The following is a 57671-nucleotide window of genomic DNA, read 5'->3' on the forward strand; positions in this document are numbered from 1 at the left end:
AACCCCGGAGATCGCACTACAAATTACCGAAAATCGTATCTTATCTCCAGATAAAAACATTCTCGGGATACTGATCCCAACACGCGGCTTCATGGACATCGCCGCTCGTGTACAGCTTATCGAAACCGGCATAGGCATCCGCTTGCAGGATTCCCTTGAAGTTGGCGAGGTGGGTTTGCGGATGAACGCCCTTACGGTCCGACGAGTACGAGAACCAGACTGCCGCAGGATCGGTCGAGCCCGAGCGGCGATCGTCGCGCACATAGACCCAGAATCGACCGGTTGTCGTCTGCTTGTTGCCCGGCGTGAGGACGGGAACCGTCGTGTCGTCGCCATGGAGCTTGCCGGCAGCCAGCACGTAGCGCTGGATCGCCTCGACCAGCACCATGCAGAGTTCAACGATCTGGCCGACCCAGCGGCCCATGCTGGCGCGATCAAGTGGCACGCCGTCGCGGGCCGCGATCTCCGACTGGCGATACAGGGGTTGGTGATCCGCGAACTTCGATACCGCGATATCGGCCAGCAGGCTTGGATGCGCGATGCTGCGCTCGATCGGCAGGCCCGGCATCGGCAGTTGTACGATATGGCTACAGCCGGGGCAAAGCAATTTGCGCCGGATCGTGCGGATCACCTTGAATGCGGCGGCTACACGCGCGAGCTGTTCGGAGACGTCCTCGCCCAGCGGCTGCATGGTCGTCGCGCACTTGGGGCAGAGCGGATCAGGCTCGAGTACCATCTCCTCGCGCGGCAGGTGCGGCGGGAGCGGCTCTCGCGTGGCCGGCGCATTCGGTGTCCTGTCGCGCTGGTTACGCGCCTCGGCAGCACCCCGGCCGGCCGTCAGATCCTCCAGCTGCGCCTCGAGCTTGTCGATTTGCTTCGCGAGTTGTTCGGACTTGCGCCCGAAGTGCATCCGCCTGAGCTTGTCGATCTGCGCCTTCAGGCGCTCGATCTCGTCATCTCGCGCGGCGAGTTCCTCCACCATCTTCGCAATCGATGCCTGGTGCTCAAGCAGCGATGCCTGTTGCGCGAGCACCATGGCACGGAGCTCAGCGACAGTATCGGGAAGCGGCGCTTGATCGGACATGCGTCGCAGTTTACGAGCCTTCCTCGCGGTTTACAACATCGAGAGTGCGGCGGTGCGTCGTGGCTGTCGCCAGTCGATGCCCTCGAGCAACATCGACAACTGTGCGCTCGTCAGATGGATCTTGCCGCCATCGGCCTGTGGCCAGATGAAACGCCCTCGCTCCAACCGTTTCGCGAGAAGCCAGAGTCCGTCCTCAGTAGCCCAAAGCACCTTCACGAGATCGCCGCGGCGCCCGCGGAAGATGAAGACGTTACCGTCCAGTGGATTCTCATTGAGCGCTGTCTGCACCTTCGCCGATAGCCCTTGGAAGCCGCAGCGCATGTCGGTGATGCCGGCAACGAGCCAGACACGCGTGCCCGTGGGCAGGCCGATCATCGGGCAAGCTCCCGAATGAGCAGCCGCAGCAACGCAGGCGAGACCTCACCGGAGATTCGAACGCGTGCGCGATCAAATTCGATCTCGCAGACGTTATCGGGCGGCGAGTTGGTATCGTCGGTCATGGGCGTTGCCTCCGAAGGCTCCGCGACAACGCTCACTGGAAGAAGTACCGTCGAGCTGGCATCAGGTTTCGAGGCCGCCGCCGCATGCTCTGGACATGGCGCGCCGAACAAGCCTTGCAGATACTGACGCCGCCACCGGAACAGCAAATTGGTGTTGACGTCGTTACGGCGTGCAACCAGCGAAACCGAAGCTCCTGCTTCGAAGGTCTGCTCGACCAGGTGCCGCTTGGTCTCCACCCGAAAGTTTGGTCGCTTGCCCTTCGCGATCCGATTCAATGTCTCGTCCACTTTAGCTCCCACCAAATTATTTAGCGGGAACTAAACTACCAACCGGTTCGCTCAGCCGTCGAGAATGGCCGTCGCGAGACGTCGCGAGCCGCTTACCAAAAGTTGAGCCACTTGTCCGGATAAATTGGCAAGTCGCGTAGGTGGCATGTAGCGCTATTGCAAGCCTCGTTGAATTCCCTACAAGGGGTGCTTCAAGCCGGCCCGGGCAGACGACACGACATCGATAAAGCGTTGGAGCACGGAGGAGCATCGGTCGCTGCGCCACACCAGTTCCCAGTCTTGACGGATGGTCAGGTCCGACAGGGTCATGAAGGCAATCGTCGCGGGGGCACGGCTGCGTGCCCCTTCCGGCAGTATCGTGCAACCCATGCCTGCAGCTACCAGCGTTAGCATGGAGGCCGCATCCACACCATGCACGGCAGTGCGCGGAATAAATCCAGCATTGAAAAAGCAGTGAATCAACCTGTCGTGCCATGCAGGCGCGGCCGAGCGCGGCAACCAGACGAAATCGAGATCCTGAAGATCTCTGAGGACTTTCGGCTTTCGGCCTTTCGGCCAGGTCCATTCCGCCGGATACGCCAGTAGCATTCGCTCGGAAAAGACAGGGATTCCGTCGAACGATGCATCGTCGAGTGGCCGGAACAGCAAAAAACCGGCGTCTAACCGGCCATCCGCGATTTGCTCGAGCTGAGCCTCGGAAAGCAGGTGGTGCAGCGTGATCCCCACGCCTGGAACTTCACGCCGATACTTCTTTAAAACTTCCGCGATGGTCGGCGCGAGGTTCTGCATTACTGGCAGCGCGATAGACAGATGCCCAGACTCTCCGCGGCCAGCACGTTGCGCTCGCTCTTTCGCTGCAGCGGCATCGTCGAGCAATTTGCTTGCGTCTGCCAGCAACTGGCTACCGGCATCGGTCAATTTCACGCCGCGAGTCGTTCGCTCGAATAGGCGTGTGCCCATTTCATCTTCGAGCGCCTGGATTTGGCGCGTCAGGGCCGGCTGCGCGATGTGCACCGCCTGAGCCGCGATGCTAATGCTTCCATGCTTGGCCACAGCACAGAAGTAGCGCAGTTGGCGCAGATCCATGGCTATACCTTTCCGGCATCGATTGGATATCGAAACGCTATTTTACGGTATGGGAGACAGTTCCTACAATCCGTGTGAACTCGATACGCAAGGGCACAGGCGGGCTGCATCATCCGGCATCTACGCTTTGATCGAGTTGTCGACGCGCTAGGCGCTATCCCTTTTATTGAATCCTCGCGGATGTCCGTATGTTCCTCGACCAAGAAGCCACACTGAACGTCAATCGCCTGATCGCGTTTCGTCGCGATCTGCACATGCACCCTGAACTCAGGTATGAGGAAAACCGGACGTCCGAAAAGATCGTCGCCTACCTTGCCGCGCTGGATGTTCCAGTTGTTCGTGGCCTGGGCGTGACGGGTATGGTGGCCAGCATCCACGGTAAGGGACGCAGCGGTGCTAATCCGGGTCCCGCCGTGGGCATCCGCGCCGATATGGATGCGTTGCCGCTGCAGGAGCGCAATCGCTTCGAGCATGCAAGCAAACATGATGGTCGCATGCATGCATGCGGACATGACGGACATACCACCATGTTGCTCGGGGCGGCTGAGTTGCTGACAGCCAATCGCGACTTCGATGGGACTGTGCATTTGATTTTTCAGCCCGCCGAGGAGGGGGGCGCTGGCGCACGCGCCATGATGGACGACGGATTATTCGACCGGTTTCCGTGTCAGGCGGTCTTCGCGCTGCACAACTGGCCTGCACTCGCGCAGGGCCAAATGGGCGTGCGTGTCGGCCCGATCATGGCGGCCGCAAGAATGTTCGAGATCATCGTGCGGGGCAAGGGCGGACATGCAGCACTACCGCACACGACGATCGACCCGATCCCCGTGGCGTGCTTCATTGTTTCCCAGTTGCAAACGCTCGTGTCGCGCGGCACGGACCCGCTGGACTCTGTCGTACTGACCGTGGGCAAAATCGACGCCGGCACATCGCCCAACATCGTTCCGGACGAGGCACGCATTCTTGGCACATGCCGCACGCTGACAAACGAATCTCAGCAGTTCCTGATTGACGGACTGCATCGGATTTCGAGCCATGTTGCCGAAGCGCACTTCGCAACCGCCGAAGTCGTCATAAAGTCGGGCGGCTACCCCAGCACGGTGAATCAGCAGAAAGAAGCGGTGTTCATGGGGGACGTCATGCGCGAAATGGTCGGCGACGACAACGCACATACCGACGTCCTGCCTGCGCTGACGGCCGAAGATTTCGGCTTCATGTTGGAAGAGGTACCGGGTGCCTACGGCTGGATTGGCAATGGCGCCGACAACAAGCCCGGAGTGGGCTTACACAACCCCGGCTACGATTTCAACGACCACAATCTGGATTTGGGCGCGCGATTTTGGGATCGCTTGGCGCGCCACTGGTTTGAATCTCAAGCGCAGCGCTAATGCGCGTCTCTCGCTCAGCGGTACGGCTTTACAACCAGCTGCTGCGCGTACGGAGTAACCTTTTATTGGTTTTCCACACCCAATTTTCGTAACCTAAACTACTAAACCGCCTAGGCGATCGACACGTATCGCCGGGAATGGAGACAGCGATGAGTCAGAACCTACAGATTACCGGAGCAGAAGAGCGCGCTCTGGACCAGACAAAACCGTCGAGACAACGTGTTTTGCTCCTGTTCATTCTTTTTATCGGGATTTCGATTGCGTATCTGGATCGCGTGAATGTCGCGGTTATCGCCGCGAACGCGCAGTTCCTCGCTGATATGGGAATTGCGGGGCAGCCGGTGAAAATCGGACTGTTGATGAGTTCGTTTTTGATCGCTTACGGGACCGCTAATGTCGTGTTGAGTCCGCTCGGCGCTTTTCTTGGCCCTCGCAAGGCGATGATATTAGCGTATATCGTCATCTGCCTCGCACTTGTCATAGGTGGCATCGCAGGCAGCTTTGCCATTCTGATTGCGACGCGCGTCATGCTTGGAATTGGCGAGGGTCTTTATTACCCGATGCAAAACACGTTCGTCAAGAATTGGTTCCCGCCAAAGGAACGCGGCAGGGCCAACACTGCGTGGATTATCGGACAATCGCTGGCGCCAGCCGTCGCCATGCCGATCTTCACGTATCTGGTTGTCACGTATTCCTGGCGTGCAACGTTTCATTGGTCTTTTGCGCTGAGTCTCATTCCGCTGATGTTGCTTCTGTTTTTTACTGCGGACACACCTCGCGGACATAAGCGCGTTAATCAACGCGAACTACAGCATATCGAAGCTGATCTCAATTCAGAGTCAATCGAGAATTATCTCACTGGAAGCTCGTTCCGCAAGTTAGCGGGATCGTACGTACTGAACTACCGCTTCTGGCTGCTCATGCTGATTCTTGCGACGAACTCGATCTTGTCCTGGGGCCTGCTGAGTTGGCTGCCCACGTATCTGAACCATGAGCGTGGATTCTCCTGGGAAACGATGGGCTGGATGTCGTCGTTGCCGTTCATCATTGGACTATTCTTTAAAATCATTTCCGGCGTATTGATCGATCGGACGGGAAGAAATGCGCCCATCATCGTCGTGTCGGCTCTGCTGTGTGCCATAGGCGTGTATTCCGGGGTCGCCGTCGAAAATAATTACGTTGCCGCCATTACTATCGCTTTCGGTATAGGCGCTTCATCGATGCAAATTCCCGCTATCTTTACCTTGTTGCAGGGTTTGGTGCCGAAGCGGGCAATTTCTTCGGCAGCCGGCACGCTGAATGGTATTGCCGTGGGGTTCGGGGCGCTGTCGCCAGTCCTGATTGGATTTTCAATCAGCATGACAGGAAATTTCAGCGCGGCGCTCTACGTCATTATCAGCGTTATATTGACGGGCGGACTGCTGGCGGCAATTCTTGCGGCACAAAGGCTATAAGCCATTCGCTGGCTCGTCTGTTACGCCGGCTTGGTCAAAAGCCTGATGTAGCTTCACGAATGAGCCACTCGCGAAAAGCAACGTGCTTGGGTACCGAGGCCGACTCGCTCCGATAAACAATGAAGTAGGCGAGTTCGGCAGCATGTGTCATGTTCGGAAGAAGTTTGATCAAACGTCCCGCAGTGAGGTCGTCCCTGGCCATGACACTTCGGGCCAACGCAACGCCATGACCGTCGATGGCGGCTTGCAATACGGCGGCCGAATTGTTGATCTGCATCCCACGCGCTGCATCGACTTTCTTCGCTCCCGCTCGTTCGAGCCAGTCGGCCCACGACGTGAATCCAATATGCGCGTCAACAGACAGGTCATGAATGAGCGGCTTGCCGGCCAGGTCATCTGGCCGCTCAATCTTTCCATTCCTCTTGAGCCAGGCCGGCGAGCAGACGGGATAGATTTCCTCTTCCATCAGCTTCTCGGCGACGAGCCCTGGCCACGAGCCGCGACCGTATCGCACGCCGATGTCGATGCCCTGCGCGGTGAAGTCGACGAGCTTAAGATTGGTGTCCAGACGTACGTCCGTTTCGGGACAGATCTCGTGAAAGCGGTCGATTCGAGGAAGTAGCCACTTGGCGGCAAACGCGGGGCTTACCGCAACGGTAAGGACGCCGCCTCGTGACGCCTCCTGCAACCGGCTAAGCCCATTGGATAAGCGATCGAAACCGGCACGGATATCCGGAAGAGCGCGTTCGGCGCTTTCGGTGAGAACCAACCGGGAGCGACCACTCGTTCCGCGATGAAAACAACGGTGCGCCCAACCACTCTTCCAGCGAACGAACGAGTTGTCCAACTGCCGCGGGCGTTACGTTCAACTCGGACGCAGCCGAGGAGAAGCTCTGATGCCGGGCGCTTGCCTCGAAGGCCCGCAACGCGTTGAGGAAAATAGGTGCTTTCATGAAAGATTTTCTTTGTCGGCGTAAAAGAATATAGCAATTGTGCGACGCCGTTGCGAACTCAAGAATGGAGGCGATGACACGCGAGTCCCGTGTTCGAATTCCCTCCTCTCGAGAAAAATCTATGAGCAACACTGTGCGAGTAACCCCGTGGAAAGATGGCGATGCAGCGCCCGAAGAACTCCTCGCCGCAATGAAGGGCCGCCGACCGGGCGGCGAACTTATCGGCATCGACCGCGTGCTGCTCAAGAGCTTCCCTCTTGCGACCGGATGGAACGAGTTGCTGCGGCGAGTCCGCGCGGACTTTAGTCTCGAGCTCGAGTATCGCGAACTCATCATGCTTCGTGTTGCGGTGCTCAACGACGCAGAATTCGAATGGACCGTGCACTATCCGGCGTATCTGGCGGCGGGCGGCACGCAATCCAAAGCTGATGCCATCAAGACGCCGGAAGTCGACGGCGCCGCGTTCAGCGAAGCGGAGCGTGCCTTGCTGCGGCTAGCCGATCAATCGACTCGCTCCGTCAAGGTCGAGGCTGAAGTGCTCGAAGCGCTCAAGGGCTTCTTCGGCGAATCGCAGACGGTCGAAGCAGTCGCGACCGTCGCCGCGTACAACATGGTCTCGCGCTTTCTCGTCGCGTTGTCCGTCTGATTTTCGAGGAAACCCTTTGGGGCGGGGCTTCCACATCCATGAGCTACGCTCATTGCCCCGTGAGAAGATACCATTGTTGCTCTGAATTTCACGCTGCTACTCTAGCTGCAATTCGAGGTCACGCCGTTCGCGTGCCGTTCTATTGCAAATGGAAGCTAACGTGAAAGTTCACTGTGAAATGACGGGCAGCGGCGCCTCCGCTGGGAAGATCAAGTCAATATTCGATGATGCGCCCGACAGGAAGAAATCGAACTCGCTGAAATGGGCGTTCGGAGAACGACTGCTGAGCGCAGAGGAATGTGCGGCGGACCCGTTGCCAATGTGGGTTGCGGATATGGACTTCCGGACACCCCAACCCGTAGTCGACGCACTTCACGAAGCTGTCGAGTTCGGCGTTTTCGGATACTCGCGAGGCGCCACGGATAGCTATGTCGCAGCGGTGACCGGTTGGCAGGCAAAGCGATTCGGCTGGGACGTGTCCGCGGAATGGGTGGTCCAATCGAGCGGCATCATTACTGCGCTCAAGAACGCTATTCAGGCTTTCTCGTCGCCTGGCGACTCGGTCCTGATTCAACCTCCCGTCTACGCACACTTCCATGACGACGTGCTTCTGAATGGACGACAGCTGGCGCTGGCGCCTCTGGAGCGCGCGGGGATGTCCTATCGATTCAACGAGAAAACGTTTGAGGCGGCCATCAAGCCGAATACCAAGCTCTTCATTCTGAGCAATCCGCATAACCCGACTGGTAACGTGTGGACCGAGGACGAATTGCAGGCGATGGGTGACATCTGCTTGCGACATGGGGTGTTAGTAATTTCGGACGAGATTCACCAGGATCTCATCATCAATCCGTTTAAGAAGCACATACCATTTGCTTCGCTCAGCGACAAGTTCGCTGAGAACAGCATCACGTGCACCGCGCCGAGCAAGACCTTCAACTTGCCTGGATTGCAGAGTGCAAACCTGTTCGTTCCGAATCGCCGCCTGAGGGATGAACTGCGCCGGCAATTCGACAGGAACATGTACCAGTCTGTGAACACGCTCGGGATGGTGGCGGCGGAGGCAGCGTATGCACATGGCGAGCCGTGGCTGGAAGAACTTCTGCCTTACCTTCGCGACAATCATGCGCACTTCCGTAATGCAGTCCACAGCATGACCTCCAGGATTGAAGTCCTCCCGGCGGATTCTCTTTACTTGTCCTGGATGGACTGTCGCGGGCTTGGAATGGACCCGGATGCCCTGAACAGTTTCATGCTGACCAAGGCCCGACTGTGGCTGGACAAGGGGCAAAAGTTCGGGTTGGAAGGTCACGGATACATGCGGGCAAATCTCGGATGTCCACGTGCCACGATCGACGAGGCCATACGCCGTCTGACGAACGCCCTCGCCGAACTTTAAGCGGTACTCGGGCCGCTAATTGAAAAACCACGCAAACGCGACGGATATGCCGTCGCGTCAAGGGACGCTGTTTGTCTTTTCTATCGAGCGCAGCAAAGAGCCGAGAGAACAGACTCCCGTTTCCACAATAAGCGGAAGCGTCAGGGAGCCAAAGACATTTATGCACAGGAGGGGCAGAACGGTCTTAAGAGCGATGCGAGGTCACGCTGCGCGCTGTTGGCTACGCGCGTCGGAATTACCAATTTCTTAACTCAAGAAAAACAAAAACGAACTCATCAATGGAGGCGACATGAGCGGTGACATTCAGACGCAAACTTATGAGCAGGAGGACCTCAAAAGAGACCTCAAGAACCGGCACATCCAGATGATTGCTATTGGAGGCGCCATCGGGACAGGTCTTTTTTATGGTTCTTCATGGGCAATCCGCACAGCGGGGCCCGCCATTATTCTTGTTTTCCTGCTGGCGTCAATTGCCATCTACTTCATCATGCGTGCGCTTGGGGAGATGGCAGTCGAAGAGCCGGTATCGGGTTCATACATTTCGTATTCAAACCGGTATATTCATCGGTTCGTGGGTTTTCTGAACGGCTGGAACGCATTCATATTTTTGCTAGCAACAAGCGCGGCGGATTTGAATGCGTTAGGTAATTACGTGCATTTCTGGTTTCCACACATACCGATCTGGGTTACGGCGGGCGCTGCCGTGTCGCTGATGTTTTGCGTCAATATCATCGGCGTCAAGATATACGGCGAGGCAGAGTTCTGGTTCGCCCTCGTGAAGGTGGTTGCCATTGTAGCGATGATTGCGTTCGGCGCCGGGATGATCGTGTTCGGCATCGGTAACAACGGCGTGCCGATCGGTTATCACAACCTCGTAGACCACGGCGGCTTCTTTGCGAAGGGAGCAGGGGGAACGTTCCTGGCAATCGTCATGGTCGCTTTCTCCTTTGGTGGCGTGGAGAATCTCGGGTTGGCAGCAGGCGAGACCAAGGACGTCAAGACGGTAATGCCCAAGGCCATCAACGCGACGTTCTGGCGCTTGCTTATTTTCTACGTCGGCGCAATGGCAGTCCTTCTGATGGTGTTCCCGTGGACGTCGTTGACGACCAAGGGCAGCCCGTTCGTTCAGGTGTTCACGAAAATTGGCATCCCGGCAGCGGCGAGCATCATGAACCTGGTGGTGATCATGGCTGTGTTGTCCGCAGTCAATGCAAGCGTGTTCACCAACAGCCGCACGTTCTACAACCTCTCGCTCCAGAAGAACGCACCCGCATTCCTTGGTGTGACGAACTCACGCAAGGTGCCGCATCGGGCAATCTTGATGGTCTTCGGGACGATGTTTGCCGGCGTGCTGCTGAACTACTTCATGCCCGAGCAGGCGTTCGAACTCTTCTCGTCGGTGACGGTGTTCGCACTCGTCTGCGCATGGGGATCGATTGTGATCAGCCATCTGCGCTTCCGTAAGCTGAAGATTCGCAACGGAGAGGTGAGTCAGCTTTCGTACACGATGCCGTTTTATCCTTACAGCAACTACATCGCGCTGCTGTTCGTTGGGGCGGTCTTGGTGGGCATCGCGATCCTGCCGGATATGCGTATGTCGCTGGTTGTGTCCGCTGTCTGGGTTGCCGTGGTCTATGTCGCGTACCGGTTCTACGTTCGCAAGGGTGCATCTCAAACGAGTGAGAGCGGCGGACTTGGTGAGGCTAAGGACCAGTTAGTCTGAGGCGGCGCGACTCAATCGTCTCGTTGGATGGAAGGGCGGTTCACGAGGATCAGCATGGTGGATCGCCTTCCTCCTGTGCCGCTGCGATTGACACTTCGGGCTCTCTCGCGGGTCGGAGGGATCTGCGTGGTGCGCCTCGCAGAGCTTCGCGAGCGACTCGTCTTCCGGCCATGGAAGCGACGTCGGAAGCGGGTAGACCCGGCGAATCTCGCCGAGAATCAGATGAATCACGCGGCCGATGTACCCGTCCTCGTCGGGCTGGCCTCCAAGGCGCCGGACACGCAGTAAATTGATTTAATTATTATTTCTCTTACTGGGCTTTCACTGCTTCGGCTCCAACGCTGCCGGCATTGATCGCTCAGGAATTTTTGGAGTCTTCAGCGCCATGACCCGTTCCGACCGTTACGACCTTCCACTTTCGACAGACTCCGACCTCGCCGCCGAGCGCTATCGTGCGGGTGTCGACCTTCTTCTGTCGCTGTGGCCTGGCGCCGGCGAAGCGTTCGATGAAGCGGTTGCGGCCGACCCGAACTTCGCGCTCGCTCACGCCGCCCGGGCGCGGCTGCATGCTGTCAGCGCCCAGCTCACCGAAGCGCGCGCCAAGATTGCGAAGGCGGCGGAGTTGGTTGCGATCAATGGAACCGAGCGTGAGCGCAGCCACATCGAGACGCTTTCATACGCGATCCATGGTCAGGGTCAGAAGGCGCTCGCCAGCGCGCTCGCGCACGCCGACAATTGGCCGCGCGACATCGTCATTCTCTCGATGCCGCTCGGAGCCTTTGGCCTCCTGGCGTTTTCGGGAATGGCCGATCACGATCAGGCTCGCGTGGACCTGTGCGAGCGCCATGCTCACCATTTCGACGCGGACGATTGGTGGTTCCTCACGTACCGCGGATGGGCACACGGCGAGAACGGCGATGTGAAGCTCGGACGTGCGCTCACCGAGCGCTCGCTTGAATTACGCCGCCACAACGTGAATGCGGTGCATGCGGTCGCGCACGTCCTGCACGAGTCCGGCGCAAATGACGAGGCCCAGACGGTCATCGCCGGATGGCTGCCTGAATACCCGAAGAACGGCGTGCTGCATGGCCACATCGCATGGCATGGCGCGCTGATCGCGCTGGAGCGCGGCGATACTGAACGCGCGCTCGGCATCTATAACGAGCACGTCGCTCCGTCGTCGTCACTTGGTACGCCCGTCAACATCGTGAGCGACACGTCATCGTTCTTGTGGCGCATGCAGGCATATGGTCACGCGGTCCCTGCAGGCATGTGGGATGATGCGGCGCGTTACGCGTCCGGGTACTTCAAGGACGCGGGTTTCCCGTTCGCCGATTTTCACATGGCGCTTGTCGCTGCGGCGACTTCGGATAAGGACGCGGTAGAAAAGCGAGTTGACGCGCTGAACCAGCTCATTCAGGAAGGCAAGTTGCCTGCGGGGTCGGTCGTGCCGGAAATCTGCCGGGCCGCGCTCGCGTTTGCCGAAGAGCAATTCAGCCTCGCAGCGAACATTCTTCAACCGGTGGCGAACGATGTCGTGCGGATCGGCGGAAGCGGTGCGCAGCGCGAGATCGTCGAGGACACGCTTGTCGTTGCGCTGATGCGTAGCGGCGAGTCGAAGAAGGCTCACGACCTACTCAACAAGCGTTTGCATCGTCGTCCGTCTCCTCGGGATACGCGCTGGCTCAACGAGCTTTCGTTCGCTGACATTGCGTCACGGTAACAACCTCTTCTTAACCCTCGCTCGACACTCGCGCAATCTTGCGGATTGATTGCGCGATTTAGCGGCTTTTGAAAGTATCCGCGCACGTAAAAACGACATGAACTCCAGCGTAACAATCAAGACAACGGGATTCCGGCGACTGCTGGTTGATGGCATTGGACCCATTGCTGCGATCTCGATTGCACAGCTCTTCGGCACGGCGCTGTGGTTCAGCGCGAACAGCACCGCTGCGGATCTGATGCGAATCTGGCATGCGAGTGCGGCCGATATCGGCTGGCTGACGAATGCCGTCCAGCTTGGATTCATTCTGGGCACGCTCGTCATCTCATTGAGCGGTGCGGCTGACCGGTTCAACGCCAGCAAGATTTTCGTGTACAGCGCGCTTGCCGGCGCTGTTTTCAATCTTGGTTTTGCGTGGCTTTCGACGGGCCTTGTAAGTGGAGCAGCTTTTCGATTCGGCGTAGGGATTTGCCTCGCAGGCATCTATCCGATGGGAATGAAGCTGATCGTCAGTTGGGCGCCCAATCGGACGGGACCGGCGCTGGCGCAACTGGTCGCAATGCTTGTTCTGGGTACGGCTTTACCGCACGCGATGCGCGTGATGGGAGCGGCGTTTCCCTGGCAGTTGATCATCTCTGCATCCTCGGTCCTGGCGGTCGCCGGCGCGGTCGTGATCGGCTCGCTCGGAGACGGACCACATGCGTCGGTACGAGTTCGATCGAATAATACGAGCAACTTGAAGACCGAGTCACGCCCCACGGTTCTCGATGCCTTTCGCCTTCGGGAATTCCGGGCCGCGACTTTGGGGTATTTTGGTCACATGTGGGAGCTCTATACCTTCTGGACCATGGTTCCGCTTCTCATCTCGCACTCTTCACTCACGGCGCGTTTTCCCGGGCTCGGCGTTCCTGCCATGTCGTTTGCGGTAATCGGCACGGGGGCGATCGGATCGCTTATCGGCGGCGTTCTCTCGCGGCGCTTGGGTAGCGCTAAAGTTGCTACGGGCGCACTCGCCATATCGGGTCTTTGCTGTCTTATCTTCGCGATCGGCTGGCGTTATCTTTCACCCGAAGCGCTTGTCGTTCTTTTGGCCGTCTGGGGTGCATCGGTGGTCGCGGATTCGCCGCAATTCTCGGCGCTCGCGGCCCAGGCGTGTCCACCCGTTCTGGTAGGCAGTGCGCTTGCTATCCAGAATTCGATTGGCTTCGCCGTCACAGTGGTTTCGATCGCGGCGACAACCGCGCTGTTCGAGCGCATCGGTCTCGACGCATCGTGGCTCCTCGTGCCTGGACCGGCCCTTGGGTTACTCGCTTTTGCCTTGACGCGGAAGGTCGGCCGCTCGGCGCCGCGCACGGGAGGCGCTGACGCAGGCACGCTCCGATAGTAATGACCGGCCCTGACGGCCGAGGGGAACAGAGATGCTTGACCTTCAGTATCTTTCGATCGTGATGGAAGTCGATCGGCTAGGCAGTGTGACTGCGGCGGCTGAGCGATTGAACGTGACGCAGTCGGCGCTGTCGCACATGGTTCGCAAGTTCGAAGAGCGACACGGCGTCAAGCTCTGGACGAAGAACGGTCGTGGATTGCGATTCACGCATGCCGGAGAGTATCTGCTCAGCCTTGCGGAGCGTGTGATCCCGCAAATGGAACATGCGGAACGGACGCTCACCAATTTCGCGGAAGGCCGTCGCGGGGCGCTTCGCATCGGTATGGAATGTCATCCGTGCCAGAAATGGCTTACGCGCTTGACGCCGCACTACCTTGCCGCATGGCCCGATGTGGACTTCGATGTGCGTACGGCATTTCGCTTCGATGGCGTTGCAGCGCTCCTCGCGTTCGAGATCGACCTGCTCATCACGCCCGATCCCATCGATGTTCCGGACATCACGTTCGCTCCGGTCATCGACTACGAGCTCGTGCTGGTCGTGCCCGGCTCACACCCGATCGCCAGTCGCAACTGCGCGATGCCGCAGGATCTGATGAACGAGGAACTCATCACCGTTCCGGTCAGCAAGGAACGGCTGGACATCTTTACTCGCTTTCTCGTTCCCGCGCACTGCAAGCCGAAATACCATCGAACCGCCGAGCAGACGGAACTCATGCTCCAGCTTGTGGCGGCAGGCAGAGGTGTCGCCGTTCTTCCCGACTGGCTCGTCGCCGAGGAGGGCGAGGGATTGCCGATTCAAACTGTCAGGCTCGGCCAGGAAGGCATTCGAAAGTGCATTCACGTTGGCGTTCGGAAGGGTGAAGAAGACATCGCGTACATCGAAGGCTTTCTGAAACTGGCGCATGAGCTCGGTGTACCTACGGGTCGTAAGGTCGCGGACTAGGGCGGCTCTGGAGCGAACGGCGCTTTCTTAACGATCAGAAGAACAGGGACGAAGTGACAGAAATCATACCGCCTGCCCCGATCCGGGTACTGCCGCATCGAACATGGGTAGCGCCCGGCGCAACGTAACCCGGTTGACCATTGCGCAGGCGCTGGCAGGCGCGAATTCGACGGTCGTCTATGCGACCGGGGCGATTATCGGCAACATGCTCGCACCGAACCGCGAGCTCGCAACGCTTCCCATCACCATATTCGTGATCGGAATGGCGGCGCTGTCGCTTCCGGCGGGCGCGATTGCGCAGAAACATGGGCGGCGAACGGCGTTTCTGCTTGGGACAGCCTGTGGCGTGCTGGTCGGATTGATGGCCGCAGGTGCGGTTGCGATCAGCTCGTTTTGGCTCTTTTGTGCGGCGATGTTCTTCGGCGGCGCCTATGCGGCTGTCGTGCTTTCTTTCAGATTCGCCGCGGCGGATTGTGTTCCGGCCGAGAAGAAAGCGCGCGCGCTATCTTTTGTCATGGCGGGCGGCGTTTTTGCCGGTGTGATCGGACCACAACTGGTGACGTTCACGATGAACGTCTGGCCGCCTCACACGTTCGTTGCTACGTATCTGGCGCAGGCCGCGGTTGCCGCAATCGCTGGCGTGGTGCTGATGGGCGTCCACATCCCGATGCCCTCGGCGGTTGACGTCGCCAAAGGACGGCCGCTCAAAGATATCGCGCGTCAACGTTCGTTTCTGGTTGCCGTCATTTGCGCGGTCGTGTCCTACCTGCTCATGAACTTTCTCATGACGGCGGCGCCTCTCGCCATGCAGCTATGCGGATTGCCGCAGAGCGCGTCGAACCTCGGCATTCAATGGCACGTCATTGCGATGTACGCACCGGGCTTCGTTACTGGCCGACTCATCTCTCGATTTGGCGCACGTAACGTTGTCATGGCCGGACTCGCGCTGATCGCCGTGTCCGCCGGAGTGGGATTGCACGGAACCGATATACCTCACTTCTGGCTGACGCTCATTCTTCTCGGCGTGGGCTGGAATTTCGGTTTCATGGCGCATCTGCGCTCGTTCTCGAATCTCACCGCCCCGAAGAGAAGGCCAAGGTTCAGTCCTTCAACGACTTTCTCGTGTTCGGCACGATGGCGTTAGGCTCATTTCTGTCGGGCAGTCTTTTAACGGCATACGGGTGGGATTCGGTGCGGCGCATGACGTTTGTGCCGATGGCGCTGGCGTCGGTGTGCTGCTTGCCGCAACCAGGGCTCAACCTCAAAGCCGGCCGCAGTAGTGGGCGTCAGCTGCCCAAGCGCTGCATCGTCAGGACCATGCGAAACTTGACATCGCCCGAGCGCATGCGCTGATACGCGTCTGCTGCCTGCTCCAGCGGCATGACCTCGATCATCGGGCGAACGTCGGCGAGAACGCTAAAGTTCAAAGCACGCGCCGTGTCGAAAGGCGAACCGGTAATCGACCCGAGCAGGCTGCGCTCACCGCCAACGAAGTAGCCCGTTGGCACGGGGACGGACTCGGGTCCGGCGCCCAGCAAAACCAGACGCCCTTGAGTCGCCGGCATTTTCCGCAGTGTCATGTTGCCGTAACTTCTCAACCCGACGTCATCACTTGGCGCGCGCGCCGGAACGGTCGATGCCGATCTGATCAACGACCTGATGGAACTGCGCATGATTATCGAGTCGAACGCCGCAAAGCTCGCGGCGAAGCGCGCGACGCCCGACGATCGGGCCGCAGTGCGTCGCGCATTCGAGGCCATGGAGGACGCAGTCGCGGGCCAAGCCGAATACGTGCCTGCGGACCTGGCGTTTCACGGCGCGATTCTCGGCGCATGCTACAACCAGTTCGTGTTCTAACCCATCGGCGGGTGCTGTAAGGCCGGCGTAATGCAGTCTGGTGCGCTAAGTGCGGCGCCTTGGCTTCAGAAGCGATGTATGCGTTATGGACGGTGTAACCAGGCGAGCAGCCCCGCCAGTATCAACGTTGAACGTCGAAGGCGGTCCCACTTCCCAGTGCATGCTCTTTACTTCCTAGCAACTCAATGACTCTATGGTCGCGCCGAGGCTGAATATTATGGGCATCACTTAATGGGCTGCGCTGTTTCACAGTCTGCAGAAGAGAAGGGATGCGACCGGTCGCGGGCTCAAATCGATGCTTGCAACGCGCGTCGCAAGCGGTTTTTCGCTATCACGCGGTTATTGCTTGGCGTTGGCGACAGAAAAGCGTGCTTCGTCCGCATTCATGGACAGAGCTTTTTCTGTTGCCGCATGGCGGTGCGACGCATGCCACGGAATCATCGATGCTTCAGCAAGCTCGAGGGTCTTGAACAGCAGCACCCCCAGTACGCCGAGAAGCACGAGCGCCACGAACACGGTGGGCGTGTCGAAGCTGCCCTGAGCGACGAGGATCACATGGCCGAGGCCGGCTTCGCCCGCGACGAACTCGCCGACGATCGTGCCGACGAGCGCGAACGACACGCCTACTTTCATTCCGGCGAAGATGCTGGGCAACGCGTTAGGGAAACGGATCTTCCAGAGTACCTGACCACGCGGCGCCTGATTCGCCCGCGCCATGTTGAGCATTTCCGGGTCGATTGATTTGAGCCCGAGCACCGTGTCGATCAGAATTGGGAAGATTGCGATCAGCATCGCGATGGTGATCTTCGGGGCAGACCCGGTTCCCATCCAGATCACGAATAGAGGCGCCAGCGCGACTTTCGGCACGGCGTTCATCGCAACGATGAGCGCGTACAGCGTGCGTTCGAGAAGCTTCGACGAGACGATACCAATGGCTGCGGCCACGCCGAGAATGACTGCGGCCGCGAATCCGCCGAGTGTGGTCACGAGCGTATCGAGGCTTTCCCGAAGCAGATAGCCTGGCTGGCTAAGAAATGTTTCGACGATTCGGCTCGGCATCGGTAAAAGGAATTCGCGAATGCCGAGCGTCCGTACGGCGAGTTCCCACACCGCAATGATAAGAATGGCGGCGATCAAGGCATGCTTGCTATGTGCGACCTGTTTATAGACATGTTTCATTCCATCACCCCTTGTAGATGCCGAGATCGCGGAAGATCTGGTTGATTTGCGCAACATAACCGGCGAACGCTGCGGTTTCTCGGATTGCCAGACTGCGCGGCCGTTCCAGTTCGATGGGAATGACGGCAGCGATGCTGCCAGGATTGCGCGACATCACGACTACACGATCTCCGAGGTAGACGGCTTCCGAAATGGAATGCGTGATGAACAGCACGGTCTTACCCGTGTTGAGCCACGTGCGTTGCAATTCCACATTCAGCTCATCGCGAGTGAAAGGGTCGAGGGCGCCGAAGGGCTCGTCCATCAACAGTAGCTTCGGATCGACCAGCAAGGCACGGCAGATTGCGGCGCGCTGACGCATGCCACCGGACAACTCCCAAGGGAACCGGTTGGCGAACGAACTCAGCCCGAATAGATTCAGTACCGAGCGCGCCCGTTCCTCGAAAGCCTTTCGTTCGAGCCCGTGGAATTCTGCCGCGATCAGAACATTGTCGAGAATTGTGCGCCAGTCGAGCAACAGGTCGCGTTGGAAAACCATACCCATATTCTCGGGCGGTCCGTCGATCTGAGTGCCTTGTAAAGTCAGACGGCCGCTTGAGATCGACTCGAGGCCAGCCACGCATTTGAGCAGCGTGCTTTTGCCGCATCCGCTTGGACCCACGATGCTCACAAACTCGCCCTCTGGAATCTCCAGCGTCACGTCCTTCAAGGCATACACGGGATCGCGCTTCGAGCGATAGACCTTGTTGATGTCTCCGAGACTGAGAAAGTCTGACATGTCGCCTCCAGTTTCAGTTCGCGACGAGCGCGTTGGTGTAGTAGTCGGACGGCTTGTGGCCGGGCTTGAGCAAACCGATTTTCTCCATCGATCTGATGGCGACATTCCAGTCGCTATCGGCTTGCATTCCGATCGGCAGATTCGGCTGCGTCGGGCTGGCGAAGAACGGCTTGTAAGCGTTGATCTGATCCGTGAGAATCTTCGCGTCGAGCCGAGCATTCGGGCGCTGCGCCTGAATCGCCGCGACCGCCTCATTCTGATGGCCTTCGTAGATGTACTTCCACGCCCGCACTTCGATCTGAACCAGCTTTCTGATCGCGCCTTCCTTATCGGACAATCGTGAAGGCGTCGTCACCAGTCCGTAGCTAGGAAACTCGAAGCCGCTGTCCGACAACAAGAACGACTTCGCCGGTCGAACCTTCTGGACCATCGGTTCACCGAAGGGCGCCTGCGCCATGAAACCATCACTGTTGCCCGATGCGTAGGTTGAGAGCATCGCGGAAGGCGACACCATGACGACGTCCGCATTGCTTTTGGTGATGTTGTTGGCATTGAAGAACGGATCGATGAACGGCACCCACGGGCTCGTCGTAAAACAAGCCAGCTTCTTGCCGGCGAGATCGCGAGCCGACTTCAAAGGAAGCTTCTCGTCAACGAGTACCGCAAGGTCTCCTTTCCTTGCAAAGCCGGCAATCGAAATCAGATTCAGGCCGCGCTCCTTGGCAACCGCCATCGTGCCGAGCTGTACCTGTCCCACGTCGACTTGTCCCGCGGCCAGCAGTTGCAAGGTGTTGATCGTGCCGGTGCCGTCCTGGATCACGACGTCGAGTCCCTCTTGCGCGAACCAGCCTTTCTGCTTGGCAAGATGCATGGCCGCATGCATGCCCCATGCCGAAAAGTCCATTCGCACCACGAGCTTCTGATCGGCCGCACGCGCGGGCGCGCCGGCGCATAGCAGGGACGCGACGAGCGCTCCGATCAACGCTCGGCGCATCCGCGCAAACACGGATATACACATTGCAACGTCCTCACTGTTTTGATGATCTTGCGATTGGTGTGCCTTGTCGCCGAAAGCGACGTGTATCAGGCGGCCCGCGCGACGCGATCTCCGCGCAACGCAGCGGTGGCATCGATATCGATTTCGCCGTTATGCGGATCCACGACAGCCAGATAATGCTCGCGCACATACTCTGCGCTCAGCTTGTGGTCCCACACGTCCTTGCGGATCCGATCGAGATCGCGCGCGAGCGGATCGCCGAATCCGCCGCCGCCCGGCTGAACGTGCGTCACGAGATCGTCGCGGTCGACGGTGATGCCGACCTTGCTCGCCAGTTCCGTGACGGAACTGTCATGCTCCAGCAGATTCTGCGCGGTCCTCGCCGGCTTGCCGCCCGCGAGACCGTATGGCGCGAACTTCATCCGGTCGGCGCGCAATTGCAACAACGTGTCGGGCGCGAGCACGCGATAGCTGCGTCGAATGCCGAGGCCGCCGCGATACTCGCCCGCGCCGCACGAATCCTCGACCAACTCATACGCTTCCACGCGAACCGGATGCTGTGATTCCATCGTTTCGACAGGCGTGTTCGAGAGGTTCTGCGACGCATTCGTGATGGCTTCGATTCCGTCGCTCGCCGGACGGCCGCCCCACGCGCCACAGATCATGTCGACGATGATGTAGGGCTTACCGGCATCGCTCTTGCCAGACAGACACACCACCGTGTTCCCGCCCTCGCCAGCGGCGGGAATCCGGTCGGACACGACTTGCGCGAGCGCGCCGAGCATCGCGTCGAACACGCGATAACCCGTGAGTGCGCGGGCCGCGACGGCCGCGGGCGAAATGGGATTGAGCACCGAGCCCTCCGGCACTCTGACGTCGATACATCTGAAGACGCCCGCGTTGTTCGGCACATCGCCCTTGAGCGCGCAACGCACGCTCAGATACGTACACGACTTGGTGTACGACAGCGTCGAGTTGATGGCCGCGCGCACTTGCGGCGACGATCCGGTGTAGTCGGCGGTCACGTGATCGTCGTGTACGGTCAGCGCGACCTGAATCGGAATTGGATCGGGAGACAGGCCGTCGTCGTCGATATAGTCCTTGAAATGGAACGTGCCCTTCGGCCAGTTGCGGATTTCGGCGCGCGTTAGGCGTTCCGCGTAATCGAGAAGCTCGCCGAGATACATGCGCGCGGCGTCGCGTCCATAGCGGTCGAAGAGGGCCGTCAGTTCGCGCACGCCCACCTGGTTCGCCGCGTATTGCGCCTTCAGGTCCCCGAGCACGCGATCCGGCACGCGCACGTTCTGCGCAATGATGCGCGACAGCGTGTCGTTCACTTGACCTGCTTCGTAAAGCTTCAGAACGGGGATACGCAGGCCTTCCTGATAGATTTCCGTCGAGTCGCTTGCATTCGAACCCGGCACGCGGCCGCCGACATCGGTGTGATGACAAATGACCACACAATATCCTTCCAGCTGATCCCTGTAAAAAAACGGCACGAACATGAAGATGTCTGGAAGATGCATGCCGCCCTGATAGGGATCGTTCACGACCACGGCATCACCGGGCTTCATATCGCTGCCGTACCTGTCCTGCACCGCTGCCATGGCCTCGGGAATCGCGCCGAGATGAAGCGCGATGGTCTTTGCCTGCGCGATCATCTGGCCGTGACGGTCGCAGATGGCGGCGGAGTAGTCCATGACGTCCTTCACGATCTCGGAGCGCGCGGTGCGGATCACCGTGTACGCCACTTCATCAACGATGGAATCCATCGCGTTCTTGACCACCGCGAAGGTGACGGGATCGAATTCGATAGTCATGCGCGCTCCTTGGGCAGATCGAGAAGATCGATGATGATGTTGCCGACGCGGTCGGCATGAACGGTTGTGTGAGGCGGAACGACGATCGTCGTGTCATAGGATTCGATGATCAGCGGCCCATGCAGCACGGTTTCGTCAATGGAGCCTCGCGCGACTAGCCGCGTCTCGACAGGCGCTTCATCGCGTGAGAAGCTGACTTCGCGCGTGCCGGTCACGCCGCGAAGCGCGCTCGAATCGACGCGAATGGCGTCGAAGTTCATGCGGTTTTCGCTGCGCCCGTAGGCGGAGAGGCGCACGTTCACCAGTTCAAGCGGTTCCTCGTTGCTGTATCCGAACGTCTGCTGATAAGCGGCGCCGAAATCATCTACGACTTGCGCCAAGACACTCGCGTCGAGCGCACCCGCGCTTAGGGACTCGGCAAGCGGAATCGTCAGCTCGGAGCTTTGACCGAGATATCGCAGGTCGAAACTCACGGCCGTATCCACCGTTGCCTCCGGATAACCTTCTTCGGCAAGGATCCTCAGGCCCTGTTCTTTCAAGATGTCGATGACCGCGCTCAACTCCGACAGGTCGCAGTCCACGAGCGGCCGAAGGATTGCCTTCACGAAGTTGTGTTCCGCGTCCGCGCACAACATGCCGGCGGAACAGAACACGCCTGCCATGACCGGCGCGATCACCTGACGTATGCCGAGAAGACGGGCCACGTCGACAGCGTGCAGCGGACCGCCGCCGCCGAACGCGATCATCGTCATGTCTCGAGGATCGCGCCCGCGTTCAACCGTCACCGCGCGAAGCGCGCGCGCCATGCTGACGTTGGCGACGTGCCGGATGCCGTGCGCGGCGGCGATGCTGTCCAGTCCTAGCGGTGCGCCGATATGTTCGTCGACGGCTTTTCTCGAACGCGCCGGATCGACAAGCAGACTTCCTCCCGCCAACGCTACCTGATTAAGATAACCGAGGACCATGTTCGCATCGGTGACGGTTGGACGCTCGTTTCCGCGTCCATAGCAGGCCGGACCCGGGTCGGCGCCCGCAGACTCGGGGCCGACGCAAAGCAGATTGCCGGCGTCGATCCAGGCGAGCGAGCCGCCGCCTGCGCCGACTTCCGCGATGTCGATCGCCGGAACCTTCAGTACGTATCCTCCGCCCTTGACGAAGCGGCTCGGCGCGCTGATGCCGTCGCGGAATTCATATTCGTTGGTAAGCGACGGCGTGCCATCGGTAATGATGGACGCCTTCGCGGTCGTGCCGCCCATGTCGAAAACGATGAGATCGTGGCCACCCGTCTGAGCGCCGATGCGCGCGGCCCCCGCGACGCCGCCCGCAGGCCCCGACGCGACCGCAAACACCGGCTTTTCGCTGGCGCTGCCCACGCCCATCATCCCGCCATTGGACGCCATCACTTGCAACGACGCGCGAACGCCCATTTCGCTAAGATCGCGTCGAAGGCGACGCAGATACGTTCGCATCGCAGGCAGGATGTACGCATTGACCACGGTCGTGCTCGTGCGCTCGTATTCCTTGATTTCGGGCAGCACCTCACAGGACACCGTTACAAGCAGATGAGGGAAGGCGCGCTCCAGCGCTTCCTTGGCCATCCGCTCATGCGCCGGGTTGATGTAGCTATTCAGGAAGCAAATGGCAATGGCTTCCACGCCTTCGTCGACCAGCTCGCTCGCTATCGTCAGGACTTCCTCTATGTCGAGCGGCGCGATCACGTTGCCTTGCGCATCGATCCGTTCGCGTACGCCGCGTCGATACCGTCTCGTGACCAAGGGCTCGGGTTTCTGCCAACTCAGGTCGAACATCGTCGGCGTCCGGATACGACCGATTTCGAGCACGTCGCGAAAACCCTCGGTCGTCAGCAGGCCAGCTCGCGCGCCCACTTTCTGAAGGATCGTGTTCGAGGCGGTCGTCGTGCCGTGCACGATTTCCGTGATGTCCTGCGGTGCAATGCCCGACTGCTCGATCAGACGCTGCAGCCCGCTTGTAATGGCTTCGCCGAGATTGTGCGGGGTCGTCGACGTCTTGTTAACAAACAAACGGCCATCCGGCATCGCCATCACGATGTCGGTGAAAGTGCCTCCGATGTCGCAACCCACGCGAACGCCAAGGCTGTTGACGGCTTGCTCCATGCGCATTTTCCTCCAATGAATATGGCCAGACCGCGAACGATCTGCGAAGCGTTACGTCGCAAACGTCGCGCATATCTAACTAACTAGTCAGTAAGATAAGCAGTGGTAACGCTTTTGTCACGCCATGGAAAACCCTATAGCGGAACTGCGTGTCCAGTTTGCCTGTCAGACATTACTAACCTTTTGGTTAGCAAACCGGCTATCATGGAGCGGACATATCAGTGAGAGTCGTTCAGATGGAATCTGCGCAAACTGCTGTCAAAACGGCGAAGAGAACGAAAGTTCGGGACGCCGCCGCGACACGAGAAAAGATCCTCGTGGTCGCAACCAAGGAGTTCGCTGCGAAGGGATTCGACGGCGCACGTGTCGATGCGATCGTGGAACGCTGCAAGATCAGCAAGAATCTGATCTATCACTACTTCGACAGCAAGGAGGCGCTGTTCATTGAAGTGATGGAGCGCGCCTATGCGGCCATGCGAGATCGACAGAATGAGTTAGGTTTGAAAGGAGAGAGCCCTGCGGACGACATGCGCGCGCTCGTCACGCATACAATCCAGCACTTCATTGAAGAGCCGAATTTTGTACTGCTGTTGGCGACCGAAAACCTGAACAAGGCGCGACACATCCGCAAGTCAAAAGTGATCTTAGACATGTTCAACCCACTAAAAAGTGCCCTTGCCGAAATCTTGGAGCGAGGGAAAGCGCAGGGCGTCTTCCGGCCCGACGCTGACTGGGTTGATCTATACGTTTCAATCTCTGGGTTGGGATCTTACTTCATCTCGAATAGGTACACGCTCAGCTACGTACTCGGCGTAGATTTGGCGTCCGACGAGCGAGTTAAATCCCGACTCGAACATGTCCCAGACCTCATCATCAGCTATCTATGTAACTGGCAGTCAGCGGACCGAAACTAGGCAGCGACTGCGACAAGCCGATCTGTTAATTCTTACTCACCCTTTGTCCTTTAACGATCGAGCGTTGCCCGCAGGTTGGGTCATGCTTATCGGCTAGCTAGTAAGCTGAGGCGGTGACCAAAACTTTGAGGTACGAACAATGAAGCGCTTTTGAAGACAACGAGCGATACATCGATTGTGCAGTGCAGCTTGAGGACGTCTGGTTTCTGGTTTTGATGGGCTCAGTCCGGTCATTGCATCTGCGCTGACGGGCGAGCCTTTAGGCGATGCAACCGCTACATTGCGAGCATGCGCCACCACGTTTGAACCGCCCCGGATTTGGTGGAGGCTTCAACTCTTGAGAAAATGGAGCCATGAACAAATCGAACAAGTTTTCTGCTGAAGTCCGGGACCGTGCAGTGCGCATGGTGCAAGAGCATCGGGGTGAGTATCCGTCACAGTGGGCGGCGATCGAATCCATCGCCCCCAAAATCGGCTGCACGAGCCAGACGTTGCTGGGGTGGGTCAAACGAGATGAAGTCGATAGCCGCGAGCGCGAGGGCGTCAGCACGTCGGAACGCGACCGTCTTAAGGCACTGGAGCGCGAAGTCAAGGAACTGCGCCGCGCCAACGAGATTCTGAAATTGGCGAGTGCGTTTTTCGCTCAGGCGGAGCTCGACCGCCGCCTGAAATCCTGAGGGCCTTCATCGATCAGCATCGCGACACCTTCGGGGTCGAGCCGATCTGCAAAGTCTTGCGGATTGGCCCGTCGGGCTACCGGCGCCATGCTGCACAGCACCGAAAAAACGGAAAAATACTTTAAAACAATCCTCAGGCCGACGGCTCTCGAATGCGGCTCGATTCCGCGCGCGTGTGACGAGTCCTCTTTTTCGGAAAGGCTCAGGTTACGCGGCTTCACTGCAAACATAGCGAGGGAGGCTCGATGGCGTCCGTAGGAGAATGACAGAGGAGTTCGAACGATTGTCCTGAGATTGGGGAAATCGGTGTCTCTTTGATAGCTCAAAGTTTATAGGTCGTTGGCAGCCACAAATCCAAGAAGCGGCAGTAGTGCCGCGGGTTGTCGTCTCCCGCTGTAGAATCGGGCCAGAAGGACGCGAATTGGTTCGTTTTCCTCGATTCGTGTTTAAGCAGTCACGCTCACCGGAACGCGAGGTGCCAGCGCACACATCAACTCGTATCCAATCGTGCCCGACGATGAGGCGACGTCATCAATTTTCACGTGTTCGCCCCAAAGCTCAACCGTAGAACCGATACCTGCGTTCGGGCACGGTGTGAGGTCGACAGTGAGCATGTCCATCGACACGCGACCGACGGTACGCGTCATGACGCCGTCGACGGCAATAGGTGTGCCGGTCGGCGCGTGGCGCGGATATCCGTCTGCATAGCCACACGCGACTACACCGATTCGCATGTCGGAATCTGCTTGATAGGTGCGAGCGTATCCAACGGTTTCACCGGCGCGGATAGTCCGAACGCCGATGAGTTCACTACGCAGCGTCATCGATGGACGTAGGGGAGCGTCATTGATGTCTTTTGCCAGACCAGAAGGAGAGCCGCCATATAGCACGATTCCCGGCCGCACCCAGTCGCGATGAGCGCGTGAGTGCCAGAGTGCTGCCGCCGAATTCGAAAGACTGCGCGGACCGGGAATGTCGCGAGTCGCCTCATCAAACTGTTCAAGTTGCCAGTCGATGCTACCCTCGTCGGCGCCGGCAAAGTGACTCATGAGCGTGATATCACCGATGCCGGCTGACGTGTTCGACCGCTCCCAGGCAGCACGGAAACTTTCAGGAGTGAACCCGAGTCGGTTCATCCCCGAGTTCATCTTGAGATAGACGTCTATAGGTTGTTTCGGCTTAGTCGCGACAATCAGTTGGCGCTGTTCGTCGCAATGAACGGCGACCGTTAAGGCGAGTTCGTCTGCCATCTGCACGTCGCTCGCTGCGAAGACGCCCTCAAGTAGCAGCACTGGCTTCTTCCACCCCAGTTGGCGGACACGAACCGCTTCGTCAAGGTCGAGTAAGGCGATGCCATCTGCAGAGGCAAGAGCGGGAAAGATGCGTTCGATTCCGTGCCCGTATGCGTTCGCCTTCACCACCGCCCAGACGCGAGACCTAGGAGCTTTCCCTCGGACGAACTCAAGGTTGTGTCTTACTGCACCGGGATGAATATAGGCTTTGATGGGACGAGGCATGGCTTGACGTGCGAGCGTAGTGACGATTTGAGGCCTTCGCGAAAGCGGGTTTCCAGATCGCGAAGGTGCTTGCGCTGACGAGGATACTCAATTAAGGGCGAAGTCCGCGGGAGCCGGCGCTTCTTTCGCGTATCGGAACACGTTCAAGTCGTCGAACTGAATCGCGGGTCTTCGTCCGGAGATGAGGTCAGCGAGCAGCTGCGCGGAACCGCATGACATTGTCCAACCCAACGTGCCGTGGCCGGTATTGAGGTACAGGTTAGGTACAGCCGTGTTGCCGACAATCGGGGTCCCGTCCGGTGTCATCGGACGCAGTCCGGTCCAGAAAGTAGCTCGCCGTGTGTCGCCGCCACCCGGGAACAAGTCGTTCACACACATCTCCAGCGTCTCGCGACGAGCATCGCGCAGGCGCCTATCGAAACCGACGATTTCGGCCATGCCTCCCACCCGGATGCGTTTGTCGAAGCGCGTGATTGCGATTTTGTAGGTTTCGTCGAGCACAGTGGAGACCGGCGCGTGGGCTTCATCGGCGATAGGCGCCGTGATGGAGTAACCCTTAAGCGGGTACACCGGAATCTTCACGAGGCCAGACAGGAAGTTCGTCGAGTACGAGCCAAAGGCGACCACGAACGCGTCTGCATGAATGAGCTTGGCACCGTGCCGGACTCCGATGACTTTGCCGCCCTCAACCAACAGCCCGTCTACGGTCGTGTTGTACCGGAATGTGACACCCGCTTGTTCTGCGAGTGCCGCAAGGCGCGTCGTAAACAGTTGGCAATCGCCAGTCTCATCACCGGGCAAACGCAGGCCACCTGTCAGCTTATGCGATGTTGCTGCGAGCGCTGGCTCGGCTCGGGCAAGCTCATTGGCACTCAAAAGTTCGTACGGCACGTTCGCTTCTTTAAGGACGGCAATATCTTTCGCCGCACCGTCGAACTGCTGCTGCGTTCGAAAGACCTGAAGTGTGCCGCCCGTCCGTCCCTCGTATTGGATGCCCGTCTCTGCGCGCAGCGCCTGCAAACAGTCTCGACTGTACTCGGCGAGGCGCACCATGCGGGCTTTATTGACGGCATAGCGCTCCGCTGTGCAGTTCTGCAGCATCTGCCACATCCACTGAAGCTGAAACTGCTTGTCTTCGTCGTCTGGTCTGATTGCGAGCGGTGCGTGCTTTTGGAACATCCACTTAACCGCCTTCAACGGCACGCCAGGCGCGGCCCACGGAGCAGCATAGCCGGGAGAAATCTGACCGGCGTTCGCGAAGCTCGTTTCCAGCGCGGGACCTTCCTCCCGGTCAATCACGACGACTTCGTGGCCCGAACGCGCGAGATAAAACGCGCTTGTGACACCGACGACCCCGCTACCTAGGACGACGACTCGCATATCTTTGCTCCGCAACTGAAAATGACAAGAGTTGATTGACCTGCCAATCGGCCACGGTCTGGTAGTTTCGAGATGCTAGTTACTTACGAACAGTTTTTAAAACTGTATCGGTAGATGTTTTTAGTTGAAAAAGCTACTCATTCTTTGAAGGGGCAGGCTCCGTCTGCCCAGCAAACGGTTTTGTACGCGTCGACGGCCGTCAGCCCATGCACTAGGGAGAATCGCCTAGTTGACAGCGCAAGTTTGTGTTCTTACACTTCATGCATACAAAGTTGCACACATAAAAACATACACCTCTGATTGCTGTCAATAGCCAGCCGAAGGTTGGGAGTGAGTGTCTTGCGCGTCGAGTCGTCTAAATACGGTGGACGGTGCGCTAGAAGGGCACGATGGATTTTTTAGAACCGCTTTTTTCACAAGGCTCAGCCGAAGAAGAAAGCGCTGAAGCCCGCAGTTTTCAAGCGGGGTTGAAGTGAACTCGTAACGCCTGCAGCCTTTGATGACCCTTACGGAGAAACCGATGAAATTGTCTGGAGTGATGCCCGCCCTCGTGACGCCCTTTGATGCCAACAACAAGGTCGACTTCAAAGCGCTTGAGAAACACATGCTCGGCCTGCGCGCCGCAGGAGTTACTGGCTGGGTGCCGCTGGGCTCGACTGGCGAGTACTTTTCTATGTCGAACGAAGAGCGCGAGGAGGTTCTGCGTTTCGTGAAGGACTTCGCAAACGACAACGAATACCTCATCGCCGGCACGAATGCGCCTGCCACGCGTGAAGTCATCGAAAACACGGCGAAGGCAAAGGAAATCGGCTACGACACGGTTCTGCTCGCAACGCCGTTCTATACCCGTCCGACGCAGGAAGAATTGCTTGCGCACTACCGCGCGGTCCTCGACGCGACGGGCGTGAATCTCATCCTGTACAACTACCCGCCCAAGGACGGCATCGAAATCTCGTTCGACCTGATGGATGCACTTGCGGATGACCCGCGCGTCATCGGTATCAAGGAAAGCTCAGGCGTTCTGCAACGCGCTATCGACATCTACTCGCGCTACAAGGGCCGTATCGACCTGGTTTCCGGCTCCGACGACGTCGCACTAGACTTCATGTTCTGGGGCGCGGATACCTGGATTTGCGGCCCGGCCAACTGTATGGCAAAGGCTTGCTGTGATCTCGACCGTACGTACCGCTCGGGCGAGTTGGAGAAGGCTCGCGAAATGATGGCAACGCTCTATCGCGCGATGAACATTCTCGAAAGCGGCAAGTTCGTTCAGAAAATCAAGTATGGCTGCGAGCTCCAGGGCACGTCGGTAGGCAAGGCTCGTGCGCCGCTCGGTGAACTCACCGAAGAAGAAAAGAAGGCATTCCGTGCAGCAATGGAACCTATCCTGAACTGGTAATAGGTTATCGCGGCTGAGTGGCACGGCTCAGCCATCTGCAAGCGTTCGCGGAGAGTATTTGTGTCGCCTATCGTCATCGTTGGTGCGGGAATTATCGGCACTTCCATCGCGTACGACTTGCAGAGCCGAGGCAAGACGGTCGTGATTGTCGACAAGGATGCCCCTGGGAAGGGGGCGTCGTTCGGAAACATGGCCAGTATCGCGGTCACCGAATTCATGCCGGCGTCGCGCCCAGGAGTCTGGGCACAGATGCCCAAATGGATGTTGGACCCAGAAGGCCCGGTGCGCGTTCGCCCTGGGTATATGCCGAAGCTTTTGCCTTGGTTCCTCCGATTCCTTCTGGCCAGCCGGCCATCGAAGTTGCGAGAGCTCGAGGCCGCTGGGGCGGTCCTTTGCGGTCGAGTGTACGAGGACTTGAACGCGCTCCTTAAGAAAACCGGCCTTGAACACATGCTCAGCCAGGAAGGCTGTCTTAGTCTGTACACAGACGAGGCAGAATTTCGCGCCGACCGCGAGCACATTGAGATTCTCGAGCGCTTCGGCTTCCGTCATGAAGTTTTGGATGGGAGCGTCATTCGTGACCTCGAGCCTGCGCTGACACACAAGATTGGCAAGGCGGTCCTTTTTCCAGACAACCGCTCGATCGCAGACCCATACAAACTTGTTGTCGCTCTTGCTGAGCAGTTCAACGCGCTTGGTGGTCGCATCGAACAGGGCGAGGTCGCTGAATTCGAACAGACCGACAACCAAGTGAGCGCAGTCAAGCTCAAAGACGGCCGTCGGTTAGAGGCGAGTGAGGTCGTTTTGGCCGCGGGAGCTTTCACGAGTCGCCTTTCCGCGATGCTGAGCGAGCACATCCCGCTGGAGACGGAACGCGGCTATCACACGCAGATTATGGCGCCCGGCATCTCCATGAAGCATTCGATAATCTGGCCCGCTCGAGCTTTTATGGTGACACCGACCGCTGGCGGCATCCGAGTCGGCGGCACCGTCGAGATGGCAGGTCTGGACGCGAATCCGGACTATCGGCGCGCGAAGGTTCTGGTGAAGCGAGCTAAGGAAGCTTTGCCCGAGCTCAAGGCTGAGCAAACCAGCGAATGGATGGGACACCGTCCGGCACTGCCGGACACGGTGCCCGTTATGGGCCGGTCGGCCAAGCGCCGCAACGTTTTTTACGCGACGGGCCACGGACACCTCGGACTTACGTACGGCGCAACCACAGGCAGATTGATGGCCGACCTCATTACCGGCGCGACGCCTCCTGTGGACATGGCTCCCTATCGCGTCGACCGGTTCTAACTGATTTCAACGCTTTAAGTTAAATACCATGCGAAACGAACTCTACATCGACGGTAAGTGGGTCAAGCCCGTTAAAGGCGAAACGCGCAACGTAATCAATCCGGCTACGGAAGAAGTCATTCAGACCATCAGCGCGGCGTCGGCCGAGGACGTCGATATTGCCGTCAAGGCAGCACGTCGCGCGTTTGACCACGATGGCTGGCCCAAGCTCAGCGGCGCGCAGCGCGCCAAGTACCTTCGCGCCATTGCGAAAGGCATCCGCAATCGGCAGGAAGAAATTGCTCGCCTAGAGACCATCGACAACGGCAAGCCGTTTCCCGAAGCCATGTGGGACATTGGTGATGCCGCGGGCTGCTTCGAGTATTACGCGGGCCTCGCGGAAGAGCTCGACAATAAGCCAGAAGAGACGGTCCAGCTTTCGGACGACCGGTTCAGTTCCAAAGCGGTCAAAGAGCCTATTGGCGTAGCAGGCGCTATCACGCCGTGGAACTACCCGCTGCTGATGGCTTCGTGGAAAGTTGCCCCCGCGCTCGCCGCCGGCTGCACGGTCGTCTTGAAGCCTGCAGAAGTCACTTCGCTCACGGCACTAGAGTTGGCCGCAATCGCGTATGAAGCGGAACTGCCGCCCGGCGTGCTGAATATCGTCACTGGCGCCGGTTCCGTCGCGGGCCAGGCTATCGTCGACCACAAGGGCGTTGACAAGCTCGCGTTCACGGGCTCGGGCCCCGTCGGCTCGCAAATCATGGCGGCCGCCGCGCAAGACGTGAAGCGCGTGAGCCTTGAGCTCGGTGGCAAGTCGCCGTTCGTGGTGTTCGACGATGCTGACATTGAGCAGGCCGTCGAATGGATTATGTTCGGTATCTTCTGGAACCAAGGACAGGTCTGCTCGGCAACCTCGCGTGTACTGGTGCAAGAAGGCATCTATGACAAGTTGCTCGCCCGATTGATTGAAGAGACGAATCGCATCACGATTGGTAACGGTCTCGATGAGGGCGTTCTGCTCGGGCCGCTGGTGTCCAAGCGTCAGCATGAACAAGTGGTCGCCGCGGTCGAAGCCGCTAGAGCCGCCGGTGCGAAGGTTGTAGCAGGTGGGAAGCGTCCTGAAGGATTCGAAAAGGGCTACTACCTGCAACCGACCATACTCACCGAGGTGCCGCTCGACAGTGACGCGTGGGTCGAGGAAATCTTTGGCCCGGTCGTGTGCATTCGCCCGTTCGAAACCGAAGAGGAAGCAGTCGAACTCGCCAATGATTCGCGCTTCGGCCTCGCTGCGGCCGTGATGTCGAAGAACGACGCCCGCGCCGAACGCGTAGCGCGGGCCTTCCGCGCCGGTATCGTCTGGATTAACTGCTCGCAACCGACGTTCACGGAAGCTCCGTGGGGTGGCTACAAGCAATCGGGTATCGGTCGCGAACTTGGTCGATGGGGACTCGACAACTATCTCGAGACCAAGCAGATTACGAAAATTGTGAGCGAAGAACCCTGGGGCTGGTACATCAAATAAAAGGACGCTCGCGATGCGTTTCGAAAAGTCTCTGGAACTGTTGCTGGTTCATTGCCAAGGTGAGCTTGGACACGTGCTGGTAGGTGGCGCCCCGGAAATCCCGGGTGCCACCATGCTCGATAAGATGAATCACATCAACAACGTCGACGACAGCTTGCGGCGTTTCGTCACCTTCGAGCCTCGCGCCAACGTCGCGATGTCGGTCAACCTGCTGGTTGCACCGACACGAGCCGACGCCGACGCTGGTTTCATCGTGCTGCAAGCGGACCGTGCGCATCCGATGTCCGGAAGCAACTGCATCTGTGTCGTTACTGCGTTGCTGGAAAGCGGACGAGTTCCGATGCAGGAGCCCACGACAGAAGTTCGACTCGACACCCCGGCAGGACTTATCGTTGCGCGTGCGCAGTGCGAAGGTGGGCGCTGCTTGTCGGTCAGCCTCGACAACGTTCCCAGCTTCGCAGAATGGTTGGATAAAGAGATTGCAACGCCCACCTGGGGGCGCGTGAAGGTAGACATCGCTTTTGGTGGCGTCTACTACGCGCTCATCGATGTCGAGCAACTGGGGCTGTCGATTCAACCGTCCAACGCGCGCGCTCTAGCTGAGGCCGGGATTGAACTCAAGCGGCTTGTTGCTGAACAGGTCTCGGTGAAGCACCCCACGCTGACCGGGGTCGACGAAGTTGCCTATGTGATGTTCCGTGATAAGGAGCCGGACGGCGCCGTCCGAACATGCACCACTCTCCAACCAGGACGAGTAGACCGTTCACCTTGCGGCACCGGAAGCTCCGCCAACCTCGCCACATTGCATGCTCGCGGATTGGTATCTATTGGCGACATACGCACGTCGCGCTCAATCATCGGCGGGGAGTTCCGCGCCGAGGCAATCGGCGAGACCGAAGTGGGCGGCCGCAAGGCCGTTTTGCCTCGCATTACTGGGCGTGGCTACATCTACGGGCGCAGCGAATTGCGAGTCGAGCCCGATGACCCATTCGGTCAAGGGTTCGCGCTTTCCGATACCTGGGGGCCGCAGGTCAATCTTTTACGTTAGGAGAGGAACTTGGGCAAACCTCTTGATGGTCAAACAATCCTTGTGACCGGCGCTACTGGGGGCCTGGGCGCCGCCATTGTTGAGCAAGTTGCTGCGGCCGGCGCCCGGCCCATCCTTCACTACAATAGCGACAAATCCAATGCCGAAGCGTTGCTGAAGCGCATCAACGGTAAAGGTGTGGTTCTCCGATGCGGACTGTCCGCTCCAGATGGTGCATTCGAGTTGTGGCGCCGGGCCGTTGAGGCGGAGGGACGTATTCACGGTCTGGTTAACAATGCAGGTATCCGCACCGAAATCACGGTCGATGCGAGTCCTGACGAGTGGCGCTTGGCGTGGTTGAAGGAATTCCAGGTGAATGTGTTTGCTGCGGCCGACCTGTGTCGAGAAGCAATCAAGCACTTCAAGGAACACGGCGGCGGCCGCATCGTGAACATGTCCAGCCGTGCAGGCCAACGCGGTTATGCGGCGAACGCAATGCCGTACGGCGCCTCGAAGGCAGCGCTTTCGAATATCACCAAGTCCATTGCCCGTTCATTTGGCAATGATGGCATCACGGCCGTAAACATCTGCCCGGGCTGGGTGGCCACAGATATGGCCGAAGATTTCGTTGCAAAACATGGGAAGGCTGCGGCTGTTGCTGACATACCAATCGGTGAGATGGCGTCTCCCTTCGAGGTGGCGGAACTTGTTGCGTTCGTCCTGAGGCCCTCTCAGGCTTCGCTTAACGGAGCTACACTCGATGTAAACGGCGGCAGCTACATCCGGTAATGAATGTTTAAGCTCAATCTTTCGCGCGCCCGCAAAGACGAAGGCACGCTCGTCGACCAGATCGTGTCTGCAATCGAGCAGGAGTTGCGACAAGGCACTTTCCCGGCGGGGACTGCATTGCCGTCTGTGCGCGCGTTCGCGAAGAGCCACGAGCTGAGCACCTATACGGTCTCTGAGGCATATCAGCGACTCGTTTCTCTTGGACTCGTCATTGCGCGCGCAGGGGCGGGTTACCGCGTCGCCACCCCTGCTGCAAATCCCCCGGCCGCATCCGCTTGGAGCGCGCCAAGCCTCAATAAGGCTTGGTTGCTTTCAGACGTCTTCGCAGACAAGACTGTCCCTATCAAGGCCGGATGTGGCTGGATTCCCAACGACTGGATAAATGAAAGCGGGGTTCAACACGCGTTGCGCGTCGTGAGCCGTCTACCGGGCACGCGCCTCGGTGGCTATGGTCACCCGTACGGACTTTTGACGTTGCGGGAACACATCGCAAATTCGCTGCGAAGGTATTCCCTGTCTGTAGGAGTCGACGATGTACTCATGACACAGGGCGTAACACAAGCGCTCGACCTCGTTGTCCGGACTCTGCTCAGGCCCGGCGACACGGTGCTGGTCGAAGACCCGTGCTATTGCAACCTGCTGGAGATTTTGAAGGTGGCGTTTGTGAACGTGGTGAGCGTTCCGCGCACCCCGGACGGCATTGACACGGCACAGCTCGAAGAGGTAGTCAAGACGCGCAAGCCGAAGGTAATGTTCGTCAATACTGTGCTTCAAAACCCTTCCGGCACCTCGTTGAACGCAGCATCGGCCTTCCGACTGCTGCAAACAGCGGACCGAGAAGGCATGTGGGTTGTGGAAGACGACATATCGCGGGAGCTTGCGCCTCCTGGAGCCCCTTGTCTTGCGGCGATGGAAGGTCTTCAACGAGTCATATATGTCTCCGGCTTCTCGAAGACAATCACGCCCGCTATGCGTGTCGGTTACATCGCCGCGAACCGCGAACTGCTGTCGCGCTTCGCAATGACGAAGATGGCAGTCGGCTTAACCTCGTCCGAGGTCACTGAGCGAGCGGTCGCAAGCGTTCTCATTGAAGGCCATTACGACCGACACACTGCGCACGTCCGAGAACGGCTCTTCAATGCGCACGCCAAAATTACCGCGTCGATGCGTGACGCCGGTCTCGAGATTTTCCATTCTCCCGGCGCTGGTCTCTTTCTCTGGGCCAAGTTGCCGATTGAGCCCGACGCCAGCATTGCGGTCACTCAAGATGCGCTGAGCAAGGGAATCTGGCTCGCGCCTGGCTCTTACTTCCGCCCGGGCGAACATGACTCGGAGTGGTTCAGATTCAACGCAGCAACGTCTGATGTTCCTGAGTTGTGGGCGTTCCTCAAGACCCTGAAGGGACGCTCGCGTATCTAATGGCCGTGGACTAGCCGGTCCTCAAAGCGACAAATCGATGGAGGTACATTCGTGAAGGTCATCTTGATTGGTGCCAGCGGCACTATTGGCAAAGCGGTGGACGCTGAACTTGGCCAGCGACATGACATTGTCCGCGTGAACAAAAGCAGTGGCGATTTCCGCGTCGACATCTCCGACCCTGAATCGATTCGCAGCATGTACTCGCAAGTCGGCGAGTTCGATGCGCTCATCTGCGCGGCGGGCAAAGTCCACTTCGGTCCGCTCGAGGAGTTCACCATTGAGCTGCATGAGAAAGGCCTACGGGACAAGTTGATGGGGCAAGTAAATCTGGTCCAGCTCGGACTCGCGTCTGTTCGAGCCGGCGGTGTTTTCACGTTGACTAGCGGTCTGCTCAACGAAGACCCAATTCGACTTGGCACCTCCGCAGCGCTGGTCAACGGTGGTCTCGAGGGCTACGTTCGCGCGGCCGCAATTGAGCTCCCGCGCGGGATTCGCATCAATATCGTGAGCCCCACAGTGATTGAAGAGGCGCTTCCAAGTTACGGGCCGTACTTCCGCGGAGTGAAGCCAGCTCCCGCGAGCGACGCCGCCCTTGGATATGCAAAAAGCGTTGAGGGCGCTCAGACCGGACGTGTCTACCGAATCGGTTGGTCCAGAGACAGCTGATGTTGGACCGCTGGCGTCGCAGGCCGGTAACGACTAAATCAACAAATCAATACAGTTCAGAGAAGAAAAACAATACGGTCTGACTGCTCAATGAATGCCGTCCAGTGATTGTGCGAATCGAACTCGTTAGAGTTGATTCCACATTCACGGAGCGAACAAATGAGCACGAATCAACCGAACCTGGACCTGTCGAAGTTCTGGATGCCCTTCACCGCGAACCGGCAGTTCAAGGCCGCTCCGCGTTTGTTCAAAGCTGCGAAGGGCATGTTCTACACGACGGTCGATGACCGTCAAGTTCTCGATGCGACGGCTGGCCTCTGGTGCGTCAACGCCGGGCACGGTCGCGAAGAAATTACGAAGGCCGTGAGCGAACAACTCGCCACGATGGATTATGCGCCGACGTTCCAGATGGGCCACCCGCTGGCGTTCGAAGCTGCGGCCAAAGTTGCCGACTTCATGCCGGCAGGTCTCGACCGCATCTTCTTCACGAACTCGGGTTCCGAATCGGTCGACACCGCACTGAAGATGGCCCTCGCTTATCACCGTGCGCGGGGTGAAGGTCAGCGCACTCGCTTCATCGGTCGCGAGCGTGGCTACCATGGCGTCGGCTTCGGCGGCATCTCGGTTGGCGGCATCCTCGCGAATCGCAAGACGTTTTCCGGCAATCTCATGCCGCACGTTGACCACCTGCCGCACACGCTGAACATCGCCGAGTCGGCATTCACGCGCGGTCAACCCACGACTGGGGCCAACCTGGCAGATGAGCTCGAGCGTATCGTGGCGCTGCACGACGCTTCGACGATTGCCGCAGTCATCGTCGAGCCGCTCGCAGGCTCCACGGGTGTTCTCGTTCCGCCGAAGGGATACCTCGAACGTCTGCGTGAAATCACCAGCAAGCACGGCATTCTCCTGATTTTCGACGAAGTCATCACTGCCTTCGGTCGTCTCGGTGCGCCGACCGCCAGCGAGTACTTCCACGTAACACCGGACATCATCACGATGGCAAAGGCCATCAACAACGCCACAATTCCGATGGGTGCCGTCGCCGCAAGTCGCGCGATTCACGACACGGTCGTCAATGCGGGTGCGGAAAACGCAATCGAGTTCTTCCACGGCTACACCTACACGGCCCACCCGGCAGCGGCTGCCGCGGCAGTCGCGACGCTCGACATCTACAAGCGCGACAAGCTTTTCGAACGCGCAGCGGAGCTGTCCGGCACGTTCGAGGACGCGGCTCATGAACTCAAGGGCTCGCCGCATGTGAAAGACGTGCGAAATCTTGGCCTGGTTGCAGGCATCGAGCTCGAGTCGCGCGCTGGCGCGATGGGTGCTCGTGGCTATGAAGTGTTCCTGAAGTGCTTCGAGGCTGGTGTGCTGGTGCGCTATACGGGCGACATCCTCGCCTTCTCGCCGCCGCTGATTGTCGACGAGAAGCAAATCGACCAAATTTTCTCCACCGTGCGTGACGCCCTGCGCGACGTGGCCTGACGTAATCCGCTTGGCCACGGCCGGCATGTAATCGGAGTTCAGAATGAACGTAGCAAGCGAAAAAGCAAATCTCTCGGTCAAGCAGATTGGCCACTTCATTAACGGACAGGTCGTCGCTCCAGCAAATGACCGCTTCAAGGATGTCTTCAATCCGGCGACCGGTGAAGTGACGGGCTCAGTGGCGCTGGCTTCCCTCGAGGAAGTGGACCGCGCGGTCCAGGCGGCGAACGCTGCGTTCCCGAGCTGGAGCGAGATGGCACCGCTCAAGCGCGCTCGCATCCTGTTCAAGTTCAAGGAGCTGCTGAACCAGCATCACGACGAACTCGCGATGCTCATCACTCGCGAGCACGGGAAGGTGTTCACGGACGCGCAAGGCGAAGTCGTGCGCGGCATCGAGGTGGTCGAGTTCGCCTGCGGCATCCCGAACCTGCTGAAGACCGACTTCACCGACCAGATTGGCGGCGGCATCGACAACTGGAACCTTCGTCAGCCGCTGGGTGTCGTTGCCGGCATCACGCCGTTCAACTTCCCGGTGATGGTCCCCATGTGGATGTTCCCGGTTGCACTCGCCTGCGGCAACACGTTCATCCTGAAACCGTCGGAACGTGACCCGTCGGCCTCGTTGCGCCTGGCCGAACTGCTCAAGGAAGCCGGTCTGCCGGATGGCGTGTTCAACGTCGTGAACGGCGATAAGGTGGCGGTCGACGCGCTTATCGAACACCCGGACGTTGCAGCCATTTCGTTTGTCGGCTCGACGCCGATTGCAGAGTACATCCACACGGAAGCATCGAAGCGCGGTAAGCGCGTGCAAGCCCTCGGTGGCGCGAAGAACCACCTCGTCGTCATGCCCGACGCAGACCTCGACCAGGCGGTCGATGCGCTCATCGGCGCGGCCTACGGTTCGGCGGGCGAGCGCTGCATGGCCATCTCTGTGGCCGTCGCAGTCGGCAACACGGGCGATCAACTTATCGAGAAGTTGATTCCCCGCGTAGATTCGCTGGTCATCAAGAATGGTGAGAATCTGGACGCGGAGATGGGTCCGCTCGTGACCGCCGAGCATAAAGCGAAGGTTGCCAGCTATATCGGTTCTGGCGAAGCAGAAGGTGCGAAGCTAATCGTGGACGGTCGCGCGCATGCGGTCGCGAACGAGAACGGCTTCTTCATCGGTGGCACGTTGTTTGACGACGTCAGCACCGACATGAAAATTTACAAAGAGGAAATCTTCGGACCGGTTTTGGCAGTCGTTCGGGTGCCGGACTTCGCCAGCGCTGTGAATCTTATCAACGCGCATGAATTTGGCAATGGCGTTGCACTGTACACGTCGGACGGGGGTGTCGCTCGCGCATTTACCCGCCAAATCAAGGTCGGTATGGTCGGTGTCAACGTACCTATCCCGGTTCCGATGGCATGGCACTCGTTCGGCGGCTGGAAGAAGTCGTTGTTCGGCGACCATCACGCATACGGTGAGGAAGGCATTCGCTTCTACACGCGCTACAAGAGCGTGATGCAACGGTGGCCAGACAGCATTAGCAAAGGCGCTGAATTCACCATGCCGGTTGCGAAGTAACGTCAATGGCCCGCGGGCGCACTTTGACGAGTGAGAGTGCCGAGCGCGCTGAGCGCGAATGACAATTCATAGAGGGGTCTCCAGGACTCGCGCAGTCGGGCTGGCGGCGCGACGTATTCAGGCCAATGCATTCGATGCGTTGGCTTTTTTTTATAAGGCCTGCATCGGGCGCGGGCGGGAAACGACCACATCCGTGACAGTGCGTGCCTGTTCCTCGCTGGGCGAGGCGCGCGTACGTTACGCGACACTAGGGTGACTGCCTAGTTGACACCAAAATTTGGTCTCGTATCATGCATACAACCATGCACACAACAAGAATTGCAATTGTGCGTAGCAGGTCTTAACGCCTTTAACCCTGGCCTCGCACACCCTCCGGTACGTCATGCTAAACCGGACACGAAAGAGTCTAAAAGCGAAAACCAGTTTTCTTCCAACGTACTACGGAATACTAATGAAAAGAACCATTTTGGCGGGATGCCTGGCAGCGGTCGCACTCCCGGCTTTCGCGCAAAGCAGCGTGACCCTGTACGGCATCATCGATGAAGGCCTTGATTTCACCAATAACGCCCAGGGAAGCAAGGCCTACAAGATGCAAAGCGGCGACGTGCAGGGGCAGTCGCTGGGGCCTGAAGGGCACCGAGGACCTCGGCGGCGGTTTGAAAGCGGTATTTCAGATTGAGAGCGGTTTCGACGTCAACAACGGCCGCCTTGCTCAAGGCGGACTTGGTTTCGGGCGTCAAGCATATGTAGGCGTGAGCAGCGGAAGCCTCGGCACGGTCACCGTTGGTCGACAGTACGACTCGCTAGTCGATTACCTCGCACCGACGACGGCGAACGGCAACTGGGGCGGGTACTTGTTTTCACACCCGTACGACAATGACAACACGGACAATACCTTCCGTGTGAACAACACTGTGAAGTACACGAGCCCGACCTTCGTGGGGCTGCAGTTCGGGGGCACCTACAGCTTCAGCAATGACACGAACTTTGCGAACAATCGCCAGTACAGCGTTGGTATGCAATACGCAACGGGCGGCCTGCTGTTCGCGGCGGCATACTTGCAAGCGAACAACCCGTCTGCCACTTCATTTGGCGCAATCAATAACGGTGGTGACGAGAATTTCGTGGCAAACAGGCTGCAGGTGTTTGGCGCCGGCGTTAACTACACGCTAGGCGCTACGACGCTAGGTTTCGCATATACGAATTCGTACATTACCCAACCTGTCAGTTCCGGGTATGTCGGTCCAATCACGCCCGGCGGAGGGGCAGCGCTGTCCTCGCTGCGCTTCAACAACTTTGAAGTGAACGCGAAGTACCAATTCACCCCTGCGCTCTTCGCTGGCGCGATGTACACGTACACTCGCACGAGCTTCAATGCGAGCAGCGGACAATCGCACCCCTCGTTCCACTCAGCGGGGTTGATGCTCGACTACAACCTGTCCAAGCGGACCGACGTCTACCTGCAAGGGGCTTACCAACACGCTGCTGGGGACAAGACCGGCTCAGTGTTGGACGTCGCCTACGTGCCTGGTGCCGCCGACGTCTCGTCCACGACGAACCAGTTTGTCCTGCGAGCGGCACTTCGGCACAAGTTCTGACTCGAGGCCATCCCGGGGTAGGGCGTACTAGTCGGCGCCGGCAAATTTCGCGATGGTGCGCCTTGTCGCTCAAGGGCCGCTCACGACCAGGACTCGCGCACAATGATAAACTCAGATGCGCGAGTCCGCGTTTGTGCGACTCATTGGAAAGTGGTGAGAGAATGGCTCGAGAGACGGCTGAAACGGAAACTGTAGTCCGCCGACACGGCGGACGTTACATTTACGAAGAATTGCGAAAGCAGATACTGACGCTGAAGCTGAAACCTGGCGCTCAGTTGGACGAGATTTCTCTTGCGACGCAGTTCGGCCTTTCGCGCTCACCGGTACGCGACGCACTTGCACGCTTAATCAGCGAAGGGCTGGTCACGATTCTTCCCAATCGGACCACCTTGGTCACACCGTTCGAGATTGAAGAGTTTCCCAAATACATCTCAGCGCTCGACCTCATCCAGCGGGCAGTCTCCCGTTTGGCAGCGACCCATCGGTCGGAGGCGGACCTGGTCAAGATTCAGCAGGCTGACAAGGTGTACATGAATGCAGTAGTCGGTGGCGACTTCCAGGAGATGTCGGAAACGAACAAAGCGTTCCATATGGCCATCGCTCATGCGGCGAACAATCCATATTTCGTCGGATACTACGAACGGCTTCTCGGCGAAGGGCAGCGTCTGTCGCATTTGCACTTCGACTTTACGGTAACTTCGCCAAGTGCAAACAAACTTGGCCGTGACCACGAGGAACTCATCGCGGCTATCGAGCGCAAGGATGCCGATGCAGCAGAGCAGCTTGCCCACGAGCACACAATGTTGTTCCAGAAGCGCTTCCTTGATTACATGCGTCAGAACATGACGGAGTCGATGAGCGTTTCGTCGTGAACGAGTCGAGTGCGTCGCGCCCGCTTTCTTCGACAGGCCCTTTTGAGGTACGGCTGCTCAGCGCACTGCGAAAAGCTGCGCCCGAACTATCCTACATCGGAGTGGGAAGTTGCGGATGACGTTCAGGCACCGGGCCGAACCTCTATGCTAACCACGCCGGCATAGCCTTCGCCTTCCCTGTGCAAGCTGCATCGACGCAGTCTGCGAGGCTCCGGAAGTGCAATCCTTTCCCCGTTGCAACTGGACCATAGTGCGCGTACTTGGCCGAGTTCGTCATGAGATTGACGGCTGCCGGCGGGATAACCGGTTCGCCAATTAGGCACCAGCAGGTGTCGTTGATGAACTGAACGCCAAAATCTTTCAACTTCTCGATGATGCCGGCTTCGGCTGCGCGTGCGTAGACGTCGCGGCCACACGTTACCGTAATCGGCACGACGGCCTTTCGGCCTTTCGTCTGGCAAAGCTCGGCGAGTCGGCCGCATTCCGTCAACGAAAAATGCGGATTGCCCAACGCGACATAGTCGACATGGTCTGACGCGGCAGAGTTCAGCTCTGACCACGCTTTACGCATATCGTCCATTGAGAGCTCAACCTGTCGCGCAGGTGTCGTCTGGCCCAACGCCTGTTCGGCCGTTTTCGCTTCAGCGGTAACGCCAAGAATATGAAACATCGGTGCGGCGGAGGTCGTGGCGAAGGCAGCGCCGAGAGCCTTCAGGTCATCGAGGGTGACGCCCGCGCCCTGAAGGCCGCAAATCAGCGGAATGTCATTTGGCGCCATGTGACCAATCAGATAGCCCAAGGCCGGGTAGAAGGAGTCGTCGATTCGGGAGATGTCCGCGGGGACGTTGAATACGACCGTGGCCGCGCGGTTCTTCTCCACATGGCAGTCCATGTTCGGAGCACGTCCTGTAATCGCTATGCAGATGTCGAGGTAGTCGGGATACTTCATCGTGCGTGCGCCGATCACGCTGTTTGCGTACACCACCGCATTCGACTCGGCCCACACAATCTGGTCGCCGAACTTGGGCGCGGTGTCGAGCAGATAGGGCGCACAAGTGAAGGTCCGCTTCACACCCATCTTGGCGTAGGACTCGGCAACTTCCATCGCCGCCTCGCCGAATGTTTCATCCACACCTTGCTTGCGCCACAAACGTTCATCAACGGAAATCGCATTCATCGATGAAGGCACGCTGACCTGTGCGCCCAACTCACACAGCTTGCGAACGAATTGGAGGCTACCCGGACCCGTGTAGAAGCAGCCATCAATATGAGCTTGAGTGACGTCGATGAGGTCTTTCGCTCCTTCGAGCATCGCAGCGCGAAGAACGACGCGCATAGCCGCGCGCGGCGCCGGTCCGTGCTCGCCCTCGAGCATTCCCCTGTCCTTGGCGGTTAAGCTGAAATCTCCGACCGCAATGTCGACAGGCTCCAATCCTTGAGCGTCCCAGCTCTCAGCTTTATCCCTGCCGATGAGCACCTCGTTTCCGCGCATTGTCGCGAATGCAACGCTCGAGAGCTGCTGGAAGTTGTCGCCAAGGTTGATGAGGGGAATCGATTTCCCGAACAACTCCTCCGCGATGATGGTGCCCAGAGTCAGGATTGTTTCTTCGTGTGCGAACACGAGACCAGCCGGAGCCGCTTCTCCCAGAAGCAGTTCAAAGAGGACGCCGCTGCCGGCACAGGACCCGCGGCCACTTGGGATGGCGAGGATTTTCCCTTTGGCGCTTTGACCTCGCAGCGGGTGATGCGTATCCGTCACGACACCGGTCGCAGGGTCCACTCCGCCCATGAAACTGAGCGGAACGTCGGAGTAGAGGAGGTCGGCACTCGCAACGCCATCGACCAACGACCTCCCTTTAAAAGAACGATTCATATGATCACTCGCTGACTTTGGGAGTGGTTTGCGCATGAGTGCGTCTGATTCAGAATCCCCGCGGCTTGCACTCGGCTCAAACGGCAGCGGCAAACGCAAAAACGCCCGCAGTTAGAGGCCGCGAGCGTTCTACCTAATAACCGACGAGTTACTTGTCCGCGCGCGCGCTTCCGCCCTGGGTTGTGTCAAGTATCGCCCACTTGCCACCTTGCTCCTGGAACAGCGATGCATTCGCGACAGCCAGGTCACCATTTTTTTGGAAAGCAATTTTGCCGATAATGCCGTCGAAACTGTTGGCTTGAAGCGCGGAAAGATACTTCTTCGGGTCCGTAGAGTCGGCTTTCTTCATCGCGTTGATGATTGCCCACGTAGCATCGTAGGCTTGCGGCGCAAATTGGACGATTCCAGTACCGAACTTCGCTTTCAACTTGGTGTCGAGCTCAGCGGCGCGCGGCATGCGGGAAAGAGGCAGGCCATATTCCCAGCTATACATTCCTTTTGCGCCGTCACCTGCAAGCTTGAGAAAGCTATCATTCGTGAAGCCACCTTCGCCCATAAACTTCGCAGTGATGCCGAGCTGCCGCACTTGTTTGACCAAGGCGGCAGCTTGACCGTAGCTTCCAATGTAAATGATAAGGTCCGGATTTTGACCTTTGATTTGAGTAAGGACGCCTCGAAAGTCGACGGATTTCGTGTCGGTGTACTGGCGGCTTACGACGTCGCCGCCGTCGGCCTTGATGGCTTTGCCTAGTTCCGTCGCAAAGTTTGAACCGTAGTCCGTGCTGTCGTCGATTGTCGCGATACGTTTGGCACCGAGCTTTTTGACGCTGTAGTCGGCCGCAAGCTTCGCCATCTGGTCATCATTGTTGATCGTGCGGAATACCGTCTTGTAGCCCTGTGCGGTAATCTGTGGCGAACTGGCCGCGGGCGAAACTGTCGGTATTCCTGCCTTCGAATAAATCGGAGCTGCCGCATTCCAGCAACCTGAGTTGTGATGTCCTACGATGCCAGCAACCTCATCGTCAACGAATTTCTGTGCGACCAATACGGCAGTTTTAGGGTCGGCCGCGTCGTCCTGGGCGTCGACCTCGAATTGAACCTTCTTGCCGCCGATGACCAAACCCGCCTTGTTGGCGTCGTCCACCGCAACGCGAACCGCATTTTCTTCGTCCTTTCCCCACTGTGCTGAAAAGCCGGTAAGCGGTCCGGCAAACCCGATCTTCACGGTACTCGTGCCTTCCGCGCAAGCGCTAACGGCAAAGCACGCACACGCGGAGAGCACCGCGAGATTCAAAACATTCCGACGAAACATTCAAGAACTCCTCGGGAAGGGTGCCCAGCACGAACTTGGTTCTAGTCGTCGCCTGAAGCACGCATGCGGTCCTAGCAAGCGCCAAACTTCGTATTACACATGGTTGCGTTCCGAATGGTGTGCGGCGTTGCATACATCCTAAGAGGCTAAGGGGCTAGCGGTCAATGGGGCATTCCCTGAGTATCGGGGCGTTCTGTGTTTTTGCCGCATTCACTCGACCGGCGTCCGGCAGGGCTTGGTGCAGCGAGTCTTCCCGGCCTGCGTTTGTCTGAGGAAATTCTTCGTACAACGATGTGGGAAGTTTTTGAAATGCCTTAGGCAATGCGACAAGGGGCCCGCCCGCCAATGCGCGCCACGCACCCCGCATCGCGCTCGCTGGTCCACATTGCAGCGTTCACTTACCGTAATCTCGCCGCAGGTAGGGCAATCGCCTAGTTGACAGCCGGCTTTTTGGCCGCCTAGACTGCATACATACTTGCACACACTCAGATGCGCAGTCCTGTGCGCTAAGCACCTAGGTTCCATTATTCACCGGAGATGACCATGCTTCGTTTGTTCCGCTTTTCTCGCGCCGCTCTCGCGGTGGGCCTTGCAACAGGTTTTATCGCGACTGGCACGGTTGCTCGTGCTGAAGACACGAGCGCATGGCAAAGCGTCAAAAAGGCTGGTGTATTGCGTTGCGGAGCTGCTCTCGCTCCTCCCTACGTAATGCGTGACCCGAAAACCGGAGCCTATAGTGGCTTCTTCTCGGAACTCTGCAAGGATTTCGGCGAGAAGGTATTGAAGGTCAAGGTTGAGTTTGTAGACACGAATTGGGACAACATCGTCGCCGGACTTCAGTCGGACAAGTGGGACTTGTCGATGGCTCTGAATGACACCCCGGAACGCGAAAAAGCGATTTCGTTTTCGATTCCGGTGACGCCCTATAACGTCTCGTTTGCCTACAACAAGAACAATCCGAAAATCCCCAAAGGTACCAAGGCGGTTGCTGATTTCGACAAGCCCGGTGTATCAGTGGCGGTCATGTCTGGCTCGGCGCAGGATAAGGCAATCAGTGCGCTTCTCAAGCAAGCCACAATCATGCGGCTGCCCACGAATGACGACACGCGTATGGCTCTCATGTCCAAGCGTGCGGACCTCCTGGCCGATGCCAACATCACTAACATGCTCCTGACGGAATCTCACCCTGAATGGGCAGCGGCCATCCAACCTAATCCTGCTGTTGCTCAGCAGGAAGTCGCATTCGGTGTGCGCAAGGACACCAGTGAAGCGGACCTAAAAGTTCTCAATGCCTTTATCGACCAACAGGTCAAGTCCGGGAACGTAGACAGCCTCGTTAAATCCTCTGTGAAGACGATGATGACGGCAGCCGGTAAGTAAGCTTTGGGAAGCGTCGATGGTGTAATCACCCGACTGATTTTTGTAGAAAAGCCCCGTTTAATGCGAACGAGCTGCGTTCGGTCCCCGAAGCTTCGGGGACCAATCGAACTTCGCACGTTTCACCCTGCAAACTACCGCGGGTGCGGCCCGTTTTTCCTTGTGTCAGGCCCATTCGGCGCCTAGCTCTGGTACTGCTCGTCAGGTGAGCGATTTCCCTTGAACGCGCAGTTGAAGGTTGGCAGCGCTGCAACCCAACTTCGCTCGACACGCCCACGGACGATTCCTGGAGATTTATCAATGTTGTCATCTCAGACCATGGCACTTAACACTGACCGACAATCCTCTGTCGTTGACCTCCCTATTCAAACGACCGGCGACTTTGTCCAGTTTCGCCAGGTATATAAGGCATACGGCGAACACCTTGTGGTCATGGACCACATGGACCTCGATATGCGAGCTGATGACCGCCTTGTCATCATCGGTCCGAGCGGCAGCGGTAAGAGCTCGCTGCTCCGAGTGATGATGGGCCTTGAAGGCTTCCAATCCGGAGAAATCGGGTTTCAAGGCCAACCCTATATCCGCGGTGAGAAGAGCGGCGGCAAGCGCATCGACACGCGCCTTCAGAAGCAGATTGGGATGGTGTTCCAGCATTACACGCTCTTTCCGCATCTTTCAGTACTTGGCAACCTCGTCCTCGCGCCGATGAAGACCGCTGGTCTCAGCAAGGCTGAGGCGACGGAACGTGCGCGCATGTACTTGGCTCGCCTGGGCCTTGAGAGCAAGCTCCACGCATACCCGAGTCAACTGTCGGGTGGCCAGAAGCAGCGGGTTGCCATCGCACGCGCGCTCATGCTTGAGCCGAAGCTGATGTTGTTTGACGAGGTAACAAGTGCGCTCGACCCGGAGATGGTCGTAGAAGTGCAGAACGTGATGCTCCAGTTGGCCGAACAGAAAATGGCCATGATTATCGTGACTCATGACATGCACTTCGCGCGCGACATCGGCACTCGGGTGGTGTTCTGCGCCGCGGGGAAGGTGGTCGAGCAAGGCGCTCCCGCGCAGATGTTCAAGTCGCCGAAGGAAGCGCGCACACGCGAATTCCTCGAAAAAGTCCTTCATCTGGATTGAGGACCGCAGCCATGAACTATCACTTCGACTTCAGCTTCCTCGCAGGCAGTGTCGGTCCGCTTCTCTCAGGTCTTCGTGTCACGCTCGAGCTTGCGATTGCGGCGAACATCATCGGCGTCATTTTCGGGTTTTTGCTGTGCCTGCTTGCAATGAGCGGTATAGCTCTCGTACGGCTTCCAGCCCAGCTGTTCATCGAGTTCTTCCGATGCACTCCCGCGCTCCTGCAGATCGTCTGGTTCTTCTACTGCATTCCGATGCTGCTTGACGTGTTCATCGACCCAATCACGATGGGCGTTCTGGCTCTTGGCCTTAATCTTACCGCTTTCAACGCAGAGGCTTATCGTGCCGGTGTCCAGGCCGTGCCAAAAGAGCACCTCGACGCTTGCGTGGCTCTAGGATTGCGTCCCTGGCAACGCACTATTTACGTTGTGCTGCCCCAAGCGTTGCGTAGCGCAATGCCGGTACTGATGACCAATGGAATCGGAACGTTGCAGCAAAGCGCGCTGGTTGCAATCGTCGCGGTCGCCGATTTAATGTACGTCGGTAAAAGCCTCGCAACTGAAGCCTACCGGCCCCTCGAGACCTACTCGATTGTTGCCCTTATTTACTTCGCTCTGTCTCTGCCCATCGCTAAACTGGTTCACATCGTCGAGCGTCGCCAGGACGCGGTCGTCAGTCGTTGAGGTGCTAATATGAGCTTCGATATAACTTCGGTGTTCCCTTACTGGCTCATTTTGCTAAAAGGGTTGGGAATTACTATCGCATTCACAAGTAGCTGCGCCGTCCTGGGTAGCCTTCTTGGATTCACGGTAGCCCTTCTGCGGATATCACCAAATCGCATTGTTCAAGGGATCACTTCGTTCTATGTGCAGTTCTTCCGTGGCACGCCACTCCTGATTCAACTTTTCTGGGTATTCTTTTGCTTCCCGGTGGTTTTTCGCATTGCCATCCCACCGTATGCTTCTGTGGTCATCTCCCTTACGCTTTACATGGGCGCGATTACGTGTGAGACGTTCCGGGGCGCACTCAAGTCGATTTCAGGCGAGCAGCACGATGCTTGTATTGCATTGAGCTTGCCGCCACAGGCAAAAATCCTGTATGTCATATTTCCTCAGGCTTTGCTGCGTGCGATTCCGCCGCTCCTCTCTAACGTGGTTAGTCTTTTCAAAGAGAGCGCGCTGATTTCATCAGTTGGCGTCGCCGACCTGATGTTCGTAGGACAGAGCATCTCGAACGCGACCGCAAAGCCCGTCGAGTTCTTGACCGCGGTCGCAATCATCTATTTCCTCGTCGCGTTCCCGTTGACCCGCCTCGTTGGTCTTGTCGAATCACGTTTCCTGAAGCGCTTCGCTTACTAATCAATTCCGTCGCAAGCGCGCAGTGCGATGCCTTTGCCGCCGCTCACCGACGGCGAAAGCGGAGTTCCGAGCGGTCTTGGAAGCGGTGCAATCCTGCCATACAAGTAATGTGACACGCTCGAGCGGTTCGGTTCGCTTGGGCATCGACTTCACCGGACGTGAAATGAGCAGACAAAGGTATAAGTGCATCGAGGGGCATACGGAGGGTATGCCCGTTCGAATGGTTGTGGGTGGCGCACCGGCCCTTGCGGGAGCGACGATGGAAGAGTGCCGCAAAACATTCATCGAACGTCACGATTGGATACGTCGCGCGCTCATGCTGGAGCCCCGAGGTCATTCGCACATGTCTGGAACGCTCCTCTATCCACCGCTATCAAGTGATGCGGACATGAGCTTGTTGTTCATTGAGACCTCTGGCTGCCTCCCAATGTGCGGTCATGCTTCGATTGGCTCTGTTTCCTTTGCCATCGAAGCTGGCCTCGTACGACCGAAGACCACGGGCACGGTACTTGTTGACGTCCCCGCTGGAAGGCTCAAAGCGCACTATGAAATGGATGGGGCGCGAGTGGCGTCGGTACGCTTCACTAACGTGCCGAGCTTCCTTTTGCATAGAGACGTTGAAGTCGTTCATCCACATTTTGGAAGGCTCACGGTCGACATCGCATACGGTGGCAACTTCTATCCCATCGTAGAAGTGCAGTCGAACTTCCCGGGCTGCGAGAATTTCTCGCCACAACAGTTGCTGGAGTGGGGCCGGCAGATGCATTGCGTGGTGAACGCCGCCATCGACGTTGTGCACCCAGAGAACCCAAGCATTTACGGCGTCAGGCACACGATGTGGACCGGAGCACCTGTTTCTCACGACGCCGACGCAAGAGCGGTCGTTATCGCAGGTGACAGTCTTGTAGACCGGTCTCCGTGCGGTACCGGCACCTCAGCCCGCGTTGCGCAACGTCACGCGCGCGACATGCTCCAAAAAGGACAAGCGTTTAGACATCAAAGCTTGATCGGAAGCTGTTTCGTTGGGCGAGTTGAGGAGACAACAACGTTGAAGAGTGGACTTCCCGCAATTCTTCCGAGCGTCGAGGGGCGCGCTTGGATCACTGGCCGTTCCGAGCACTACGTTGACGAATCGCAGCCGTACGCCCATGGCTTCGCACTGAGTGAGTTTTCTGCTTGAACCGTCATCAACGCGGACAGCCTTGAGCCGCAAATCGGACACGGAGTTCTCATGCGTTGGAATAAGACTTTCACGATGGTCAACTGCCACGCCGAAGGCGAGGTCGGCAACGTCGTGACTGGCGGTTTGATTGATGTTCCGGGAAGCACCATGTTCGAGAAGATGATGTTTCTTGAAGAGCATTGCGACGCACTGCGCAAGATTTGTCTATTTGAGCCCCGTGGGTCCGTGAATCACAACGTCAACTTCATTCTTCCCGCGACCGACGCTCGCGCCCAAATGGGTTACGTAATTGCCGAATCGACGGAATACGTTGCGATGTCCGGGTCCAACACCATGTGCGTTGCGACAGTCCTGCTCGAGACGGGGATTCTGCCTATGCAGGAACCGGTGACCGAACTTGTACTGGAGGCTCCGGCAGGCCTCATCTATGCCCGCTGCGAATGCGAGAACGGTAAGGTCAAACGGGTCGAGTTCACCAATCAGCCCGCGTTTGTCTCGCGTCTCGATGCGAATGTCGAGGTGCCCGGAATTGGCACCATTAGAGCGGATGTGGCGTATGGTGGGATGACCTACGTACTGGTCGAGGCTGAGGCGCTCGGCTTCGAAATCACGCCCGACGAAGCGCGCGACATTTGCGAGATTGGTCAACAGGTCAAGGCCGCGGCGGCCGAACAGCTTCCGTTTTCGCACCCCTTGAACCCATTCATCAAGGGAATCACCAACTTCGAGCTTACCGGTCCGCTGCAACGGGAAAACGGGAAGCTCTTTGCACGAAACACGGTTGTGGTATCGCCTGGTCGATGCGACAGGTCCCCATGCGGCACCGGGACATCCGCTCGCCTCGCCGTCCTGCACGCACGCGGACTTATCAGCATCGGCGAAACATTTATCCACGAGTCAATCACGAGTTCACGGTTCGAGAGTCGGGTCGAGTCCACGACGAAAGTCGGAGGCCTCGACGCTGTGGTGCCGGTAGTCGCCGGTCAGGCCTGGATTACGGGGATCTCGCAAATTGGCGTTGACCCGACTGACCGATTCCAGGCTGGCTTCACGCTCGCCGATACATGGCTCGAAGCGGTCGATGAAAAGCTCATCAAAACGCGTCAACCGAAGGCCGATTAAACTATGAAATCTTACGAGAATCTCTTCATCGATGGTGCCTGGGTGGCGCCCGTTCAGCGCGGGACCTTCGAATCCATCGACCCAAGCACCGAAGAAGTCATTGCGAAGGTCGCGGCCGCCACAGCCGAAGATGTTGACCTTGCAGTAAGGGCAGCCCGAAAGGCGTTCGATGAGGGTCCGTGGCCACGCATGACCGGTGCAGAGCGCGCGGCAGTACTTCGAAAGATTGGCGCAGGCATCCGCGACCGCATTCAGGAACTGGCGAAAATCGAGGTTCGCGACAACGGTAAGCCTCTTCCGGAAGCGCTCTGGGATTTGGGCGACGCCGCAGGCTGCTTCGAGTTCTACGCGAATCTCGCCGAGAAGCTTGACGAGAACGCCGAGACTCAGGTCGCGCTGTCGGACGACCGATTTAGCTCCGTCGCCCGGAGGGAGCCAGTTGGCGTGGCGGGTGCAATCATTCCGTGGAATTTTCCGATGCTGATGGCGTCGTGGAAAGTCGCGCCGGCATTGGCCGCAGGCTGCACAATGGTACTCAAGCCGTCTGAGCTTACCTCTTTGACCGTGCTTGAGCTTGCCGACATCGCAGTGGCAGCCAAATTGCCGGCCGGCGTTCTTAATATTGTCACGGGCCTTGGCAAGGACGCGGGCGCGCCGCTTTCCGAGCATCCCGATATCGACAAGCTCGCGTTCACAGGCAGTGTTCCAACGGGAAGCCGCATCATGCAAGCGGCCGCCCGCGACATCAAAAACGTCAGCCTTGAACTCGGCGGGAAGTCGCCTTTCATTGTGTTCGACGACAGCGACATCGACGCGGCCGTCGAGTGGATTATGTTCGGCATTTTTTGGAATCAGGGTGAAGTGTGCTCGGCCACGTCGCGCGTGCTCGTTCAGCGGGGAATCTATGACCGTCTCCTTGAACGGTTGAAGGAGCAGACGAAGAAAATCAGCATCGGCAATGGTTTGGAAGATGGCGTGCTGCTCGGTCCCATCGTCAGCAAAGGCCAATTCGAAAAGGTGCAGGAAGCCGTCGAGCGGGGAAAGACGGAAGGTGCGCGCCTTGTGACTGGCGGAGGTCGCCCCGCGCATCTGAACAAGGGCTTCTTCATGGAGCCGGTCGTGTTTGTAGATGTGCCGGAGGAAAGCTGGGTCTGGAACGAGGAGATTTTTGGACCAGTCGTCTGCATTCGGCCGTTCGATGACGAGGGCGAAGCCGTGCGCTCGGCAAACAATTCACGTTTCGGACTTGCTGCTGCGGTGATGTCGAATGACATCCCCCGATGCGAGCGAGTGGCGCGCGCGCTTCGCGCGGGCATCGTGTGGATCAACTGTTCCCAGCCGACATTCACCGAAGCGCCGTGGGGCGGCTACAAGCAATCCGGCATTGGGCGCGAGCTTGGGGAATGGGGTCTCAACAACTACCTCGAGACAAAGCAAATCACCCGGTACGAAAGTGCCAAGCCGTGGGGTTGGTACATCAAATAAGCAGTTCCCGCGCGACGGAGGACGGAACCCTCCGTCGCGCGGTGTCAGAGTTGATGACTGAGCGCCTTGGGGTTCTCAACCTTGTTGACCGTGAAAGAGTCCCGTCGCGATTAGAGGAGCCGTATAAGTGTCAACGTTCAATGCACGCTCGAAGTTTCGGGCGAACGATAGCTATGGAGAAGGCGCCATTGTGGACATAGCCGAGACAGGGACTGCGGGACGGCGTCACGGGGGGCGATACGTCTATGAGGAACTGCGTAAGCAGATATTGACTCTTCAGTTGAAGCCGGGCTCGCCGCTCGATGAAGTTTCATTAGCAGCGCAGTTCGGCCTTTCCCGCTCGCCCGTGCGCGACGCCCTTGCGCGCTTGATAAGTGAAGGCCTGGTCACAATCCTCCCGAACAATCGAACGACACTGGTCACGCCATTTGAAATCAAAGAATTCCCAAAGTACATTTCCGCACTGGACTTGATTCAACGGGCTGTGACCAAGCTTGCCGCGCTGCACCGAACCGATGCCGACGTTCTCGCCATTCGCAAAGCAGACGAGGTGTACATGAATGCAATCGCAGGCGGTGACTATCAGGCCATGTCGGAAACAAACAAGGCCTTGCACGTGGCGATTGCTCAAGCTGCGAACAATCCGTACTTCGTCGGGTACTACGAGCGCTTGCTCGGTGAAGGGCAACGGTTGGCACATCTCCACTACGACTTCACGGTGAATAATCCTGAAGCGGTGCAACTCGGTCGCGACCATGATGACATCATCGACGCCATCGAGAGACGAGACGCCGATACAGCGGAGGCACTCGCACATGAGCACACCATGCTGTTCCAGCGGCGTTTCCTTGAATATATGAACCAGAACATGACAGCATGCTTGGCCATCCTGTAGCTGATGGCTATGCATGAGGCAGGCGGCCAGAATCCGGCCAACGACTTCAGCTGTTCGCATTTGAAATACGCGAACACTAGCCCGACAACTTGGGCTTTTTTTATTCTCTTGCTGTTTGAAGGACAGGCCGATGGACAAAAGAACGATTCTTATCACCGGAGCTTCCTCAGGGATCGGCGCTGCAATGGCGACTCGCCTTGCCGGCAAAGTATCGAACCTCGTGGTTCACGCCCGAAAATCCGAGAAGTTGCTGAACAATGTTGCCAAGGCGGTCGAGGCGAAAGGCACAAAGGTGGCGACGGTACTCGGCGACCTGACGGTCGAAGCCACGCCACAGAAGCTTGTCGACGCAGCTGTTGAGCGGTTCGGGCAGCTCGACGCGGTCGTCGCCAATGCCGGCTTTCCTGTCTTGAAAAGCTTCGAAGAGGGCAGCTTCTCTGACCTCGACCATGCGTTCAAAGGAAATGTCTATAGCTTCTTCGCGCTGGCGAAAGCCGCAGGACCGTATCTGTCGAAGTCTTTTGCCGGCCGCATCGTCGCGGTGGGCAGCGTCAATGCTCACGTATTCCGGAATGACATGTTCTCGGCGCCTCTGTCCGCATCGTCGAAAGGCGCGCTTGAGACGGCCGTCAAAAGCTTGGCCCTGCACTTCGCGAAGTCCGGCGTCACCGTGAACTGCGTGGTGCCAGGTTTCGTTAGAAAAGACTTCGGGACCGAACACCAGCTTTCGGAGGAACAGATGCAACAGACTGCATTGCGGGTTCCATTGGGGCGAATGGGCGAATCCTCCGATGTCGCGGCTGCCATCGAGTTTCTTCTTTCGCCCGATGCTGGGTATATCACGAGCCAATCGTTGCACGTCAATGGCGGGCTGGTCTGAACACCCTGCATTGCGAGGTTGCCCGTTAAAGGAGACGAGGCCTCTTTGCACCGATCTGATGACCGACGGCGGGCTCTCCCTCTCCTACAACGATTATGGACGACAACGCAGGTCGCAGCTTCCGCTTACAAATATTGGTATCTGAGTTCCTTTAGCCCTACACTGCATGCGGTCTTGTAGACCCAACGCTGGTCGTCGCGTGAATACGCATGCATCGATGCTGCAGCGCAGATGCGACTCAACAAATAAAATGCGTCGATTACAAGTCAACAACTGAATCAAGTCGACCTTTGATTTATTTGCCAGCCCTTATGGCCGACTCGGACCCCAGCTTTTTCCGCTTACCGAGCTGTCCGAATTCCCGGCGCCACCTCTGATCCTTGCTGCGCCAACAAATAAAGGGTGGCACTTGCTGACAGATGACCGCATCGCGCCTCGTCGCATTGCAATCAATATGTCCGAGGTACATTGTGGTTCGGTGCCGATTCGGCCGGCGCAACCGACGCACCAGAGATGCCGTGCCGCTTCAGCGACTCAACGACATAACCGGACGCCTTCATCGACTCGACGAACTGCGCGAGCACATCGGCGGCGGCGGGCCCGCGGCTCTTCGGCACGCCCATCGCCTGACGGATGACCATGAAGCGCTCATCGAGCAGGCGCAGTCCGGGGATGTCGCGCGCATCCGCTTCGAGTTGCTGCTTCACTCCCGCGGCGACTTCGAGTTTTTCGTCGATGAAAGTCCGCACCACGGCCGGCGATGTCGGCGCGCGCACGATTTGCGCCGCCTTCAGCTCGCGCGTGAGAAAGAGGTCATAGGCGCTGCCCTTGCCGACGGCGACGCGGTTATTCGCGCGATCGACATCAGCGTTGGTCCTGACCGGCGATTCGTCGCGCACGAGATAGAAGCCTTCGATCAGCACATACGGCGCGGTGAACGCGATGGTTTCGCCGCGCAACGGATCGATCGCGAAGAAGCCGAGATCCGCGCACTCTTCGCTCACGGCCTGCACCGATTTGCCCGCCGCGTCGAACACGACGAGTTCCAGTCCGACGCCGAGATGCTCCGCGAACGCGCGCGCGAGATCGACCGACACGCCGAACGGTTCGCCGGTGTCCGGGTTCTTGTTGGCGAGAATCGGATTGCCTAGATTGATCGACGCGCGCAGCGTGCCCGTGGGCGCGAATGCCCGTGCAATGGTTTGATCGATGGTCATGAGTGTCTTCAGGGTTCGAGAATCTGGCTGATGCGCGACAACGCGTCGAGCGTATGCAGCAAATGCTGGCGCATCGCTTCGGACGCTTCTTCGTTCCTGTCGCGCTCGAGAAGATCGAGCACTTCGAGATGCTGCTTCGCGTGCTCGGCATAGCGCTCGCGATGCTGCATCGAGCGATACGAAAGCAGGCGGCGCACGCGGTTCACGCGCTTGATCGTATCGATGAAAAAGCTGTTGCCCGATGCCTCGACGAGCGATTCGTGAAAGCGCACGCCGCGCTCGTGAAGCTGATCGGCGCTATCCGTTTCGATGCCGCCCGCGAGCAGACGCTTCTCGACATCGCGGCAGCGTTGCAGCACTTTCTTCTCCAGCCGATAGCCCGGTTCGAGCAGCGCGGCGGGCTCCAGCGCGAGCCGCAGCCGATACGACTTCAGCAGGCTGTCGGGCGTGGTCAGCATCGGCGAGAACTGCCAGCCGTAGCCGGGCTTGCGTTCGGCCCAGCCTTCCTGCGAAATGCGCGTGAAAACGGCAGTGAGCTGCGCGCTCGTCAGGCCGTAGCGCGTGCGGATCATCTGCTCGGAGAACTCGTCGGGCAGCGCGCCTTTCAGCCGGTCTTCGGCGATGCGGAAATACACGCTCGTCACGATGTCGGTTTCGGCGAGGCCGAGTTCATCGACGACATCCGACAGCGACTCGATCACCGGCTTCGCGACGAAGAAGCCGCGATTCTTCTCGCGCGTCAGGACGCCTTTTTCGTGCAGCAGCGCGAGCGCCTCGTTGACGGGCGAGCGCGACACGCGCAGGCGGTCCGCGAGCATTTGCGCGGGCAAGTGCGCGCCGGCCATCAGGCCTTCGTTCTTGATGAGTTCGACAATTTGAGTCGCAATCGAGCGGTCGATCATTTCATGTGCCTTCTGCCGGACGCGGGCGGCTGCCTCAGGCCTCCTGCGTCGTCAGGTGTTGTCGGAGTATCAGCGGGATGACGCCGCCCGAGCGCAACAGACGGCATTCGAGCTGGGTTTCCACGGCCGCCGTCGCATCGACGGGCTCGACGCTGCCGTTCGCGCGCACGATCCTCACGGGCACCTTGCAGCGCGGCGACAGCGCGTCGGCGGGCGCGTCGACTTCGAGCTTATCACCCGGTTGCAGATCGAGCGTGTCCGGCCCCGTGCCAGCAGCGAAGCGCAGCGGCAGGATGCCCATGCCGATCAGATTCGAGCGATGGATGCGCTCGAAGCTCATCGCCAGCACCGCGCGGATGCCGAGCAGCCGCTGGCCCTTTGCGGCCCAGTCGCGCGACGAACCCGTGCCGTAACGCTCGCCCGCGACGAGCACGACGGCATCGCCCGCGTCGCGATAACGCTGCGCGGCTTCGAAGATCGGCAGCACGTCTCCGCTCGGCACATGCAGCGTATGCGCGACGGGCATGCCGGGCGTCAGCCGGTTCACGAGCGTCCTGTTGTAGAACGCGGCGCGCACCATCACTTCCCAGTTGCCGCGGCGCGAGGCGAACACGTTCAGATCGTTGCGATCGTCGCCGCGTTCGACGAGGAAATCCGCGACGTAGCTGTCCTTGGGAATCGCGCTGGCGGGCGAGATGTGGTCGGTCGTGACGTCGTCGCCGAGCACGAGCAGCGGATACGCGCTGTATCGTCCGAGCTGGCTGCCCTCTGACGCCGACGCGAACGGCGGCCGGCGCAGCGCGGTCGATTGCGGATTCCACGGAAAGCGCGCGCTGTGCGGCGCATCGAGATCGTGCCACGCGGGATTCTGGCTCGCGATCGCGAATGCGCGGGGATAGTCGCACGGATCGGCGGCGGCGGCGACGAGCGCGGTGACTTCCTCGCGTGTCGGCCAGAGATCGCGCAAGTAAATCGGCTTGCCGTCCTGCGTATGTTGAATCGCGTCGCGGCTCAAATCGGCTTGGGCATCCCCCGCGAGCGCAAAGGCGATCACCAGAGGCGGCGACATGATGAAGCCGAGATCGAGGTCCGGATGAATGCGCCCAGGGAAGTTGCGATTGCCGGACAGCATCGCGACGGGATACACGCTTTTCGCGGCCATCGCTTCGCGGATCGGCGCGGTCAGCGGCCCCGAGTTGCCGATGCACGTTGTGCAGCCATAGCCCACTATATCGAAGCCGACCGCCGACAGATCGCCGATGAGATTCGCGCGCTCCAGATACGCTGCCGCGGCGGGCGAACCCGGCCCGAGCGAGGTCTTGATCCACGGCGGCACGGTCAGGCCCAGCGCGCGCGCCTTGCGGGCCAGCAGTCCGGCGGCGATCAAAAGCGCCGGATCGGACGTGTTCGTGCAACTCGTGATCGCGGCGATCGCCACGGGATGCTTCGGCATCGACGCATGTTTCGCGGCGGGTTCGAA

At 58.6% G+C, this 57671-nt stretch carries 44 protein-coding genes, 6 pseudogenes and 1 other annotated feature (1 of these 51 running past the window's edge); of the genes and pseudogenes, 32 read left to right on the forward strand and 18 right to left on the reverse strand.

Annotated elements, in window-relative coordinates; genetic code table 11:
* Positions 1-73: 73 nt before the first annotated feature.
* From tnpC to AWB74_RS29150, 4 genes and pseudogenes are all read right to left on the reverse strand, one after another.
* A pseudogene (gene tnpC / locus AWB74_RS29135) lies at positions 74-1084 on the reverse strand (IS66 family transposase); the annotation flags it as partial.
* 30 nt (positions 1085-1114) lie between these two features.
* Positions 1115-1459: an IS66 family insertion sequence element accessory protein TnpB gene (gene tnpB, locus AWB74_RS29140; RefSeq protein WP_061150117.1), complete on the reverse strand. Its 345-nt coding sequence runs from the start codon at positions 1457-1459 to the stop codon at positions 1115-1117.
* Positions 1456-1872, reverse strand: a complete 417-nt coding sequence (gene tnpA, locus AWB74_RS48235; protein WP_407642478.1) for an IS66-like element accessory protein TnpA — start codon at positions 1870-1872, stop codon at positions 1456-1458. Before tnpA ends, tnpB begins: the two co-directional genes overlap by 4 nt.
* A gap of 177 nt (positions 1873-2049) precedes the next feature.
* Entirely contained in the window at positions 2050-2958 is a 909-nt protein-coding gene (locus AWB74_RS29150; protein ID WP_061150119.1) for a LysR family transcriptional regulator, read from the reverse strand.
* Positions 2959-3146: 188 nt separating this feature from the next.
* Between AWB74_RS29150 and AWB74_RS29155 the strand changes: the two genes are divergently transcribed.
* Positions 3147-4346, forward strand: coding sequence for a M20 aminoacylase family protein (locus AWB74_RS29155; RefSeq protein WP_061150120.1), 1200 nt, complete (start codon positions 3147-3149; stop codon positions 4344-4346).
* A gap of 149 nt (positions 4347-4495) precedes the next feature.
* Positions 4496-5800: an MFS transporter gene (locus AWB74_RS29160; RefSeq protein WP_061150175.1), complete on the forward strand. Its 1305-nt coding sequence runs from the start codon at positions 4496-4498 to the stop codon at positions 5798-5800.
* Between the two features lie 34 nt (positions 5801-5834).
* Here AWB74_RS29160 and gcvA read toward each other — a convergent pair.
* A pseudogene (gene gcvA, locus AWB74_RS29165) lies at positions 5835-6753 on the reverse strand (transcriptional regulator GcvA).
* Between the two features lie 121 nt (positions 6754-6874).
* Here gcvA and AWB74_RS29170 point away from each other — a divergent pair.
* The 7 genes and pseudogenes from AWB74_RS29170 to AWB74_RS29205 all read left to right on the forward strand — a co-directional run bounded on the left by AWB74_RS29170 (position 6875) and on the right by AWB74_RS29205 (position 15927).
* Positions 6875-7399, forward strand: a complete 525-nt coding sequence (locus AWB74_RS29170; RefSeq protein WP_061150121.1) for a carboxymuconolactone decarboxylase family protein — start codon at positions 6875-6877, stop codon at positions 7397-7399.
* A gap of 160 nt (positions 7400-7559) precedes the next feature.
* The gene (locus tag AWB74_RS29175; RefSeq protein WP_407642479.1) at positions 7560-8798 is read left to right on the forward strand and encodes a MalY/PatB family protein; all 1239 of its coding nucleotides are present in this window, start codon (positions 7560-7562) and stop codon (positions 8796-8798) included.
* Between the two features lie 289 nt (positions 8799-9087).
* Positions 9088-10521: an amino acid permease gene (locus AWB74_RS29180; RefSeq protein ID WP_061150122.1), complete on the forward strand. Its 1434-nt coding sequence runs from the start codon at positions 9088-9090 to the stop codon at positions 10519-10521.
* A gap of 385 nt (positions 10522-10906) precedes the next feature.
* Positions 10907-12244 carry a tetratricopeptide repeat protein gene (locus tag AWB74_RS29190; protein WP_061150124.1) on the forward strand — a complete coding sequence of 446 codons (1338 nt, stop codon included), beginning with the start codon at positions 10907-10909 and terminating at the stop codon, positions 12242-12244.
* 97 nt (positions 12245-12341) lie between these two features.
* A complete protein-coding gene (locus AWB74_RS29195; RefSeq protein WP_061150125.1) occupies positions 12342-13628 on the forward strand; it encodes an MFS transporter in 1287 nt (428 codons plus the stop codon).
* A gap of 34 nt (positions 13629-13662) precedes the next feature.
* A complete protein-coding gene (locus AWB74_RS29200; RefSeq protein WP_061150126.1) occupies positions 13663-14574 on the forward strand; it encodes a LysR family transcriptional regulator in 912 nt (303 codons plus the stop codon).
* 103 nt (positions 14575-14677) lie between these two features.
* Positions 14678-15927 (forward strand): annotated as a pseudogene (locus AWB74_RS29205) (MFS transporter).
* Here AWB74_RS29205 and AWB74_RS29210 read toward each other — a convergent pair.
* Positions 15861-16133, reverse strand: a pseudogene (locus AWB74_RS29210) (alcohol dehydrogenase); the annotation flags it as partial. The pseudogenes AWB74_RS29205 and AWB74_RS29210 overlap by 67 nt on opposite strands.
* A 112-nt stretch (positions 16134-16245) precedes the next feature.
* On the opposite strand from AWB74_RS29210, the gene AWB74_RS29215 reads away from it, so the two are divergent.
* The gene (locus AWB74_RS29215) at positions 16246-16431 is read left to right on the forward strand and encodes an FCD domain-containing protein (RefSeq protein ID WP_235024714.1); all 186 of its coding nucleotides are present in this window, start codon (positions 16246-16248) and stop codon (positions 16429-16431) included.
* Positions 16432-16770: 339 nt separating this feature from the next.
* Here AWB74_RS29215 and AWB74_RS29220 read toward each other — a convergent pair whose 3' ends face one another.
* The 5 genes from AWB74_RS29220 to AWB74_RS29240 form a co-directional block, all read right to left on the reverse strand.
* Positions 16771-17667, reverse strand: coding sequence for an ABC transporter permease (locus AWB74_RS29220; RefSeq protein ID WP_235024715.1), 897 nt, complete (start codon positions 17665-17667; stop codon positions 16771-16773).
* Positions 17615-18388: an ABC transporter ATP-binding protein gene (locus AWB74_RS29225; protein WP_061150127.1), complete on the reverse strand. Its 774-nt coding sequence runs from the start codon at positions 18386-18388 to the stop codon at positions 17615-17617. Before AWB74_RS29225 ends, AWB74_RS29220 begins: the two co-directional genes overlap by 53 nt.
* 13 nt (positions 18389-18401) lie before the next feature.
* Complete coding sequence (locus AWB74_RS29230; protein ID WP_235024716.1) at positions 18402-19370, reverse strand: ABC transporter substrate-binding protein; 969 nt, start codon at positions 19368-19370, stop codon at positions 18402-18404.
* Positions 19371-19471: 101 nt separating this feature from the next.
* Positions 19472-21205, reverse strand: a complete 1734-nt coding sequence (locus tag AWB74_RS29235; RefSeq protein ID WP_061150129.1) for a hydantoinase B/oxoprolinase family protein — start codon at positions 21203-21205, stop codon at positions 19472-19474.
* Entirely contained in the window at positions 21202-23340 is a 2139-nt protein-coding gene (locus AWB74_RS29240) for a hydantoinase/oxoprolinase family protein (RefSeq protein ID WP_061150177.1), read from the reverse strand. The genes AWB74_RS29235 and AWB74_RS29240 overlap by 4 nt, the downstream gene beginning before the upstream one ends.
* 236 nt (positions 23341-23576) lie before the next feature.
* On the opposite strand from AWB74_RS29240, the gene AWB74_RS29245 reads away from it, so the two are divergent.
* Entirely contained in the window at positions 23577-24254 is a 678-nt protein-coding gene (locus tag AWB74_RS29245) for a TetR/AcrR family transcriptional regulator (protein WP_061150130.1), read from the forward strand.
* A gap of 353 nt (positions 24255-24607) precedes the next feature.
* Positions 24608-25035 (forward strand): annotated as a pseudogene (locus AWB74_RS29250) (transposase); the annotation flags it as partial.
* Positions 24886-25002 (forward strand) — a sequence feature (AL1L pseudoknot). It overlaps the preceding pseudogene by 117 nt.
* A 342-nt stretch (positions 25036-25377) precedes the next feature.
* On the opposite strand, the gene alr reads toward AWB74_RS29250, so the two are convergent.
* Positions 25378-26448, reverse strand: a complete 1071-nt coding sequence (gene alr / locus AWB74_RS29255; protein WP_061150132.1) for an alanine racemase — start codon at positions 26446-26448, stop codon at positions 25378-25380.
* A gap of 87 nt (positions 26449-26535) precedes the next feature.
* On the reverse strand, positions 26536-27828 hold the full coding sequence (locus tag AWB74_RS29260; protein ID WP_061150133.1) for a D-amino acid dehydrogenase: 1293 nt from the start codon (positions 27826-27828) through the stop codon (positions 26536-26538).
* 520 nt (positions 27829-28348) lie between these two features.
* On the opposite strand from AWB74_RS29260, the gene dapA reads away from it, so the two are divergent.
* The 11 genes and pseudogenes from dapA to AWB74_RS29315 all read left to right on the forward strand — a co-directional run bounded on the left by dapA (position 28349) and on the right by AWB74_RS29315 (position 41456).
* Positions 28349-29227 (forward strand): 4-hydroxy-tetrahydrodipicolinate synthase, encoded by an 879-nt coding sequence (gene dapA, locus AWB74_RS29265; RefSeq protein WP_061150134.1) that lies wholly within the window; start codon positions 28349-28351, stop codon positions 29225-29227.
* A 60-nt stretch (positions 29228-29287) separates the two neighbouring features.
* Complete coding sequence (locus AWB74_RS29270; RefSeq protein WP_061150135.1) at positions 29288-30526, forward strand: NAD(P)/FAD-dependent oxidoreductase; 1239 nt, start codon at positions 29288-29290, stop codon at positions 30524-30526.
* Between the two features lie 28 nt (positions 30527-30554).
* The gene (locus tag AWB74_RS29275) at positions 30555-32030 is read left to right on the forward strand and encodes an aldehyde dehydrogenase family protein (RefSeq protein ID WP_061150136.1); all 1476 of its coding nucleotides are present in this window, start codon (positions 30555-30557) and stop codon (positions 32028-32030) included.
* Positions 32031-32043: 13 nt separating this feature from the next.
* Positions 32044-33078, forward strand: coding sequence for a proline racemase family protein (locus AWB74_RS29280; protein ID WP_061150137.1), 1035 nt, complete (start codon positions 32044-32046; stop codon positions 33076-33078).
* 9 nt (positions 33079-33087) lie between these two features.
* On the forward strand, positions 33088-33846 hold the full coding sequence (locus AWB74_RS29285; protein WP_061150138.1) for an SDR family NAD(P)-dependent oxidoreductase: 759 nt from the start codon (positions 33088-33090) through the stop codon (positions 33844-33846).
* 3 nt (positions 33847-33849) lie between these two features.
* Positions 33850-35265, forward strand: a complete 1416-nt coding sequence (locus AWB74_RS29290; RefSeq protein ID WP_061150139.1) for an aminotransferase-like domain-containing protein — start codon at positions 33850-33852, stop codon at positions 35263-35265.
* Between the two features lie 51 nt (positions 35266-35316).
* Entirely contained in the window at positions 35317-35931 is a 615-nt protein-coding gene (locus AWB74_RS29295) for a short chain dehydrogenase (protein WP_061150140.1), read from the forward strand.
* Positions 35932-36090: 159 nt separating this feature from the next.
* Positions 36091-37419, forward strand: coding sequence for an aspartate aminotransferase family protein (locus tag AWB74_RS29300; RefSeq protein WP_061150141.1), 1329 nt, complete (start codon positions 36091-36093; stop codon positions 37417-37419).
* A 43-nt stretch (positions 37420-37462) separates the two neighbouring features.
* Positions 37463-38986, forward strand: a complete 1524-nt coding sequence (locus AWB74_RS29305) for a CoA-acylating methylmalonate-semialdehyde dehydrogenase (RefSeq protein WP_061150142.1) — start codon at positions 37463-37465, stop codon at positions 38984-38986.
* 451 nt (positions 38987-39437) lie between these two features.
* A pseudogene (locus AWB74_RS29310) lies at positions 39438-40584 on the forward strand (porin).
* Between the two features lie 161 nt (positions 40585-40745).
* A complete protein-coding gene (locus tag AWB74_RS29315) occupies positions 40746-41456 on the forward strand; it encodes a GntR family transcriptional regulator (protein ID WP_061150143.1) in 711 nt (236 codons plus the stop codon).
* A gap of 142 nt (positions 41457-41598) precedes the next feature.
* Here the strand turns inward: AWB74_RS29315 and lhpI are convergent, their stop codons facing one another.
* Positions 41599-43329 (reverse strand): cis-3-hydroxy-L-proline dehydratase, encoded by a 1731-nt coding sequence (gene lhpI / locus AWB74_RS29320; RefSeq protein ID WP_061150144.1) that lies wholly within the window; start codon positions 43327-43329, stop codon positions 41599-41601.
* Between the two features lie 148 nt (positions 43330-43477).
* Positions 43478-44641, reverse strand: coding sequence for a branched-chain amino acid ABC transporter substrate-binding protein (locus tag AWB74_RS29325; RefSeq protein WP_061150145.1), 1164 nt, complete (start codon positions 44639-44641; stop codon positions 43478-43480).
* Between the two features lie 543 nt (positions 44642-45184).
* Here AWB74_RS29325 and AWB74_RS29330 point away from each other — a divergent pair.
* The 9 genes from AWB74_RS29330 to AWB74_RS29370 all read left to right on the forward strand — a co-directional run bounded on the left by AWB74_RS29330 (position 45185) and on the right by AWB74_RS29370 (position 54072).
* Positions 45185-46021, forward strand: coding sequence for a substrate-binding periplasmic protein (locus AWB74_RS29330; protein WP_061150178.1), 837 nt, complete (start codon positions 45185-45187; stop codon positions 46019-46021).
* A 297-nt stretch (positions 46022-46318) separates the two neighbouring features.
* Positions 46319-47149, forward strand: coding sequence for an amino acid ABC transporter ATP-binding protein (locus tag AWB74_RS29335; RefSeq protein WP_061150146.1), 831 nt, complete (start codon positions 46319-46321; stop codon positions 47147-47149).
* Positions 47150-47160: 11 nt separating this feature from the next.
* Positions 47161-47832, forward strand: coding sequence for an amino acid ABC transporter permease (locus AWB74_RS29340; RefSeq protein ID WP_061150147.1), 672 nt, complete (start codon positions 47161-47163; stop codon positions 47830-47832).
* Positions 47833-47841: 9 nt separating this feature from the next.
* On the forward strand, positions 47842-48507 hold the full coding sequence (locus tag AWB74_RS29345) for an amino acid ABC transporter permease (protein WP_061150148.1): 666 nt from the start codon (positions 47842-47844) through the stop codon (positions 48505-48507).
* Positions 48508-48670: 163 nt separating this feature from the next.
* The gene (locus AWB74_RS29350) at positions 48671-49687 is read left to right on the forward strand and encodes a 4-hydroxyproline epimerase (protein ID WP_061150149.1); all 1017 of its coding nucleotides are present in this window, start codon (positions 48671-48673) and stop codon (positions 49685-49687) included.
* Between the two features lie 51 nt (positions 49688-49738).
* The gene (locus tag AWB74_RS29355; RefSeq protein ID WP_061150150.1) at positions 49739-50812 is read left to right on the forward strand and encodes a proline racemase family protein; all 1074 of its coding nucleotides are present in this window, start codon (positions 49739-49741) and stop codon (positions 50810-50812) included.
* Between the two features lie 3 nt (positions 50813-50815).
* Entirely contained in the window at positions 50816-52297 is a 1482-nt protein-coding gene (locus tag AWB74_RS29360) for an aldehyde dehydrogenase family protein (protein WP_061150151.1), read from the forward strand.
* A gap of 127 nt (positions 52298-52424) precedes the next feature.
* Positions 52425-53192: a GntR family transcriptional regulator gene (locus AWB74_RS29365; protein ID WP_235024717.1), complete on the forward strand. Its 768-nt coding sequence runs from the start codon at positions 52425-52427 to the stop codon at positions 53190-53192.
* A 130-nt stretch (positions 53193-53322) separates the two neighbouring features.
* A complete protein-coding gene (locus AWB74_RS29370; RefSeq protein ID WP_061150152.1) occupies positions 53323-54072 on the forward strand; it encodes an SDR family NAD(P)-dependent oxidoreductase in 750 nt (249 codons plus the stop codon).
* Between the two features lie 449 nt (positions 54073-54521).
* Here the strand turns inward: AWB74_RS29370 and AWB74_RS29375 are convergent, their stop codons facing one another.
* The 3 genes in view from AWB74_RS29375 to acnA are tightly spaced (at most 34 nt apart) and all read right to left on the reverse strand, a layout consistent with a single transcriptional unit that may run on beyond the window.
* Entirely contained in the window at positions 54522-55289 is a 768-nt protein-coding gene (locus tag AWB74_RS29375) for an ABC transporter substrate-binding protein (RefSeq protein WP_061150153.1), read from the reverse strand.
* An 8-nt stretch (positions 55290-55297) separates the two neighbouring features.
* On the reverse strand, positions 55298-56191 hold the full coding sequence (locus tag AWB74_RS29380; RefSeq protein WP_061150154.1) for a GntR family transcriptional regulator: 894 nt from the start codon (positions 56189-56191) through the stop codon (positions 55298-55300).
* Positions 56192-56225: 34 nt separating this feature from the next.
* Positions 56226-57671 carry the 3' portion of an aconitate hydratase AcnA gene (gene acnA, locus AWB74_RS29385; RefSeq protein ID WP_061150155.1) on the reverse strand. The gene runs 1179 nt beyond the window's last position, so the window shows 1446 of its 2625 coding nt (coding positions 1180-2625); the start codon falls outside the window, past its right edge — the gene reads right to left on this strand; its stop codon occupies positions 56226-56228.

The organism is Caballeronia arvi (assembly GCF_001544695.2).
Classification (GTDB): Bacteria; Pseudomonadota; Gammaproteobacteria; order Burkholderiales; family Burkholderiaceae; genus Caballeronia; species Caballeronia arvi.

Excerpts from the sequence above, each read along its gene's own strand:
- AWB74_RS29220 (WP_235024715.1), bottom strand. The coding sequence starts at position 17,667 with ATGTTGCGCAAATCAACCAGATCTTCCGCGATCTCGGCATCTACAAGG.
- AWB74_RS29195 (WP_061150125.1), top strand. The coding sequence starts at position 12,342 with ATGAACTCCAGCGTAACAATCAAGACAACGGGATTCCGGCGACTGCTG.
- AWB74_RS29340 (WP_061150147.1), top strand. The coding sequence starts at position 47,161 with ATGAACTATCACTTCGACTTCAGCTTCCTCGCAGGCAGTGTCGGTCCG.
- AWB74_RS29290 (WP_061150139.1), top strand. The coding sequence starts at position 33,850 with ATGTTTAAGCTCAATCTTTCGCGCGCCCGCAAAGACGAAGGCACGCTC.
- AWB74_RS29380 (WP_061150154.1), bottom strand. The coding sequence starts at position 56,191 with ATGATCGACCGCTCGATTGCGACTCAAATTGTCGAACTCATCAAGAAC.
- AWB74_RS29225 (WP_061150127.1), bottom strand. The coding sequence starts at position 18,388 with ATGTCAGACTTTCTCAGTCTCGGAGACATCAACAAGGTCTATCGCTCG.
- AWB74_RS29280 (WP_061150137.1), top strand. The coding sequence starts at position 32,044 with ATGCGTTTCGAAAAGTCTCTGGAACTGTTGCTGGTTCATTGCCAAGGT.
- AWB74_RS29170 (WP_061150121.1), top strand. The coding sequence starts at position 6,875 with ATGAGCAACACTGTGCGAGTAACCCCGTGGAAAGATGGCGATGCAGCG.
- tnpB (WP_061150117.1), bottom strand. The coding sequence starts at position 1,459 with ATGATCGGCCTGCCCACGGGCACGCGTGTCTGGCTCGTTGCCGGCATC.
- AWB74_RS29190 (WP_061150124.1), top strand. The coding sequence starts at position 10,907 with ATGACCCGTTCCGACCGTTACGACCTTCCACTTTCGACAGACTCCGAC.
- AWB74_RS29300 (WP_061150141.1), top strand. The coding sequence starts at position 36,091 with ATGAGCACGAATCAACCGAACCTGGACCTGTCGAAGTTCTGGATGCCC.
- AWB74_RS29330 (WP_061150178.1), top strand. The coding sequence starts at position 45,185 with ATGCTTCGTTTGTTCCGCTTTTCTCGCGCCGCTCTCGCGGTGGGCCTT.
- AWB74_RS29200 (WP_061150126.1), top strand. The coding sequence starts at position 13,663 with ATGCTTGACCTTCAGTATCTTTCGATCGTGATGGAAGTCGATCGGCTA.
- AWB74_RS29345 (WP_061150148.1), top strand. The coding sequence starts at position 47,842 with ATGAGCTTCGATATAACTTCGGTGTTCCCTTACTGGCTCATTTTGCTA.
- AWB74_RS29275 (WP_061150136.1), top strand. The coding sequence starts at position 30,555 with ATGCGAAACGAACTCTACATCGACGGTAAGTGGGTCAAGCCCGTTAAA.
- AWB74_RS29240 (WP_061150177.1), bottom strand. The coding sequence starts at position 23,340 with ATGGAGCAAGCCGTCAACAGCCTTGGCGTTCGCGTGGGTTGCGACATC.
- AWB74_RS29260 (WP_061150133.1), bottom strand. The coding sequence starts at position 27,828 with ATGCGAGTCGTCGTCCTAGGTAGCGGGGTCGTCGGTGTCACAAGCGCG.
- alr (WP_061150132.1), bottom strand. The coding sequence starts at position 26,448 with ATGCCTCGTCCCATCAAAGCCTATATTCATCCCGGTGCAGTAAGACAC.
- AWB74_RS29180 (WP_061150122.1), top strand. The coding sequence starts at position 9,088 with ATGAGCGGTGACATTCAGACGCAAACTTATGAGCAGGAGGACCTCAAA.
- AWB74_RS29355 (WP_061150150.1), top strand. The coding sequence starts at position 49,739 with ATGCGTTGGAATAAGACTTTCACGATGGTCAACTGCCACGCCGAAGGC.
- AWB74_RS29325 (WP_061150145.1), bottom strand. The coding sequence starts at position 44,641 with ATGTTTCGTCGGAATGTTTTGAATCTCGCGGTGCTCTCCGCGTGTGCG.
- AWB74_RS29370 (WP_061150152.1), top strand. The coding sequence starts at position 53,323 with ATGGACAAAAGAACGATTCTTATCACCGGAGCTTCCTCAGGGATCGGC.
- AWB74_RS29215 (WP_235024714.1), top strand. The coding sequence starts at position 16,246 with ATGATTATCGAGTCGAACGCCGCAAAGCTCGCGGCGAAGCGCGCGACG.
- AWB74_RS29305 (WP_061150142.1), top strand. The coding sequence starts at position 37,463 with ATGAACGTAGCAAGCGAAAAAGCAAATCTCTCGGTCAAGCAGATTGGC.
- AWB74_RS29155 (WP_061150120.1), top strand. The coding sequence starts at position 3,147 with ATGTTCCTCGACCAAGAAGCCACACTGAACGTCAATCGCCTGATCGCG.
- AWB74_RS29235 (WP_061150129.1), bottom strand. The coding sequence starts at position 21,205 with ATGACTATCGAATTCGATCCCGTCACCTTCGCGGTGGTCAAGAACGCG.
- AWB74_RS29375 (WP_061150153.1), bottom strand. The coding sequence starts at position 55,289 with ATGACCATCGATCAAACCATTGCACGGGCATTCGCGCCCACGGGCACG.
- AWB74_RS29150 (WP_061150119.1), bottom strand. The coding sequence starts at position 2,958 with ATGGATCTGCGCCAACTGCGCTACTTCTGTGCTGTGGCCAAGCATGGA.
- dapA (WP_061150134.1), top strand. The coding sequence starts at position 28,349 with ATGAAATTGTCTGGAGTGATGCCCGCCCTCGTGACGCCCTTTGATGCC.
- AWB74_RS29160 (WP_061150175.1), top strand. The coding sequence starts at position 4,496 with ATGAGTCAGAACCTACAGATTACCGGAGCAGAAGAGCGCGCTCTGGAC.
- AWB74_RS29350 (WP_061150149.1), top strand. The coding sequence starts at position 48,671 with ATGAGCAGACAAAGGTATAAGTGCATCGAGGGGCATACGGAGGGTATG.
- AWB74_RS29335 (WP_061150146.1), top strand. The coding sequence starts at position 46,319 with ATGTTGTCATCTCAGACCATGGCACTTAACACTGACCGACAATCCTCT.
- AWB74_RS29360 (WP_061150151.1), top strand. The coding sequence starts at position 50,816 with ATGAAATCTTACGAGAATCTCTTCATCGATGGTGCCTGGGTGGCGCCC.
- AWB74_RS29245 (WP_061150130.1), top strand. The coding sequence starts at position 23,577 with ATGGAATCTGCGCAAACTGCTGTCAAAACGGCGAAGAGAACGAAAGTT.
- AWB74_RS29315 (WP_061150143.1), top strand. The coding sequence starts at position 40,746 with ATGGCTCGAGAGACGGCTGAAACGGAAACTGTAGTCCGCCGACACGGC.
- lhpI (WP_061150144.1), bottom strand. The coding sequence starts at position 43,329 with ATGAATCGTTCTTTTAAAGGGAGGTCGTTGGTCGATGGCGTTGCGAGT.